Here is a 56042-nt window from a genome sequence, read left to right as displayed (position 1 = left end):
GACATGTTTAAAGACCGCTGGTGTGTTTTGACGCCGACAAAAAAGAACCTGCCGGAAACCAAGCAGTTAAAAGCTTTTTGGCAGGGACTTGGAAGTCAGGTCAGTATTATGACACCCAAGCGGCACGACATAGTTCTCGCCACAACGTCGCATGTGCCGCATTTGATTGCCTATACATTGGTCGGAACGGCCGTGGATATGGAAACCGTGACGGACAATGAAGTGGTAAAATACTCCGCCGGTGGGTTTCGCGATTTTACGCGAATTGCGGCGTCTGATCCGGTCATGTGGCGGGATGTATTCCTGTCCAACCGCGAGGCGACGCTTGAAGTTGTTGATAGGTTCATTGAGGATCTAACGGCACTGAAGCGGGCGATAAGGTGGGAAGAGGGAGAAACCTTATTGGAGCATTTTGCCAAAACACGCGATATCCGCCGCCGCATTATTGATGCAGGCCAAGACAGCGCCGAGCCTAATTTCGGTCGGCATGATTGATCTAATTTTGGGGCTCTGTTTGCGGCAGAGGTGTATCCGGAGCCTTCTCGCGTTGCGACTTATTGGACCCTCTCGCCATCGTAACGAGTAATTTTGCATATTCGCTGAGGAGTCTGTCGAATCTATCGCGGTCAGAATACCAATGTGTCCGCATCTCGGCAGAAACGGGGTAGGCTGTAATTCGTATCCGCCCTGCAGCGAGGGCAATTTCGCTTTGCGCTCGTGGCATATGATAGGCCGATGTCACCAGGAGGATATGTTCATATCCAAGCGCTTTGGCCCACGCCGCCGTCTCGCGTGCATTGCCGATCGTGTCTTCGGCGACATAGTCCAGGTCGATACAACAGGCTTTTGTCTCTTCCGGCAGGTCAAGCAAATTGAAAATGGTCTGTGATTTCAAATCCCTGTTTACACCCGAAATCAGAAGGCGCTCGCCTTTTCCCTGTTTCAGGAGCGCCGCCCCGGCTTCCAATCGTCCTCCACCTGGTCCCGTCCAGACGACTATTCCGTCTGCATTCGGGGCGACTTTCGGTGTGGAGAGGCCGTCTACTTTTTCAGCGAAGACAAAAAATCCAAATGCCAGAATTAGCAGGGCTACAAAAAACACTAGAGCGATGAATTTTATCCAGGCCCAGAGTTTTTGGGCGGCTGATTTTTTTGGCTTAGGTTCGGCGCGTTTCATCAGGCACGCTTTCGTTCGCGGATGAGGGCGCGTTTCGTCGCAATTCCTGCTGCAACGGCGCAGACCAATACGAACAATGCCCAAAGTCCCAATAACCAAAGCGTATCATTTAAGGCCTCGCCTAATCCTGACCAAAACAATTCCGGTACGGAGCTGAAAAGAGACATTACGGCCCAGAGTGCCCAGGCGAGTATAAGTCCAACTCCGGCTCCGGAAGCGCTTCGTCGTCCGGCCTGACCAACAAAAAGCCGGGAAATAAAACCATCCGTTGCGCCGACCTGTGCCAGCACAGAAATAATGGAGCGCTGCGCGGCCATAGCCGAGCGCGTGGCAAAAAGGTTCACACTGATGCCGGCAATAAGAAGCAGGATGAGTAAGGACGTGCCGCCAAAAACCAGCAGGCGCGCAGTGCCGCGAATCTGATCTGTCCAACGCGAATGGTCATCCACAGAGGCGACAATACCGCTTTTTTGTAATTGCGTTTCCAGCAGAACAGCATTGGGAGTATTAGAATTTTCAGCGGTTTCAATTGTGATTAGGCCCGGTAAAACCAGGCTTTCCGGGAGTTCTAAATTCCCAATCCACGGCTTTATCAATTCTTGCGACTGACTCCGGTCAACGACAGTCACTTTTGCTTCGTTCCCAAGCAGAGAACGAATAGTTTCCGCAGCCTGATCCATTTGAGTTTCGAAATCATTTTCGGCTGAAAGAGGGGCTAGGCTCACTTGAACAGTCGCCGAATTTGATAGCTGGGCCTGCCAATCCCCTGAAAGACGCGAGGTGGCCCGGGAGAAGAGAAGAGCCAGCGCCGCAAGAAAAGCCATAATCGCCAGAACGGTAATCAGCGCTCGGACATTATGGCCGCGCGGCATTAAAATGGATTGCTGAGGCGGGAGAGGGCGACTCATGAATAAGTCTCCTCAAAATCGGGCACTGCGTTCAGACCTTTGTAAATACGTCCGTCTTCAATGCGAAACACGCGGGCTTCCAGTTCTTGAATTAAATCAATGTCGTGGGTCGCGATCATGACAGTTGTACCCATACGGTTCATTTCCGCAAACAATCTGAGAAGCCGGCGTCCAATTTCAGGGTCGACATTTCCGGTGGGTTCATCTGCAATAAGCAAGTTCGGTTTTGCAATGACGGCCCGAGCAATGGCGGCGCGTTGTTTCTCTCCGCCGGAAAGTGTTGACGGGAAGGCCTGCATGCGGTGGCCTAGACCCACCCATTGCAAAAGCTCTGTGACGTCCTGAGTATATTGTGCGCGAGACTGTCCTGCCACGCGCAATGGAAGAGAAACATTTTCAAAAACGCTAAGATGATCGATCAGAGTGAAATCCTGCAAGACCACACCAATCCGGCGCCTTACGGCCTGTGTTTGTCTGTTATCCAACAAGGCGGCATCTTGACCAAATGTCGAAATATGACCGCGTGACGGGGCGAGAGCGAGATAGCATAGTTTCAAAAGGCTTGATTTTCCTGCACCTGACGGACCTGTCAAAAAGCTGAAACTGCCTTGCGGAAGTGTCAGATTTACATCGGATAAAATTTCCGGGCCGCGCCCATAGCGGAGTCCCACATCGCGAAACGAGATGATATCCGGTTTTTCAGTTGAGCGGGCTTTTGGATTTAGGCCGGGGCTCTTGGAGTTTGGCTCGGGACGTGTCAAAATAGATTATCCATTTTCGAATCGAATTCTTATGATACTGACCTGTCCGGAATGTTCCACCAGTTATATGGCGAAAGATGACGCCATTGGCCCTAATGGACGTACTGTCCGTTGCGCAAAGTGTTCTGCGACCTGGTTTGTTCCGGCTCCTGTCGAGGCTGCTTCCACGCCAGATGATCTCCAATTAGCAGATATGACGCGAGAGTCGACAACTGCATCACAAGAGACTTTCGGAGCAGAATCCGGTGAAGACAGGACTGTCGCATCAGATCAAAACGCGGCCCCAATGACATCCGGCAAAAGTGCCGATGCCCTTATTAGAGACAAAGCCGAAGCCGAGAAAAGGCGCCGCCGCCGCCGCACAATCTGGCTCATTTGGCTTATCCCAATATTGTTCATATTTACTCTAATTGCTGGGCTTTACTTTAGCCGAACGGTCATTGCTGAGCGCTTTCCGGCGACTGTTCCTCTTTATAATGCCGTTGGCGTAGAAGTCAGTCAGACGGGACTTCAGATTGATAAACCCACCGTCCGAATTGCTGTGGTGAATGGGCAGACGACGGTCGTAATTAATGGGTCTGTCAAAAATATTTCAAATCAAGCCCAATCTCTGCCCATGCTTAGATTGTCCCTGAACAATCCCGCCGGAGAAGAGGTTGCCAATTGGTTGGTAGATTTTGAAAAGCCAGTTTTAAAAGGGCAGGAACGCGTTGAATTCGCGTCAGAATATCCCAACCCACCGCCTGACAGTACTAGCCTACGTTACAGACTGGCCGAATGATATTTTTAAAACCGGTCGAGTAAGCGTTCAATATAATCACGCTCTTCCTGGCGGCGTTCGCGTTCTGCGGCCCGGCGCCGTAATTCTTCCAGTAATTCCCGCGAGCGGCTGGCATTGTCCCTTTGATCTATGTCGGCTTCGGCGTTTTCAGAATTATCGCCGCCTTGTTGCCGTCCGAGAGGGTCATTGCCCTGACCGCTTTCACCGGCTTCGCCTTGGCCTTCTCCCCGGGCGGACTCAGCCAGCTTCTCTCCGGCGTCGCGCATAGCTTGAACAGCGTCTTCCTGGGCGCTGCGCGCGGTAGGGTAATCGCCTTGCGACAGCGCGTCCGCAGCTCTGGACATACCGTCTCTCGCCCGATCCAGTTCATCCTGAGCCGCCTCTGTTCCGCCGCCAGTGCTCGCCCTGTTTTCGTCGCCGGGCTGATTTCCGCCTTCACCATTTTCTTCAGAATTGCCGGCTGTTTGATCATCAGATTCTGCGCCAATCTGACCAGCTTCTCCGTCATCTTCGCCCAGCCGTCCGAGCAATTCTTCCAATTCTTCCTGGCGGCTGGCCAATTCGCCGGGGCTCAAGCCTGACTGCGGCGAGCTACTTCCATCATTGGATCCGTTACCGCCCGTGTCCTCCTGCGCCTGCCGCTCGGCCTCATCTGTTTCATCTTGCAGTTCACGTTGCTCTCCTAGGAGATCAGCAAGCTCTTCAAGATTCTCTTTCATTTGCTCGCTCATCTCACCTTCAAAGCCTTCTCCCTCGCCTCCGGCAGATTGTGAGAGTTGAATTTCCATATTTTCCAGGACTTGAGCGAGCTGCGCGAGGGCGCGGCGTGCGCCTTCCACGTCACCGGCTTTATTAGCCTCTTCAATCGCTTTGAGAAGTTCCTGAATTTCGTCAGTGGACCCCATGGAGCCACCGCCTCCGCCGCTATTTTCCTGTTCGGCGAAATTCCCGTCTTCCAAGGCTTTGCGTTTGAGCTCTTCGGTATAGGCCTCTACCGCGCTATTATAGCGTTCAAACAGTGTATCTATTTCCCGTTGAGGCGCCCGGCGCGCCATGCCTTCTCTAAGGGCTTGTTCTGCTTCGCGCATTTCTTCCAAGGCTGTCCCAAGTGTTCCGTATTCCGCGCGAAGCGCAATCGACCAGAGCTCGTCAGGAATGGGCTCAACCGTTTCAAGATTACGCGCATAGCGCAGTCGCGAACGAACATTCCGAAGGCCCAGATAAACAGATGGGTCACGGAAAAGTCCCTCGGGCCTGTCAGTCACGGCTCCAATCAAGTTAGCGGCGCGCTCAATACCTTCCGGAGCACGTTTGAGGCGCTGGACAGCATTAGAATCGCTAAAAATTTGTCCGGGCAGGGGCGGGGCCGCCGATTCAGGTTTGTAATTCGCTTCTATCGCTTGCAAAACAACCGCTCTTTGTTCGACGACAGCCTTGGCCAGAGGTTCGACAAAAATCTTGTCGGGAACTCTAAACCAGCTTTCAGAAGAATAAGCGGATTGACCGGCTCCATCTGTGGCTTTCAGTCTGGCAATGACTTTCTTACCCGCAAGAGGGTGGCGTGTGAGATCGAGCTTGGCTTCCATTGCCTCCGCTTTGGGGACGGAGCCTCCGCTCATTGGAATTTCGACCAGCGAGGAACTTGAAAAAGGCTCTTCTACGCCATCGACAATTTCAGCCATCTCCAAAAATAAATTCGTAACGCCGTAATCGTCTTTGAAAGAATAAGTTATGACCAGACGATCCTGTTTGTCAGCTTTAGGTGTCTCGTCCAGAGTAACAATCGGCAGTTGATCTTGAACGACATTCAATTTCCAGACCTTGCGGTTTTGGCCAATTCTCCAAACGGCTTCTCCCGACTCGCTCACGAAAGCCCGCGCTTCAAAGGTTTCCCGGCTGAGTTTGTTGATCTTTAAATAGTCCGTATCGATGCCTTGGCGTAATTTAGGACGCGGCACGCTTTTGGCGCCGTTCAGGCGAGCGACCCATTCACTGCCTGCAGGGATGGTCTTGATATCCTGACCTTGAAAATAAATAGGTGGACGGCCCGTATAATCAGGCGGATCAATCCAGGCTTCGAAGGTGACATTATCGGGATTAACGCCCGCTTGCCAGACAGGCGTGACGGCGCGCCGCAAGCGCTCCATATTGGCGCCGCTGCCAACCAGAAGCGCCAGGATGAGAGCAAGAGGGAGGATGAACCGCAGAAAATAAGGGTCGCGCGGCGCTATAGTCGGGCGAAGATCCGGCCGGGTTAACTGCTTGGACTGTTTTAAGGCTTTGGAATAATGCGCAGGCCAGCTTTCTTCGCCGATGACGGGACGATCATCTAAAACATCCAGTGGCCGATGCGCTTGATTGGAATCTCTCTCAACCCGCCGCCTGGCTTCGGATAGGGACGGTAGAGGTCGTTTTTGAGCCTTGTAAGCGGCATGAATCAGAAAGATCAGAGCCGTTATGGCTGCCAGGCCGCGCCACGGGTCGCCAATTCTTTCCCAAACACCCGCAAAAACGCCGACCAGAAAAACAGAAATGAAAACCGCCGCCCACAGAAACACGGGAACATAGCGTTCCCAAACCAACCATAGGCGGGCAGTCCGCACATAACGCGCCAGCCGCGTGGTAAAAGGTGTTTGCTCTGAAGAGTTCATATGAGCCCGACTATAAAGCCATGACTTTATGTGTCGTGTTAAATTTCATCCAAGCTACAGTTCGCCGCGACCCGACGGGTTTAACCAGCTTGGCAAGCGCTCTGATTTGAGGATTTCTTCAATCTTCGGGCGCTCACGAATAACTTCGAATCTGTTCCCTTTGACCAGGACTTCAGGAACGAGAGGGCGGGTATTGTACTGGCTGCTCTGCGCCGCGCCATAAGCGCCGGCGGAATGCAAGACAACCAAATCACCGGCTTCCAGAGCGGGCATATCCCGGCCCGTCGTAAAGGTGTCGCCGCTTTCGCAAATTGGGCCAACCACATCATAGGTCGCCTCGATTGCCTCCGTTCCGGGCGCTTTGACAGGCTCTATGTCATGAAACGCATCGTAAAGCGCCGGACGCAAAAGATCGTTCATCGCGGCGTCAATGATAAGAAAATCCCTGTCTTCGCCGTTTTTGACATAAAGGACTTCGGATAACAGCACGCCGGAGTTTCCGGCAATCATGCGGCCGGGTTCGAATATCATTTCAACATCCATCCCCCGCGTGAGGCGTTTGACGAGTTTTCCGTATTCTGAAGGCGGAGGCGGCGTGACCTTATTGTCGCCATAAGGAATTCCCAGACCGCCGCCTATATCAAAACTTTTGATCGTGTGCCCGGCTTGGCGAAGGCGGGAAATCAGCCCGCCGACTTTTTCAATCGCAGCTTCAAATGGCGCGAGCTGGTCTATCTGGCTGCCGATATGAACGTCGACGCCGACAATTTCGATGCCAGGGAGCTTTGCCGCATGAGCATAAGCGTCTTCAGCGGAAGACCAGGCAATGCCGAATTTGTTTTCCTTGCGCCCGGTGGAAATTTTGGCATGTCCGCCGGCGGTTACGTCAGGATTAACTCGAAAAGCCACGGGTGCAGAGGTTCCCATTTCAAGAGCAACTTCATTCAAAGCCTCTAACTCGGCCAGACTTTCGACATTGAAAACACGTATTTTTGCCCGCAAGCCTGCCCGCATTTCGGATTTGGTTTTCCCTACTCCGGAAAAGACAATTTTATCTCCGGGAATACCGGCCAGAAGCGCCCGTGCCAGCTCCCCTCCGCTAACGACGTCGGCGCCGGCCCCCATTTTTGCAAGCGTTGCTAAAACGGCAATATTCGAATTGGCTTTGACAGAATAGGCAACAAGAGCATTAATACCCTCAAAACTCTCCGCAAAAACCGAATAATGCCGTTCAAAAGTTGCCGTGGAATAAACATAAACGGGCGTGCCGACCGTTTCGGCGATGGCCCGTAAAGGCACGTCCTCGGCGTAAAGTTCACCGTTTTTATAATCAAAATGTCTCATGAGGTTAGATTCTGATGCCCTTAAGCCTAATACGGCGTTGTTTCGTCCACATAGTCTTCGTCAAAAATATCATCTTGTTCGTCATCAATCGGACTTTCGCTGATAACGCTGTCCTCATCGGGTTTCTCATCGACTTCATTCTGGGCTTCGCCCCAAAGGGGAGGAGGTGTTTTGAGCGGACCTTTAATCCCGCAAGCGGTAAGGCTAACGGAACCCAAGAGCAAAGCGAGAGTTAAATATGAGTTAAAGCGATTTCGGCGGGTGGCGCGCATGTCAGATCCTCTTTGGCGACATTGGTCGGTAATGGCCATTTGAACATATGTCCAGTCCAACGGGATGTATAGGCAGGACAAGTGACATTAACTTAAGAAAAGTAATTGGGATATTGATAGTAATATGGATCACTCTAAAAATTTCACACAAGGTTCGACACGTATGCTCCGTTCGAAACTAACGACTTCAATTTTCCTGACTTGCCTGTTTTCAGTGCCGACACTTGCCGCGGCCAATTCGACCGAAAAACGAGGAGAAACATTTTGTTTTCCGACAAAAAAGGCCGTTAAAATCGTTGAGGATCTTTCTGAGGTCAAAGACAAGCACCGAAATATTGTGGATGTTGACATTGATCCCAGATTTTTAATCAAGGATGGAGGCGTCTGGCCCGAGCGGTTTTATCTGGCGAAAGATGGTAAATCGGTCAAGAATCTCCCTTTTTCCAGAGAGGATGGCCGCGTTGATAATTTTATGGCCTCGGCCCGAGCCTATCCCGAAACAGACATATGTATAGACGACCCAACACGGGCCGACCGCCCTGCAGATGATGAAGGGCTGTATTTTGAAATGGGTCTGTCACCTTTCTTCCATAACCGCAGCGGAACTTACGAAATGGAAGAATTAAAAGAAGGGACGAAAGACGGCAAAAATTTCTATAAAAAAATGATACCGGGCGCTCTGACAATGTTCATGCCGGATACTGACTATCTTGCCGTGAAATACGAAGATAGGTCGGCTCCGCTTCGGGCGTTCGCTGTTCTGGACGGCGTCGAAACTTTGATGGAAGGGGAAAAGGTCAAAGATTTTTACGTTATATCTTTCGAAGATATGGAGGCTTGGAAAGCAGAAGGGCTGGTTGTCAAAGGCGGCCCATATAATCTTCAACCCGTACCCAGCCCGTCCATTATGCGGCGATTTGGGTGGGGGCAGGACTCAGATTCCTAATCTCAATTTAACTTTTAAAAACCAAAGAACCTGATAGCTGCAATCAAATCGGTGTTTTTGGGGATCTTATGTCGCGTGCAAAATTAGTTTTGGGTGTTTTAATCGCGGGGACTTTTCCGGCGCAGGCTTTGGCCGAAACTGACTGTATGGAGGCCAAAGACCTTGTGAATATGGTTCAGTCTTTTTATCAGGCGGACGCAGACCGCGTCGATGTTATCAAACCAGAATTTAACCTACAGCTTAAACCCCTCGGCGATAATCCGGTTCCGACGGGTCTGCGCTATATTTATGAAAACCAAGAGATAGACCTTACAATTGATACGAGGGGAAATGTCCAGAATATGGAGAAGGCACTCGCCTTCAGCAAAGACGGCCAATTGTGCAAATTGATTGAAGGCAAAATTGTTGGAAAGTCAGATGAGCCGACGGTTCAAGCCAATATGACTTTCAGTTTTCCGTTCATCAATACGTCCGGGAGCCACAGCGCGGAGGAACTCGTTGAAGGAGCAAAAGATGGCTCAAAAGTTATGAATACGCTCGCTCCGGGAGGACTTGGGTTTATGGTGCCGGGACTGAAGGCCATAAGCGTCACTCCCGCTCAACCGAATGGGGACACTCCCGTTTTACGTTTTATGGAGGGAGAGACTTTAACGCGCGGTCCCGAAGTCAGCCGGGTCAAAAAGAGCCAGTTTTTCAAAATAAAAGATTTGAAAAAATCCAGAGCGGACCGACTGGATATTTCTGGCGATTACCGGCTCATAGCGACATTTGATTATGATCCTGACGACATAAAAAAAGCGGCAGAGGCGGATGGTGCAAGAGGCGAAGAGGCGGCGTCTACAAACTAATTTACAACGCGCTCTTCAGCGCTTAGCCTTTTCGCATGAAATTATTTTTACCTCTATGTTTAACAGTTCTTATTTTGTCAGCATGTGGGCAACAATCATCAGAAAAGGTGTCGCCTTCTGAAAATAAAACGCCTCATTCTCAATTGACCGGGTCTGATATGACAGAGCCACTCTCGGCGGAATTGGCGGAACGTTTTTCCGCTTTGGCACTGACCTGCGTGCATCAGGAATTTCCTAATAAAATTTCCCGCACGACAGATACGGCTGAAGAGATAGGCCGGCCAATGGACCTCTTCCCTGTTTTTTACGGCTGTTTTGACTGGCACAGCGCCGTGCATGGTCACTGGATGCTTGTCAGGTTATTACGGACTGCTCCAGATGGTGCTTGGAAAGACGAAGCCCGCGCCAAACTGGCACAGAGTTTTACTGAAGAAAATATTGCTGGTGAAATAACAAATTTCGCCCGCCCGGCTCGGGGCTCATGGGAGCGGCCTTATGGTTTGGCCTGGTTGCTTCAACTCACCGCGGAATTACGGGAATGGGACGATCCTCAGGCGAAAATCTGGCTTGAACGGCTGAAGCCTTTGGAGTCGGATATTGCGGAAAGCTTGAAAACCTGGTTGCCTAATCTGGCTTACCCCATCCGATTGGGGACCCATAATCAAAGTGCCTTTGCTTTTGGCTTAATATGGGACTGGGCAAAGGTTTCAGGGGACGCAGAAATGCAAACGCTCATTCGGGAAAAATCTCTGGCGTTTCATAAAAATGACGTGAATTGTCCGCTGAGTTACGAACCCAGCGGCGAAGACTTTTTATCACCTTGTCTGATGGAAGCCGACTTGATGCGGCGCGTTTTGCCAGATGACGAATTTTCGTCATGGCTCTCCGCATTTATGCCCGATATTCCGACGGATGGATCAAGTGACTGGCTTGATCCGGGTATTGTGAAGGATGCGAGTGATGGTAAGCTCGTACATCTGGACGGCGTCAACCTTTCGCGCGCGTGGAATCTTTACAACATCGCTGGAGCGCTTCCGAACTCTGATCCACGTCGCGCTGCTTTGATCGCGTCGGCAAAGCGGCACGAAGAGGTCGGCATCGCCGCTGTGTCGGACACACATTATTCGGGGTCTCATTGGCTTGCGAGTTTTGCGACTTATTTGAAAACCTCTAGGGGTCAGCCTCTGTCGGTTGAGCAGAAATGACCTTACGCCAGACTGAAAATATCAGCAGTCCGTGCAAACTTATCTGTGACCTCGACCTAGAAAAGGGTCAGTGTGTGGGATGCGGCCGGACGCGCGAAGAAATTGCGCGCTGGCTGTCTTATACGGAATTGCAGCGCCTCGCGATTATGGCGGAATTGCCGGGTCGTTTGGCCAAGTCTGAGAAATGAGCCGTTAGCTTAAATTTTTTCTCCAGCGCTTTACTTGCTTTTTCACTTCGCTTGGCGCGGTCCCTCCGTAGCTTGTACGGCTGCTGGCAGAGGCCAGAGGAGACAGGACCCGGTAAACATCGTCGGTAATGCGCGGCTCAATGGATTGTAAATCCGTCAGCTCCATCTCAGCCAAAGTATTGCCTTGTTTCTCGGCCAGTGCCACCACCCGCCCTGTGACATGGTGGGCGTCTCGAAATGGCATGTTCAGGGTCATGACGAGCCAGTCGGCCAGATCCGTCGCCGTCGAGAAGGCCGCGCCGGCCGCCTCGGCGAGTTTATCTTTATTTGGTGACATATCGCTGATCATACCTGCCATAGCGGCCAAACCAAGTTCCAAGGCTTCAAAGGCGTCAAAGACAGGTTCCTTGTCTTCCTGCATGTCTTTGGAATAGGCGAGGGGCAGGCCTTTCATCACAATAGTCAGGGATGTAAGAGCCCCGACAATCCGCCCAACCTTGGCCCGCACCAATTCGGCGGCGTCGGGGTTTCTTTTTTGCGGCATTATTGAGCTGCCGGTTGTAAAGGTGTCAGACAATTTCACAAACTGGAATTGGGCGCTCGTCCAGATGACAATTTCTTCTGAAAGTCGAGATAGATGCGTGGCGCAAATGCTGGCCGCGGCGAGAGCTTCTAAGGCAAAGTCCCGCGCCGATACAGCGTCGAGCGAATTGGCCATAGGGCGGTCAAATCCTAAAGCTTTGGTCGTTGCGTCCCGGTCAATCGGATAGGGCGTTCCGGCCAAAGCGGCGGCCCCAAGAGGACTTTCATTGAGACGCTTGCGGCAGTCAGCGAAACGAGAGCGATCCCGCGCAAACATCTCTAGGTAAGCCATCATGTGATGTCCGAAGGTGACAGGTTGTGCGCTTTGTAAATGTGTAAAGCCCGGCATGATCGTGTCGGCATGTTTTTCCGCCTGACCGAGTAACGCTCTTTGCAAAGTATTTAATTGTGCATCGAACATATCCAGATGATCGCGTACCCATAGACGAAAGTCTGTCGCCACCTGGTCGTTCCGTGAGCGGCCAGTGTGAAGGCGTCCCGCGGCTTCACCGATTTTTTCTTTCAGGCGGTTTTCCACGTTCAAATGGATGTCCTCTAATTCGGGTTTGAAAGGAAAAGTGCCGGCGTTAATTTCTTCCAATATCTCATCCAGACCTTGATGGATCGCCTGACAATCCTTTTCAGAGATAATGCTCTGAGCCTTGAGCATGGTCGCATGAGCTTTTGAGCCGAGAATATCTTGAGCGGCAAGTTTCTGGTCGAAATCGATAGAGACATTGATCGCCTGCATCAGAGCGCCCGGTTGTGCGCTGAAACGCCCCCCCCACATCGTCTGGCCTTTTTCCGGTTTCTGATTTACAGGCTCGGTCATGTCATCTGTCTCTTCATTGTTTACCCTGGGCAATGCCATACGGGTCTTATTTGTCATCGGTCTCATAGCCGTGTTTGGGGTCGTGGTGCAATCCTGTCAAAAACCAAAAACCGGGTTGGAAAGATTGAGTGTGGCTTCGTTGTCGAAACTCACAATCCTAGAAGCTCCGCCGCCGCAACCTGACCTCTCTTTTACATCAACAGGCGATGAAAAAATGAGCCTGTCCGATTACCGGGGTCAAGTCATTCTGGTTAATGCCTGGGCGACCTGGTGCCCGCCCTGCGTCGCGGAAATGCCTTCGCTGAACAATTTGCAGAAGCAACGCGGCGGAGAGGCTTTTCAGGTTGTCACTATCAGCCTGGATAATAAGAAAGAGGACATCACAGAATTTTTTGAAGAAAACGGAATAGATGCTTTGCCGAGCTGGCACGACAGTACATATCAGATAAATGGAAAGCTCCAATTGCCGGGCCTTCCAACCTCAGTGATTTATGACCGGTCAGGCCGGGAGGTGGCGCGTTTGCTTGGGGAGGCTGAGTGGGACAGTCCCGAAGCCTTTGCCTTGATAGATTATTTAACTGCGAATGAGTGAAGTCCGGACCTGCCAGTTATGTAATCGCCCGCTCGGCGAGAAGTCCGAGAAACATCATGTTGTGCCTAAATCGAAAGGCGGCAAAGAAACGGTTGAACTTCACGCCATCTGTCATCGCAAAATTCATAAGGTTTTTACCAGAACGGAGCTTGCTGACTTCGCATCGATTGAACCGCTAAAAAACCATCCTGACATTGAAAAATTTATCAAATGGCTGAGAAACAAGCCGCCGGATTTCTATCGCCGAACCCGATAGTTGTTCACGATTGGCTAAATGGCGTGAGTCTGAGGCATCTACTTTCTTATATTTGTAATGTAGCCTTACCATTACCTTTCTAAAGTTCGGCAAAAATGAGGCAGTGTTAATTGATTGACCTGACGGTAAAGTTCTAGGAATTCGGCATAAATAAGGCCTTATTTTTCTCTCTTTCTCATTAAATCCTGTTCACTTTACCTTTGCAATCGCCTCCGACAGATTTCGCCAACTTGCTGGGGTGGCGAGGCATGACATAGGAGAGACTTCATGCGGATACGAGATTTAACACTTATAGCAACGATGTCTGCAATTGCAGGCTCTGCCTTTGCCTTGGGAGCATCTGCGCAAGAGGCAGAGGTCAAACCCACTATACAGGATACTAATTTCCTAGCCTCTGACATTAACGCCAATGGAGAGTTGGACCGAGAAGAGTTCGTCTCCTTTGCAGTGATGAAAGCAGCCGAGGGGCATAAAGAGTTTGTCCTCGTGCGAGAAAATGGTTCCTATGATGACGCCTTTGATAAATATGATAGCAATGCCGATGGCGCCATTACTCCGGACGAGCTAGCCGAACTTAATGCGGAGGGTGACGCGAAAAATAATAACTGGAGTCTCAAAGAAGAACCGGAAGAATAGCTTTACTAGGCGGGCTTTGCTGAAAAGGTAAGTTTTTCAAGCCACGGAACAATTTTCTCAGTCCCGGCGTTATTTTGCCAGAGACATTAAGTCTCGGTAATTAAAATCGGAGAGAGACCCATGTTACGTTACGCTATTATAGCTCTTATTATTGCCCTTATCGCTGCTGCCCTTGGTTTTGGCGGCGTGAGCGGAATCGCCATGTATGCCTTTTATGTCTTTATTGTTCTGTTCGTAATTTTGCTCTTAGTTCACCTTTTACAGGGTCGCGCCTAACCTATTCGGCGGTTCGTCTTATCCCCGCTATGCTTAACCCTTCAAAGCGTTAGCGGAGGGATAAGTCACCGCCGATAAAACGGGGCCAATTTACCCGTTTCAGCCGTCTTTCCTTTTGGAAGGGCGGCTTTTATTTTAAAAATTCATACGACTGGAGGGAATTAAAAGGATCGTGTGAGCCAGAACTGAATTTGCGTATCGGGCGAGCTTTCCGTCAATCCAAACAATACTCCGGTCGAAAGCTTCACTTTTTCAAAGAAGGGCGTGCTGAGATAAGGCCCGGCGACATGATTCTGATCCTCAAAGGAGTCGAGGCCCGATGTATCCCCGTAAGTGCTGAACATTTTGACGCCAAGCGCCCGCCCTTGAGGCAATTTCTTTTGAAGCCGGGCCTGACTTTCAATCGTGAAATCATCGCCGGAGCCCTGGCCGATTTGCACCTCGGATTTCAGCACGCCCCGGACTTCCCAGCCCTCGCCGAATTTCCACTGATGCGCCCAGTTTATGCCCAGCTGACCGGGGCGCGAATCGCCGCGCAAACGGGCGTCAAAGCGCAGGCCGGTTTGATATTTCCTGTCATCTTCGCTGAGCTGCCAGACCAGTTCCGCTTCGACATAGTCGAAATCAAAATCCGACTCCTGCGTCTTGCGGAACCGCCCCACGACCCGCCATCTGAGATCGGAATTGATAGAGCGCTGATAATGCAGGCGCTGCGCGACGCCGGTTTCGCCGCGGGAATTTTCCGGATCAATCCCCAGACGGTATTCGAGCGTGCTCTCGCCGTCATCCACCGTCGCGCCGACAACGCCGCTCGTGTTTTGCGCAAAGGCCGGCCCTGCATAGCATAGCAGGAACAGACCTATCCCGAAGGACAGGGTTTTACAAATATAGGACATAGCTAACCTCTTCTATGTATCGCCGCCCTTATACCCCCTTCCAGACAGAACAAACCAATTTCTGCAGAAAACGGCCTAGAGACGCTGTTCTATCTGTGATTCTTTCTTGGAACGTTCCGCCTGTTTGGCCATAGTTTTAACATCTGTTAATGGAGAAATAATTTTTATGACGCCTCTCAGCACTGAGAATCTTGAACTTAAACTAGAAGACAAAATCGTTCACATGAGTATCACCGGTAATATTAAGCCGGAATCGATGACCCAGGGTCTCGACTGGATCCATGAACTGGACGCGGAGGATGACGACTTTAACCTCCGGATTGATATGGCCCAGGGCGAATTTGACGACCTTGCGGCGATCAGCGCCGAATTCAAACGCGTGGCCACCGTGCTCCGCCATTCCAAATCCGCGAAAAAATGCGCGCTCATGACCGACAGCATGTTCCTCCGGAACTCTGCCAAAGTCGAAGGCGCGGTCATTCCCGGCCTCGAAGTCCGCACATTTGACCTGGACGAGACGACCCCGGCCGAACGCTGGCTCAAAGGCGAAGCGCTTATCCAGGAAGGCGATGAAGGCTATGAGCCCGAAGCCTCCAATGATCAGGCGGAGGAAGAGTCCGATAATCCATGGGACAGCCTCAAAATGAAAAACGTGAATGTTTAAAAATGAGGGATGAGAGGCGAACCACCTCTCATTAAAGCGATAAAATCGCTTTCCCGAGTTTCTTCGAAAGATTTGGCCAAAGCCAAATATGAGAAGTCTTGAAACAAATGCACTTTCCGAAGTCTCACGACTTCGGCGCTACGTTGTCATTGATACCCCGTATCAATGACGGCCACTCCGCGTCTTCGGAGGATTTTGCCAAAGCAAAATATGAGAAGCTTCTCAACCTGCACCAAATAATAGCCTTCCCCTCGTGGGAGGGCTTTTTCGTTTGTAATATGCTCCTTTCTGCTAATTTCCTGTCATTCCGGGGTGTGGAGCGAACCTCTTCTCCCACCTCGTCATTCCCTTCTGCGCTTGTCATTCCGCACGGAGCGAAGCGGGGTTAGTGAGGATGTAGCTGACTTTTCAATTCCTTAGTCACACCGACGCGGGCGAAGCCTGCCCGGTGCAAGTGCCTTATGCTTGGCGTCTTGATCCGTAGAAGACGTTTTTCGCTGAACCGGCAAGGCACTTATACCGGGCGACCCAAGGGCCGCGTCGGTATGACAGGTTGTGACAGAGGTTTCATAATTTCTCCCACGCCTTTCCTCCCACTCGCCATCTCGGGTCGAGCCTTTCGCGTCAAAATCCTAAATAAAGTGGACAGCCCGCGGGGTCGGTATCCTTGCCGGAGACCGAATTTGGTAATGTTTCGCAAGGGCCAGGCCCCGCGGCAGCGGTTTTATCGCAGCGGCCTTGTAGCGATCCTCCTGTGTTGGAGGTCGTCCGCAGTCTAGGCGATCGGCCTGCATCCTTCAAAGAAGTCACAGGGTGGAACGCCAGAGCGTCAGGCACGCGCATTGACAGACCCGGCACACACCTCTCAGTCACGAAAGGTCGCTCAGTCCCGCCGTCTCGTACTCCAGAAGGTGACGTCTTCCTGTCCATGAGCAAAAGAACAAGTTTGAATATAAGGGCAAATCGCAAAGCGCGGATCTATCTCTTGGATTTTTTGTAAGGGATTGAGAGGTATAGGGTTTTTTTAAGGATAAGTGCGGATTATCTTCCCCCGTTTACGGGGGAAGTCCCGCGAAGCGGGGATGGGGGGAGCGTATTACGCTGGCGTCTGTTATGTGAGGCTCCCCCCTCCGAGCCGCATTCGCGGCCCACCTCCCCCGTAAACGGAGGAGGGAAGATGAATGGGGACGGGTCTTACTCCCGACGCCAGGTCGTGCCGTCGGGGCCGTCTTCCAGGATAATACCCTTCGCTTTGAGCTTATCGCGGATTTCGTCGCTGCGTTTGAACTGCTCCCCCATCAGCGCTTTGTCGCCGGTTTTCTTGGCCGCCATCGCCGCCGTTTTCGCGGCGTCGCGTTGTTGGATCAGGTCGTTGATTTCGTCTTCTTCATCATCGGAGGTCTTGCCGCGGAACCACTCTTCCGGGTCATTATTTAGAAAACCTAATGAATTTAATAGATAAACTGATTGAGAGTAAGTTCCGTATAACTCAATCATTTGCTCGTTTAATTCTACTGAGTTACGAATTTCATCAATAGGTCTATTAGGAAAGCCTAATTGTTCTAATATAAAAGCCACTTCGGTAAGATCACTAATCGCAAACGATATTGCATGCCAAGTATATCCGTCATCCATAAGAAAATCCCAATAATTTTCTTTTTCGATAAAAAAATCTTTGGAGTGGTAATCACTTGAGAAATCCATGAAAATTGAATTGCAAAGCATAAACGCTCTATAAGCTTTTCTCAAAAGCGTTTTTAATGAATTTAAAGACTCTTCCGACCATTGCAGCTCACTCCGGTAATGCGCCTTCAATAGTGCCAAGCGAATAACTTCGCCGTCCCATTCTTTCAGCAAATCACGAATGTGCGTGACGTTGCCCAAGGACTTGGACATCTTCTCAGAACCCATATTGAGGAATTCATTATGTACCCAGAAATTGGCGAATTTTTCCGTGCCATTTGAGCAGCAGCTTTGGGCTTTTTCATTTTCATGATGCGGGAATTTCAGATCGACTCCGCCGCAGTGAATATCAATCGTGTTGCCGTAATCTTCATCACATAGAGTCGCTTTGGCCATGGCGGAACATTCAATGTGCCAGCCCGGGCGACCTTTCATATTTGATTTATCGGGTCCAAAAGGCGCGTCCCAGCCGACGCCGTCCAGTTCCGGTTTCCAGAGCACAAAATCCGCTGCGTTGCGCTTGCGCGCGACCTCGCCCTCTCCGACCCGGTCGCCGCCGCGCAGGGCGTCCAGCGTATTGCCGGAGAGTTTTCCGTAATCGTCATATTTAGACACATCGAAAAAGACGTGGCCGTCGGATTCATAGGCAAAGTCTTTTTCAATTAAATCCTCAATCATTTCGATCATATGAGAAATATGATCGGTCGCCTTTGGCTGATGCGTCGGCGCAAGGCAGCCAATCGCGGCCAAATCTTCATTATAAATGCGCGCGTATTTTTCCGTAATTTCAGAAATCGGCACGTCTCTTTTCTCTTTTTCAGAAAGTTCCTTGGCGGCCGCGATAATCTTGTCATCCACATCGGTGATGTTGCGTGCATAGACGACTTGGTCTTCACCATAGATATGACGAAGCACGCGAAACAGAACATCGGCCACGACAGCCGCCCGGGCATTGCCGATATGGGCGTAGCTATACACGGTCGGGCCGCAATTATACATCGTCACCCGTTTCGGGTTTTGCGGGATAAACCGCTCTTTTTCGCGCGTCAGCGAATTATAGAGCGTGAGGGGATGTTCTGCCGTGGTCATGGCGGTGTCTCTAGCCAATCACACCCCTCTATGGAAGCCTCTCTTGTCTGTCCGAACGCTTTTGTTCAAAAGGCGCGCATGAGCAACCCCTTTCGAAAACATCAGATTATGGCCGGACTGCTCGCGCTCGTCGTTCTGGCCGTCGCGATTTTCAATCGTCCCGACACGAGGGATGGTGAGCTTCACTTTGATGTGAAAGGCGACAAAGCCTATGTTTACGGCACAACCGACAGCGCCTCTGCCGGGGCGGTGGACGCGCTTATCCGCGAAAACCCGCAAGTCGACACGCTGGTTCTGAAATATATGCCGGGCACTGTCGATGCGGATCAGAATCTTCGCCTTGCACGGTCAGTTCGAAAAAACCGGTTAAAAACCCATCTGGAGAGAAATAGCCGTATAGCCTCCGGCGCGGTGGATCTGTTTCTGGCGGGGACAGAGCGGACCATGGACTGCGGCGCGCAAATCGGGGTGCATAGCTGGTCGATTGTCGGACTGGAAACCTACCAACCTAGAAACGATATTTATGACGCCCGGCAGAGGCAGCAGGAAGGATTTCTACGCGATATGGGAATTGATCCGGCGTTCTATGTCTTTACGCGCGACGCCGCCTCCCCGCAGGAGCTTCATATCCTCTCGCCGGAGGAAATAAATCAGTATAATCTGCTCTCAGAGCCCCTAGATTGTTGAATAATAACAGGTTTATCCAGTAATTTGGAACGATTGGCGCCTTTATGCGCTGATTAAGTGAGGGTGGCATCACTCTATGACGCCCTAACTCATTTAACTCCCATGAGGAGATTTTCTATGACCTATTTTAAACCTATTTTATTTTCCGCCGCTGCAGCCCTTGCTTTTGCATCACCGGCCTTTGCCGATCATCACAAGAGCGGTGATAAAATGATGAAAGACGCTCAGCATAAGACGATGAAGCACAAAATGAAGAAACCCGATAATTGGGACTCTCTAAGTGAAGCTGAACAAAAAGCGTGGAAAAAATCGCATTGGGACTCTCATTCCATGAAATCTGATAAATCGATGGAGATGGAAAATACAGAAGTCCGTGGTGCCGTTCTGAAAAATGAGAGCACTGGCGAAATTCTTCAGTCCAATGAAACAAATGTTCCGCGTATGTCAGGCGATGATAAGTTCTTAATGTCGGAAGGTGACGTGAAAGAGCCCGCCGCCATCAATATGCAGGAAAATCCCAGTACAGCCGCAGATAATGCGATTGTTGTGCCCACGGAAGATAATCCTAATCTCGCCACGACAGTAACCTGTCCAGCCGGGACGACAGCCCAGCCGGATATGACATGTCATGTGACAGGCGACTATGAACCTGACTCATAATTATTGAATATATATCACGGCCTTGGGTCGTGGAGAACAAGAGAAGCCTCTGCGAAAGCGGGGCTTCTTTTTTATTGTCTTGTAGGGAATCCTCCGTTTTAGCATAGCGGCCAACCGCTTTGCGCCCTAGCTTTTCTCCTCTCTGATAGGCTATAGGCCGCCCCATGACCAATGACGCTACGAAAAAACCGACCCTCAAAGCCGTGAATGACGCGCCGCGCCCGTCCAAAGAAGAGGCGATGGACGCTGTCCGGACATTAATTGCCTGGGCCGGGGACAATCCCGACCGCGAAGGTCTGAAAGACACGCCCAAACGCGTGGTGCAGGCTTACCGCGAATGGTTCCGCGGTTACGATATGGACCCGGCGGAGGAACTCTCCCGCGTCTTTGAAGATGTGTCCGGCTATGACGACATGGTCATTCTGCGCGAAATCGACATTGAAAGCCATTGCGAGCATCACATCGCGCCGTTTCTTGGCAAAGCCTATGTCGCCTATCTGCCCACGGAAAAGGTGGTCGGCATTTCCAAGCTGGTTAAAGTCGTCGAGGTCTTTTCAAAACGCCTTCAGACTCAGGAAACCATGACGGCCCAGATCGCCGACGCCATCGATGAAGCGCTTAAGCCGCGCGGCACGGCCGTGATGGTGGACGCGGTGCATCAATGCATGACGACGCGAGGCGTTCACCACCCGGATGTCTCGACCATTACCACCCAGTTTACGGGGGAGTTTAAAACCAACCCGTCCCTGCAGGACCGTTTCCTGAAACTGATCGGGAAGTCTTAAGTTCCAAACCCGCTTATTCTGGCGTGACGAAACGCTCTGAGACACCGTCTTCCAGAGCGTCCTGCGGAATTTCCGGTAACTCGAACGCTCTGACCTGGCCATTGCGGCGGGAAATGGCGTAAACCGTCCGCGCCTCGCTCTTGTCAAAGGCAAAGGCCTGGCCTTCCGCGTCAATCTCTATTGTCGCGACGTGAATCAGCTTGGGTCCCATAACCGGTTTGGCCATAACATACATTTCAGGGCGGTCATGCCCCATCATGTAAAGCAGACCATCCGGGCCGAGCGCGCCGCCTGAGGCCGCCTGCGGGGCCATCAACTCGACCAGATGCTTTGGTAACATCCAGCCACCCGTGCGCCGCCACTGCGCGTCATAGTGATAGACACCGGCATAGTCATTGGTTTTAAACGGAACCCCTGTTTCGTCATTGTAATGGGCGAAACCGACAATCCAGCCCGCCTCCAAATGATCAAACCAGACCAGAGAGCCTTCTTCCATAATGCCGAGGCTTTTGCTGTCCTTATGTTCCAATGTGTTCGCGTCGAAAATTTCAACGGAACTGGCCATCGGGACTTCGGGATGGTTAGAATTGGCGCAAAGCAGATCTTCTCCTTCGACAAAACAGGAATTGAGATGACGGATATATCCGTCTCGTGGGCCCGTCCATTCCGCCTCTTTCTCGCCCGTCTTTTTATTGTAACGCGCAATGCGGGTATTGACGATCGCATAGAACGAGTCATTCAATGCGGCGGCCCCTTGCCGCCCTTCCGGAGCGTCCCACCGCCCGACTTCGGTGGCCTCTAGAACAATCGAAGCCGGTTTGATCGTCGGCTCTTTTTGATCTTGAGCTGTCGCCGAAGATACCGCCGAAAGTGATAGGACCAAACCCAAGGATATATATTTAATCACCTGTCCGTCTCCTTAAAAATTCGCGGCCACGCCGAGCCAGAAGATACGCCCGAAGAGAGCATCTTCCTGCAAAAATTGCGCTCCGGGGCCTGTGACCTCGCGTCGGCCTGTATCCGTGAGGTTACGAACTTCGCCCACCAGAGTGAAATTTTCTGTCATGTTAAACCGGCCCTGAAGGTCCACCTGTTCACGCGCCTCCCAGTATTCATCCTGATTGGGGTCATTCGCTGAAATCGTATCGATGAAGGAATCGGTATAATTATAGGACGCCCGGAGTTCGAAATTCTCATCGGCATAAAAGGCCGTCAGGTTATATGCCTCATCGGGCTGCTGGAAAAATCCGGTCGTCCGCGTTCCGCCATTGCTAAGCGGCACCACATATTCCGTATCGAGAAGCGTCACATTGGCGGAGACGCCCAGCCTGTCGAAAGGCGATGGCAGGCGGCTAAAGGTTTGCTGATATTGCGCCTCAAACCCTTTAATATTGGCGTTTTGCGCATTTTCGGGCTGTGTCACGGCATCATAGGTGACGCCGTCCACGGTTATCGGGCCGACCGTTGTCTGGGTAAATATTTCGTTCTGGATATCCTTATAGAAGACACCCGCCGATAAGATGCCGTCTCCGATATACCATTCCGCAGAGAGGTCGAAATTATCCGACATACGGGGCTGCAGATCAGGGTTTGAACGAGAGATCGTATTTTCCGTGACGTTAATATTTATGCCCTGCGTCAGTAGGTTCAAATTCGGCCGCCCCAGAGTGCGGGATGCGGCAGCCCGCAAGACGATATCGTCTGTCAGATTATATCGAAGATTCACGGAAGGTAGCACATCCGTATAGTCCCCGGATACCGTTTCCCCGTTCAACGGGGCCCCGTCAAAAGACGTGTTTTCCACGCGGACGCCGCCGGAAAGCAACCAGCGATCTGTCTTATACTGTCCGGAAAGATAGGCTGCAGTGACGTCTTCACTGGCGACACTGCCTCTGACGACATTCGCGGATTGCGTAAATGCCTCAGAGGCAAAAACAGAGTCCGAGGCCGAAATCGAAATCCGGTTCGGGAACCGATATCCGCCCTGATAGTCCACATTGGCTAGGCCGTTATCGACCACCCGGCTCAGATCATAATCAAAACTGCTATCGGCAACAAAGCGGTTAAAGGTAAATCCCTCATTCTTTTCTCCCGTGCGATAAAGGCCGCCAAGTTTCGCAGTGAAATTTTCGAAGGCCGGAGCGTCCCAGGATAAATCGGCCGCATATTCCTGAATATCGTCCTTGGCAAAACGATCCAATGTTCCCCGGTTCTGAAAGTCATAAGTGGCAGGATTAAAGAATGTTACAGGATCAAGTGGATCAATGGTGTTGAATATGGTCGAGGTGTCGTACCGTGCGCCCAAATTCGTATCGGACTGAAAGCTTTCCGTCACTTCAGGGTTGGAAAGTTCTGCGGTTGAGTAAACCGCTCGTAAATCCAAAGCCCAATCGGGGCTGACCTGCCAATCCAGATTACCCCGAAGGCTGACAATTTCTCGATCCAGTGTAAACCGTCCAATTCCGATAATGTTAAATCCTGTATCTGTTACGCCAGATGTGGCGGTCTGATTGCGAATAGTCGCGGGTTGGTTCGAACCACTACCCGTTCCAAGTTCATAGCGTTGTTCATCCCGTCGCTCATCATCATTGTATTCATTGTAGGAGAGGGCGATTTCCCCCGATATATCATCATTAGGTTGCCATTCCGCCTTGGCCAGAAGGCCGATACGTTCCCGGGTATTATTATAGAAAAACTGACGCGTATTGGTGGGAACTACAATTCCGTTGCCATTGCCCAAACCGACATTATTTCCAGCGGAATCAAACTCGGTATAATCCGCATCATCCACTTCGATTTGAGGGATAAAGAAATTCCGAAAGGAATAATCCACGCCGAACACAATGCCGAATTGATCCTGAGGCCCGAATTGCGTTCCCGTTGCAAAATTGGCGCGCCAGGTCTGTTTCTTGTCTTCTTCGTCCAGCGTGCCGCCTTCTCCGGATTGTTCATACTCTCCGATATAAGCGCCCCCGACAAAGAAGGGCTCTGCCTGATCAAAGGCGCTGCGCGTGACCAGATTTATTGTTCCGCCAATGGCATTATGATCCAGTTCCGGCGAAATGGATTTACGTACTTCAATGCGCGACACAAGCGAGGCCGGGATAAGATCAAGCGGCACCGCCCGGCCCAAACCACCGCGTTCTGGAGAGGCCACAATAGAGCCATCAATCGTTGTGCGGTTATAGGTGGCATTCAGCCCTCGAAGAATAGGAAAGCGGGCTTCGCCCTGATCGTTCTGAACGGCAACGCCCGGCACCCGTACCAGAGCTTGTGCCGTGTTCAGATCCGGCAGGCGTCCAATATCATCCTGCGAAACCGCATCGACGATAGTATCTGAATTCCTTTTGACCTGAATGGCCCGGGCTTGCGACAGGGCCTGCCCATAGACCACAATCTCGTCCTCTGTCTCAGTATCGGAATTTGATGTGGATTGGGCAAAAGCAGATTGAGCCGTCAGGGAAAGAGCGAATATACTGGTACTCAGCACAAGCGGGGCGAACCGAAAAGACATATGGACATCCTGTCATGTTGTTAGATTTTCGCTCGGCTCTAGGGCGAAAATGCGACAGGCGTTTAATGATTGTTCAACGGTTCGCTAACAAATCAAAGACGTTTCAATGACGAAAGTTTAAGTTCCGGATTTACACTTTTTTCTTGTTTAAAAAAATGAGTCCAGTTCCAACTCACTTCGTATGATTGACGACGAAGCAGTTTATGCGGGTATTCTTGAACTGAAACGTCGATCTGATTTGGCGCAGAGGCGTTTTAGTTTTCGCATCATTCCCTCGCCTTTTGAATTATTAAATCGGCTGGGCGGCCGGAACGCGTGTTGCCCGTAAGTGCAGCGCATGAAACCCCTTTCGGTCGGTTCGTTTTCGACACCACCATTTGGCTACGCGCATGTGACACAGCCATGACGGCTATGTGAATCCTGTGCGAAACAGGGTTAATAAAGGGTTAAGCCAACCCTTGTGATTCCAAATGTGATTTATATTTCCGGCCGACAGGCAAAACCTCTTCGTTTTCAAGCGTTACAGATAACCTTCCATCGTTTTGCGGCGCAATTTCGCGGATGATCTTCCGCTTTATCAAATGAGAGCGATGAACCCTGATATGGGTGTCGCCCGCCGCGCCAATAAGCTTTTCCAAGGATGTCAGGGTCATGCGGATAAAATGCTGGCCGCTCGGCGTTTTTATATCGACATAATTAGAAGCCGCCTCGGCGCGAAGAATTTCGTCCGCTTTCAGGAATAATATCCGCCCGCCTGATTTTAGTCTCAGGCGTCCGGTCTCCCGCGCCTCCTGTTTCGCATTGGCGGCTTCCAGCCTGAGCTGTTCAATATGGCGGGCCGTGAGAAAGACAGATAGGACGAGAAGGTAGGTATATCCGTCCTTGGGCAGTTCATAAATCCAGAGGCCGAGCCGGCAGAGGCTTTGCTCATGATCCCGTCCGAGGAGGATGGGAAAACTCAGCGTTCTAAGCAGCATCATTAAAATGATATGAGTCGCCCCGAACAAGGCGAAGCCTGCCATATAAATCGGAATTCGTCTTTTCCAGTTTTCAAGGCTGAGGGGAAATCTCGACAGCAGACCCGGAATGCAAGCGATAACAATTAATATGGCAATGTGAGACGTGCCCTGAATAAGCCAAGGCTCAAACCAGGGTCGGCGAAGCCCGTCCCTTAAATTTTCCAGATAGTCTGAATTTGACAGGATGACCCAAGACAGGAAAGTGAAAATGACAATATAAAGGAAGGCCGTTCGATCCGCGCGTTTATCCGCAGCGCGTTCAGGGTTTTCAAGGGTCGTCAGCATAAGCGTCTATCGCAAGATTTCATTGGATTGACAAAAAATTATTCAAATTTTCGTCCCGTCTATCCTCCGTTCGTCCCAAGCAAGAGACTTTCATCCCTCAATGCCTGATGTCGCCCCAAATTTAAGGCGCGCTTTAAGCGCTTTTGCTGGAAAGAAATGACAAATTTGGGAAGAGATGATGTTACAAAAAGACTTACCTTCGGCGCGCCGTCATGATCTGGACTGGCTCCGTATTATCGCTTTCGGGCTTTTGATATTTTATCATATCGGCATGTTCTATGTGAGCTGGGGCTGGCACGTTAAAAGTGTTCATGCCGGACCGACGGCGGAAGCCTTCATGCGCCTTTTAAATCCCTGGAGGTTGTTCCTCCTCTTTCTGATTTCCGGCGTGGCTTTGCGGTTTGCCTTTGACAAGGCGGCCTCCAATCGCGGGGGCCATGCCCGTTTCGCGGTTAAGCGAACCGTCAGACTACTCATTCCAATTATGTTCGGAATTCACATTATCGTGGCGCCCCAAAGCTGGCTGCAGCTTCTGGAGAGCGGAGAAATTACGAAGGGTTTCTGGGCGTTCTATCCGGAGTATTTCATCGGCACATCGGAAAAATATTCGGTCACAATTCCGACCTGGAACCACCTCTGGTATGTGGTTTACCTGATGATCTATACGGTGATATTAGCGCCCTTCGCCAAACCCCTAGCGAAGTTCATGCAAGGCGCAGGCGCCAGTGTGACGCAAAAGATATTTTGCAGCCGTTTCGGACTTGTCTGGCTGATAGGTCTGCCCGTCCTGCCGCATTTGATTTACCGAATGTTCCTGGACCAAAACTTTCCCACGACGCATGATGTGGTGAGTGACTGGGCCAATCACGCTCATAGCTTCACCTTCCTGATAACCGGATTTATTCTGGCAAAGGACACGGCCTTCTGGGCGGCGATTTCGCGCTGGCGAAAGGTTTTATGGGGTTTAGCGATTGTCTTAGGGACCGCATTGACGCTCATCTGGAATAATTGGGACGCGGTTGTCGAAGCCGAAACCTTTTTGTGGCCGGCCAGATTTGCCCGGGTTTTCTTTATCTGGATTGTGATTGCGTCGCTTTTGGGATTGGCGCAACATTATCTCAACCGGCCCAGCCGCGCGCTTCGCTATATGACCGAAGCCATATTTCCCTGGTATATTCTGCACCAGACTCTCACCATTATGGCGGGCTATTGGCTCACCCGGCAGGGCCTGTCGGTCGGCGTGGAATTTGCGGGCGTCTGCCTCGCCACCTTTGGAGGTTGCCTGCTTAGTCATGAGCTTTGTATCCGACGCTTCAACCTTGTTCGGCCGCTCTTCGGGTTGAAATTCAGAAAGAAACGCGCGGCCACAGGTAAGACGGACGCAGCCACAGAAAAGACGGTCAAGGTGAGTTCAAATGAAACGAGGCGGCGCCTCGGGGCGTAATGACTTTTATGACAGACCGTAGTTTCCCTGATGATTTCATTCCCGCCGAGCCCCGTCCGGATAAAGGCAAGCTGACAGAGTCGGAAATTATCGCCATGGCCTGGGATGACGACACCTCATTTGACAATATCGAATTGCAAACCGGCCTGTCAGAGGACGAAGTGATAGAGATAATGCGAAACTCCATGAAGCCCAGCAGTTTTCGGATGTGGCGAAAACGTGTGAGCGGACGCGCCAGCAAACATAAAGCCCTGAAAAACTCTCGAATTTAAAACGGCATTGCCTGAAACGTTTAATATCTTAATCGACGGGGAATCCTCTCGACGCCGTCGGCATTTTCTCTGTCAGACCCGTCTTCGTCCCGATCACTGCCCCGGCGGGGCATGGTGATGGAGTAGGTTGTTTCCTGACGGGAGACTAATCCATCCTCGTTTTCATCGGCGCGGTCAAATTCTCTCATGAGCCCGTTTTCAAATTCTCTTTTCGTCAATCCGCCGTTGAAATCTGAATCAAAACTCAGAAAGTTTGGCATAACCTCTCGGGACCCCATGACCGACAGAGCCCAATTTCCGTAGTCAATGGCGCTGACTTTCGCGCCGGAATTAAGAACGCCCCATTCTCTTTCAGCTCCGGCTTCCAATTCCGTCCTGGAAAGACCTGCTTGCCCATCCGTGTCCATGGACGCGAATAAAAGCCCGATAGGACGCACAGCCGTAATAGAGCCGCCGCTCCGCAAATTATCCTGAGGCGTCAGGCGGCGCGTCTCAGAACTCGACGACGCGCAGGCGGAAAGAAGTAGAGCGCAGCCCAATCCGGACAGGCTCAAAAGTGACCGGATTGAAATCCTGGTTTCAAAATATTTTCTATACATCATAATCGGCCTTTAAAATCTCCATCTTCTATAAACGTCGCGCAAATTTTAGCACGTTACAATGACTTTATAACGGCTGGTATCTCCTTAAAATCTCGTCTGACTATATTCGAAACAATTGACGCTAAGAAAATTGGTAAATCAGGGACTTAACAATTATAATCGCAAGTTAATGCAGTTTTCTGAAACGTTTCTCTTCAGGCTCACGTAACTAGGGAGATGAAACCTCTACTCCATTCCCGCGCGGCCCCAATATCCCGCCAGCGCATTGCTATTATCGGCAGCGGTATCTCCGGTCTGTCCGCCGCCTGGCTGCTTCATCCCCATCACGATATCACCGTTTACGAAGCCAATGATTATATTGGCGGGCATAGTCATACCGTTGATATAGAGACAGGCGGGAAGACGCTCCCCGTCGATACGGGCTTTATCGTTTATAATAATCGGAACTACCCTAATCTCAGCGCGCTTTTCGAAACGCTGGGTGTTCCGACCTGGGAAACGGATATGTCTTTCGGAGCCTCCCTGAATGACGGCGCTTTGGAATATGCGGGCGGGACGAAAGGCGGGTTATTTGCCCAAAAGAGCAATCTTCTTCGCCCTCGATACTGGTCCATGCTTCGCGAGCTCATGCGGTTTTATAAAAACGCGGATCGCTATCGTTTAGAGCCTGAATTTGCGTCTCTCCCTCTTAGGTCGCTTCTACAAAACGAACATTATTCGGACGCTTTCATTGAAGATCATCTCGCGCCCATGGGGGCGGCGATCTGGTCTTCTGACTCACAGGAAATTCTGGATTTCCCGGCGCAAAGCTTTATGCGGTTTTTCCATAATCATGGTCTAGATCGTCTGAATGACGCCCCGGTCTGGCGAACAGTCAAAGGCGGAAGTCGTGAATATGTGAAAAAACTTTGCGCCGGGTTTACCGATAAGATCAGATTAAGCGAGCCTGTTCAATTAGTCGAGGGTAGGACAATCATTACGAAGTCGGATAAGCAGACATTTGATCACATCCTGTTCGCCTGTCATTCCGATCAGGCTCTGACCCTTCTGCAAACCCCCGATAGTGAGCAAGGGCGCATTTTATCCGCGATGCGTTACCGTCCCAATGATGTGGTTTTGCATCACGATGAAAACTTGATGCCAAAACGTAAAAAAGCCTGGGCGAGCTGGAATTATCTTTCCAGGGACGACGCGCAAGGACCGCCCGCTGTGTCCTACTGGATGAATAGGCTCCAACATGTCCCGACGGACACGCCCGTCATCGTAACCCTAAATCCGGACCGGCATATCAACCCGTCAAAAATCTGGGCGAAATTCAGTTACGATCACCCGGTCTTTGACATGGCGGCAGAAGAGGCCAAATCAGATATTTGGACCGTGCAAGGTCAAAACGGATATTGGTTTGCCGGGGCCTATCTAGGGGATGGCTTTCACGAAGACGGCATTCAGGCGGGGCTTTTTGCCGCCGAGCAGATAGGCGGGATAAAGCGGCCCTGGGAGAAGCCCGGGCAGACAGCCCGATTGCGGCTTGATAAATTCGTCCCTAAAACCGACAAAATGGTGGCATGAGTTTCGTTCAAAATGCCCTTTACCGCGGGACGGTCAGTCATACGCGAAAAATGCCGGTCAAACATCGCTTTGACTATCCGGTTTTCTATGCCGCCATAGATTTGGACAGTTTTGAAACAGGCGTTGACCTGCCGTCTTTACTGTCACTAGACGGTTTCAACCTCTTTAGTCTCAGACAAAAAGATTACGGGGCCCAAACGCCTGAAGGATTGAAAGATTATATTCGCTCCGTTTTTTCCGATGTCGGTGTTGAGACGCCTCACAAAATCATATTACTCACAATGCCGCGCCTATTGGGATATGCGTTTAATCCTATTTCTATTTTCTATGCTCTGGACGCCGAGGCCAAAGTCACCGGGGTTATCTATGAAGTTCACAACACATTTGGAGAACGCCATAGCTATGCCTTCGAAATTTCGGATGACCTCACTAATCATTCAATCGAAAAATCTCTTTATGTGTCCCCGTTTTTTCATGTCGAGGGGGGATATCGATTCACCCAGATTGTTCCCGGGCAAAAGCTGAAACTTGGCATTCAATATTCTGTCAAAGATGAAACCGTTTTCTCCGCCGCCCTGTCCGCAAAGCGGTCGCCCTTGACCAACAAAACGCTTCTGAAGGTTTTCTTCCTCTACCCGCTTCTGACCTTGAGAGTAACAGCCGCCATTCATTTTCAGGCATTGAAGCTCTGGTTTAAAAAAGTTCCTCTGACTTCCAAACCCGCGCCGCCGAAACAGGCTGTCAGCTCTAAACCCCACAGATATAAATATAAAAAATATGACAAATAGTTTGACCCTTTACGATCCCCCAAAACCGAATGATCACAGGCTTAACTTGCGCGGCCGCCTATTGGCCCTTGCCTTTGCCAAAATGGATTTTGGCCATCTTTACGTTCATTTTCCGAATGGGGCGATACGGAGCTTCGGGCCAAGTGACGCCGAACCCGCGCGGCTCAAAATTCTCTCCAATAAAGCGATTTCACGCCTTTTGACCAATGGCGCCTTGGGCCTGAGTGAAGGCTATATGGCCGGAGAATGGGAAACTGATAATCTCCCCTACTTACTGCAAATACTCGGCCGGAACATGCTTCGTCTCGAAGCGCTTATCCCCCGCTTTTTCAAAATGGACTGGGTGGACCGCCTGACGCATGCCCTTCGTAAGAACAGCCGCGCCGGAAGCCGCAGGAATATTGCCTATCATTACGACCTTGGAAACTCATTCTATAAATTATGGCTCGATCCCAGCCTGACTTATTCCTCGGCTGTCTTCACGCGGCAGGACCAATCCCTGGAAGAGGCTCAACTTGAAAAATACCGCCGACTTTGCCGTAAAGTCGGTCTCCAAAAAGGCGACAGGGTTTTGGAAATTGGCTGCGGATGGGGCGGATTCGCGGAAATCGCTATTTCCGAATTCGGGGCCCACGTGACAGGTCTGACCTTATCGCGGGAGCAACTGGTTTACGCTCAGAAACGTCTGTCAGAGGCCGGGCTGAGCGAACAGTCTGATCTACGCCTGCAGGATTACCGCGACTGCGAGGATCAATTTGATCATATTGTCTCCATCGAAATGTTCGAAGCTGTTGGAGAAGCCTATTGGCCAACTTATTTTGAGAGCCTTCGGCGATGTCTCAAACCCGGCGGGCGGGTCGGCATCCAAACCATTACGATCGACCACGGCACATTTGAGCACTACCGCACCCATGTGGACTTCATCCAGAAATATGTGTTTCCCGGCGGAATGTTACCGAGCGAACCCGTTTTCGAAAAACTGGCCCAGACTGTCGGTTTCAATATTCTGGAGCAGAGCCGGTTCGGAGAAAGTTATGCCCGGACTTTGGCCATCTGGCGGGAGCAATTCTTCGAAAATATCAAGACCGTACGCGAGCAGGGTTTTGACGAACGGTTCGAAAAAATGTGGGATTATTATCTCTCCTATTGCGAAGCCGGATTTAAACTTGGCACAATAAATGTGAGCCAGATTATTTTGAGCGAGAAAGCATAAACACTGTAAAAACAATGTGTTAATTCATCTTATTTGGAACTCTCACCCGAGCGACCCGTAAGTTAGATACAAGGCACTCAACCTTGAACCCATTTCGACACAGGAGATTTATCTCTATGCCTCTCAATAATTTGAAAGACCTATATATCGCTGAACTGAAAGATATTTACAGCGCGAACAAACAATCCAAATCAACCACCAAGATGCTGGCGAAAGAGGCCACGGATACGGATTTGGTAAAAGCCTTGGAGCGCGGCGTAGAGGGCGTTGATGACGGCATGAAAGCCATGGAATCAATTCTTGATAAACATGGCCACAAACCCTCCGGCGAATTCTGCAAAGGAATGGAAGGATTGATTAAAGAAGCCAAACATCACGTCACAGAAGAAAGCTTCGGCGATTCTGATGTAAAAGACGCCATGATTGTCACGCAATATCAGCGGATGGAACATTACGCGATTGCCGGATATGGCTGCTTGCACACCTTTGCCCGCCGCCTAGGCCTTGATGAAGATGCTAAGAAAATCAAGACCTGCCTTGACGCCACAAAAGAAGGTGACGTCTATCTTTCTGGCCTCGCGGAAAGTGAAATCAATAAAGCTGCACTCGCAGCATAATTTAAATATAACCCTCAAGAGCTGCTCCCTTTCTGGGGCAGCTTTTTTTATGCCCTGAAATAATCAGAAAATGACCCTGATTTGGTTTAAGAAATACCATACTGTTTCGTGATAGAAATATCTGGATTTGACACTCGGCAATGATTAGAGCGCGACTATGTGTGGTATTATAGGAATTACAGGCCGGAAATCGGTGACGGACAGACTGGTCGATGGGCTGAAACGGCTTGAATATCGCGGCTATGACAGCTCCGGCATTGCTGTACTGACGAACGGCTCGCTGCAACGCGAACGCGCTGAAGGCAAAATCAAAAATCTCGAAGCCAAATTAAATGCGGCCAATATAGACGGCCAATCCGGGATAGCGCATACGCGCTGGGCCACGCATGGCGTTCCGAACGAAACCAATGCCCACCCGCATTTTTCAGGCCGTGTCGGCGTCGTCCATAACGGCATTATCGAAAACTTTTTGGAACTCCGCGAAGAGCTGTCAAAAAGTCGCAAGTTTCGGACGGAGACAGATACCGAAGTTGTCGCGCATTTGGTGGATGCGGCCCTGGAGCAAGGCGACAATCCGAAAGACGCTTTTCGAAAATCTCTTAAAAAGCTGACCGGGGCTTATGCCTTTGGCGTGATTATTGACGGCGTCGAAGATCAGATATTTTGCGCGCGGGCCGGCTCTCCGCTGGCCATCGGAATTGGCGACGGCGAAATGTATATCGGCTCTGACGCTATGGCGCTGACCCAGCTGACCAATAATCTAATTTATCTGGAAGAAGGCGATTGGGCCGTGCTGACCCCGGATAGCTATGAGATTTTCGATCGGCAAGACAAACCCGTGACCCGTGAGGCGACGATTATTTCCGGCGGCCCGGCCATGGCGGAAAAAGGCAATTACCGCCACTTCATGCTCAAGGAAATTTACGAGCAGCCCGAAACCGTCGGGCGCACCCTCGCCAATTATATCGACGAGTTTCGCCTGACCGCCAATATCCCGCCCGAGCTGGATTTCAGCGAATTTGACCGCATTGTCATTATTGCCTGCGGCACAGCCTGTTATGCGGCCATGGTAGCAAAATACTGGTTCGAGCAATTGGGCGGCGTCGCGGTCGATGTCGATATCGCGTCGGAATTCCGCTATCGGAAACCCGTCATTTCCAAAAACTCTCTCTTTATCGCCGTATCCCAATCCGGCGAAACCGCCGATACGCTGGCCGCGCTCCGCTACGCCAAAGAGCACGGCACGAAAACGGCGGCTCTTGTGAACGTCATGACGTCGACCATGGCGCGCGAAGCCGATATTGCGCTCCCCATTAATGCGGGGCCGGAAATCGGGGTTGCTTCGACCAAAGCCTTTACCTCACAGCTCACAGCTCTGGCGGCTCTGGCGCTTTCAGCCGCGGTCACGCGAAAGGTGCTCTCTCGCGACGCGGAAATCCGCCTTGCCCGCGCGCTGATTGAAACGCCGCGCCTGATCAAAGAAAGCCTTTTGCGGGATGAGCAAATTGAACGTTTGGCGTTTGAGCTTTCCTCTTCGAAACAGGCCTTCTATCTGGGCCGAGGTAGTCAGGTCCCCATCGCCTATGAAGGGGCGCTCAAGCTAAAGGAAATTAGTTATATCCATGCCGAAGGCTACGCCGCCGGAGAGCTGAAACACGGCCCCATCGCGCTGATCGAAGATGGCACCCCCGTTATCGTCCTCGCGCCTTATGACAATCTATTTGAAAAAACGATTTCCAATCTGCAGGAGGTCGCCTCGCGCGGAGCCAAGATAATTCTCATCACGGACGAGACCGGCGCGAAATCCGCGGGCGGTCTCGCCTCTCATGTCATCAAGATGCCGGATTCGGACAGCTTCGTCGCGCCGATTATCCTGACACTTGCCGTACAGCTCCTCGCCTACCATACGGCTGTTCATCTCGGCACGGATGTGGATCAGCCGCGTAATTTGGCGAAATCCGTGACGGTGGAGTAAGGACTTCCCTCCAAAATTTTAACTTGTTTTAAACAAGATGTGCGCTTAGACTTGTCCATGTCGGGGGGCAATCATGTTACGTATCATAAAAACATTACTCATATTCAGCGTCTTTTTATGGGGCATATTCGGGGCGTTCGGAAATCTAACGGATTGGAACGGGACAATCGGGGCGGTCGAAGCTGTCGCGTCTATGTCCACCTTTGAAGGCGGCGCAGAAAGTTGGCGGGCAACCACCAATCCCGTTCTTATTTTGGCCGGCGCTCTATTTATTATCTTGTCGAAAGTGACCGCAGGGATTTTATGTTTAATCGGCGGGGGCCGCATGTGGAGCGCGCGAAAGGCTGACGCGGCCGCATTTAATCATGCCAAAACTTTTGCCCTATCGGGCTGCGGCGTGGCCATTTTCATGTTGTTTTTGGGTTTTATTGTCATTGGCGAAGGCTGGTTCGAACTTTGGCGATCTGATGTCTTCCGCGATTTGGCAGGGCAATCGGCCTTTCGATATGCGGGCATGATTGGCATAGTCGCAATCTTCGTCTCCATGGCCGACGACTGACCCCTTCAGAGTTCAAGGCCGCCTGCAGTGGTTGACACAATCCCTTTCTAAAACAATGGTCGGAAAAGTTTTAGATTAGGGAGAAAGAGATGATCAGAGAGATATGGGTTACCGTGAGCGCGAGCGTCATTTTAATGGGGTGTACGCAAACCGCGACTGTCGATAACCCGTCCTCTCCTATCAATACGGCCAATATGTCAGAGGACGTCAAAATCATGGCGTCCGACGACTTTATGGGCCGGGCGCCGGGAACCGAGGGTGAGACCAGAACCGTCAACTATCTGATTGAGCGTTTTACAGAACTAGGGCTGGAGCCCGGCGGACGAAACGGAAACTGGACTGATCCGGTTACGCTCAACAAATCCATTGTCACGGATGTACGGACATTGAATGTCGATCAGGGCGGCAACGTCATTGAAATCAAGCAGGGCCAGGACATTGAAATAAGCTCAACCAACCCCCGCGATAATATCAAAGTCGAAAATGCGCCTGTTGTCTTTGTCGGCTTTGGGGCCAGCGCGCCGGAGCGGGACTGGGATGATTTCGGCGATATCGATCTCGAGGGCAAGGTTGCGCTCTTCCTCGTGAATGATCCGGATTTCGGCGTCTCCGGTGACCATCCCGTCAGCGGCCTGTTTGGCGGTCGACGGATGACTTATTATGGCCGCTGGGCCTATAAATTCGAAGAAGCTGCTCGCCGCGGCGCGGTCGCCGCTCTGGTCATTCACGAACCGGAAGCGGCCGGATATGGATGGAATGTCGCCGCGTCTTCACCGGGCGAAAACTATGCTGTCGCCGGAGACGGCGCGAAGCTTTCCGTCGATCTGCAAGGCTGGCTGCATCAGGACATGGCCGAGCAATGGGTCGAGACCGCGGGATATGACCTTGATGATTTACGGGTCAAAGCTCGTCAAAAAGATTTCACGGCATTCCCACTGGACGACCTCCGTTTCAACACGGATTTGGCGCTCTCCGTCGAGACAGTCGAGAGCCAGAACGTTTTGGGTAAAATCACAGGAACCACCCGTCCGGACGAAGTCATTATGCTCTCCGGCCATTGGGACGGCTACGGCGTAGGCGAGCCTGACGCGCAAGGACGGACGGTCCGTCCCGGCGCAAATGATGACGCTCTGGGACTGGCGGGGATGATGGAAATCGCCCGGAACCTGAAAGCCGGACCGCCGCTGGAACGCTCTGTTGTTTTTGCGGCCTGGACAGCGGAAGAAAGCGGATTGCTGGGTTCGGAAGCTTACGCCCAAGATCCTATCTATCCGTTGGAAAAGATTGTCGCCAATTTAACGCTTGATATTTTGCAGACCGCAGGGCCAGCCAATGACGTTATTCAAGTCGGCGAAGGGCAAAGTGAATTGGAAGAGATGATGGCCGCGACCGCTGCGACGCAAGGCCGGACAGTCGCCCCCGAAGGCCTGCCTGAAAATGGATTATTTTACCGCGCAGATCATTTCTCCCTCGCCCGGCGCGGCGTTCCCGTCATGTTGATTATGGGTATTGCCGGTGGACCAGATTTGAAAGACGGCGGCCGCGAAGCTGGAGACGCTTGGGTGCAAGGCTATATCGATAACCGCTATCACAATCAGAATGATGCGTGGAATCCTGACTGGGACCTTCGCGGCGCGGCGCAGGACGTCGAGCTCTTTCTGGATATGACCCGCCAAATGGGTAATTCGGATGACTGGCCCGAGCTGAAATCAACATCCGAGTTCAAGGCGCTGAGAGAGGCGAGTGCAGAGGCGCGGGAGTAAATTTTAGGGGATACTATGAAAGTTTTACTTTGGCTGGTTATCGCGTGGAACTCTATAGACTTAATTGGAAAATTAATTCTTAGCTTCACAGACCACGAGAACATCGCTTTTGCTTTGGGTTCTTTTTTTGATGCCTCAATTTACTCTGTATCGCTAATTATTTTAGCCGTCTTCGCTTTGAAATTAATCAGCAAATTTAAAATGTAAGCGACAACCAGAATATTTTGCGAACAATTAACCGCGTTATTTTCACCTCGCGGCTCTCAACACTCCACCACATTTACCGCCAAGCCGCCTTGGCTCGTTTCTTTATATTTCGTGCTCATGTCGAGGCCGGTTTGGCGCATGGTTTCGATGACCTGATCGAGACTGACTTTTGACGCTTCACTACTGTGGAGCGCGAGCCTCGCTGCGTTGACGGCTTTCACCGCGCCAATGGCGTTGCGTTCAATACACGGAATCTGGACGAGGCCGCCCACCGGGTCGCAGGTCAGGCCGAGATTATGCTCCATGCCGATTTCGGCGGCGCTGCACACTTGCTCAGGGCTTGCGCCCCATACGGCAGCTAATCCGCCCGCCGCCATGGAACAGGCCACGCCCACTTCGCCCTGGCATCCCATTTCAGCGCCGGAAATTGACGCCCGCTGTTTATAGAGCAGCCCGATACCGCCTGCCGCCAGAAGGAAAGTGCGGATCGCGTCTTCGCCCTTTTCCACGCAGTAATGACGGATAACCGCCGGGATAATCCCGGCCGCGCCATTGGTCGGCGCAGTGACGACTTTGCCGCCCGCCGCATTTTCTTCGTTGACCGCCATGGCATAGACATTGAGCCAATCGAAAAGCTGTTCGCGTTCATTGGACTGCGGCGCGTTTTGCAGCTTGTCCCAGAGCTTGGGCGCGCGCCGGGTGACTTTCAGCCCGCCGGGGAGGATGCCATGCGTCGCCAGACCCTGATCGATACAGGCCATCATGGTCTTGCCAATGGCGTCGAGTTTTGTTTCGGTTTTTTTGCGCGGGCGTTTTGTGTCTTCATTCGCCAGGATAACGTGTTGAATGGACAGATTTTCGCGGTTGCAAATACTGAGCAGCTCTGCCGCCGAGGTGAACTGATAAGGCCCTTTTTCTTCGCCCGTTTGGACCCGGTCATTTTTGGTCGGCTTTTTGAGCTGGGATCTGGACGCAATAAACCCGCCGCCCGTTGAATAATAAGTCCGGCTGGCAATGACTTCACCGCCTGAGTCAAAAGCCTGAACATACATTTCATTGGGGTGGAGGTCAGCGGCCGTGTCGTAATCCAAGCGGATGTCTTCTTTATAAGTAAAGTCGATATCCTGCTCTCCGCCCAACAGTAGACGGTTGTCGTCTTCGGCCCGGGCGTAGATCTCGTCCGCTTTTTTGGGATCAAAAGTTTCAGGTTTCAGTCCGGCCAGGCCCAACAGCGCCGCGCGGGGCGATCCATGGCCTTCTCCGGTGAAAGCAAGTGAGCCGCGCAAGTCCACTTGCACGCGCGCTGTTTTGCCTAACAGCTCTTTTTGTCTGAGCCTCGCCACAAAACGTTCCGTAATGCGCATAGGCCCAACGGTGTGAGAACTTGACGGGCCAATCCCGACGCGAAAAATATCTAAAACGGATAACATGGCTGGACGGTATCGTCTTTTCGGACTTTGGCAAAGCCGAATTCTGTCCTAAGCTCAGTTATGAGTTTTTCAGATAAAGAAATAGCGGATATTCGCGCCGACACGCCTGCCTGCGCCGCCCAAATTCATTTTAACAATGCCGGGGCCGCTCTTATGCCGGGCCCCGTTTTCAATGCGATGCAGTCCCATCTGGAACTGGAGCGGGACTATGGCGGCTACGCGGCGGAAAGCCTCGCGGCGGAGAAAATTTCGGGCTTTTATCCGGCGCTGGCAAAACTTCTAAACGCAAAGCCTTCTGAAATTGCATTTGCCTCTAACCATACCCGCGCCTGGGAAATGGGACTTCGCGCGATGGATTGGCAAGCGGGCGATAGGCTTCTCATCCATGACAGCAGCTATACGTCCAATTATCTGGCCTTCCTCCATCTGGTCAAAACTAAAGGCATTGTTCTGGATCGGATTCCCTCCAATGAAAGCGGAATCATTGACCTGGAGCGTGTTGCGCCCCTGATAACTAAACGAACGAAAGCCATTGCGCTGACCCATATGCCGACATTTGATGGGAGCATTCAGCCCGCCGCCGCTCTCGGCAAAATCGCGAATGACCATAACCTCTTATATATTGTCGATGCCTGTCAGTCTGTCGGGCAGGCGGAGATTGACGTTCAGGCGATTGGCTGCGACCTACTTGCCGGAACCGGGCGCAAATGGCTGCGCGGCCCGCGGGGAACCGGATTTTTATATGTCCGAGAAAGCGCGCTCGAGAAATTGTCACCGCCTTTGATTGATAATATCTCTGCCGCTCAAACCTCCGATACAGAGTTCAAATGGGCCAAAGGGGCCAAACGGTTCGAGACATATGAGCGGCATGTGGCCGGACAGATCGGCCTGTCGGAAGCGGCGAAATATGCGATTGATTTGAGACTTCCTCGTATTGAAGACCGAGTCAAAACCCTTGCAAAAACGCTACGGGAGACCTTAACGGGCCTTCCTGTCATCGTTCTGGATAAAGGCGAGGCGTTGAGCGGGATCGTGACATTTAGATCTGAAAGAAAATCTGCCAAAGACATTATAGACGCGCTCTGGGAGCGGCGAATTGCGGTCAGTTATATCTCGCCGCATCAGGTCACAGAGCGGCCAGACGCGGTCAGAGCGTCTATTCACTATTACAATACTCAGGACGAGATTGATAAGTTTTGTCGCGCATTGAAACAGATAATCACGTGAAACACTTAATTGTCATCATGGGCGTCGCCGCGTCCGGAAAATCCACCATTGCGTCGAAGCTGTCAGAAGCGGAGGGTTGGAAATATTTAGAGGGCGACGAGTTTCATCCTGAAGCGAATGTCGAGAAAATGACGGGCGGAACGCCGCTCACGAATAAGGATCGAGAGGCGTGGATTGACGCCATGGCAGAGGCTGTACGCGAATATGAAACGGGTACAGTCATCTTATCTTGCTCTGCTTTGAACGACTTTGTCAGAACGCGGTTAATCGAGGGGTGTGCCTGCTCTGTCCATTGGGTTTATCTGCAAGTTTCCCGCAAAGAGCTTACCCGGCGGATGCAGGCGCGGGAAAATCATTTCATGAAAGAAACCATGTTGGACAGCCAGTTAGCCGCGATGAAGCCGCCAGAGTATTGCCTCCGCATAAACGGAGATCAGTCCGTAGAAACAGTTCTTGATGACGTGAAAAGGGCGCTTAGAGGAGCGCTGTCAAACCCGCTGCCACAATAAACCCTGTCACTCCCACGAGGGTGGCCGAAACAGTCCAGGTCCGCAATGTCTGAACTGTCGTCTGTCCGAAATATCGATTGACCAGCCAGAAGCCGCTATCATTGACATGGCTCATCGCCGTGGCCCCCGCCGCAATCGCAACGGCGACCAGAGCCAGCTTCGGCTCTGACAAATCGGCCGCCAAGGCAATGGGATAGGTCAGCCCCGCCGCCGTAATCATGGCCGCCGTCGCCGACCCTTGCGCCACGCGGATCAGGAGCGCGAGCACAAAGCCTGCGCTAACCGGCACAAGGCCGAGCGCAAGGGTGCTTTCGGCCAAAGCTTTCCCGGCGCCAGAGTCGACAAGCACCTGTTTGAACGCACCGCCCGCGCCCGTCACCAACAGGACAACGCCAACCGGTTCCAGAGACCGAGCAAGAGCATCTCTACGTGCTTTTTTCTCTTCTTCGTTTTGAGGATTGAAGATCAGAGCGGCAATTCCGCAGGCCATCAAAAGCGCGACGATGGGCGCGCCAATAAAGGAGAAGAGGGATTTCAATGCCGCTGGGGTAGAAGTGCTTTGCAGAACTGTGCCAAAAATAATGAGGGCCAGCGGCAAGAGAATTATGGTCAAAGCCAGTTTTGCCAGACGCGGATTAAATTCGCGGGCGTCTTCTTTGACCCAAGTCACCGCCATGTCTTCGTCGGTTTCGAGCCAGCCGCGCTTTTCTGCAAAACGCGCAAATACAGGTCCGCCGACAATCATGGCCGGAACGCCTGCGATGACGCCGAACAACATCACCCAGCCCAGATCCGCGTCGAGCTGCTCCGCCACCGCAATCGGCCCCGGGGTCGGTGGAATAAAGGCATGGGCCGTCGCCAGTCCGGCCAAGAGAGGCAGTCCAAACGCTAAAGGCGCGGCCTTGGCGCGTTTCGCCAGACCGACCACAAGCGGAATAAGAATAATTAAAGCGACATCAAAAAAGACCGGAATGGCGATAATGACGCCCACCACCCCCATGAGCCAGGGCGCGTGTTTTGGGCCGGCGCGGCGGGTGATCCATTCGGCCAGAGAGCCGACACCGCCGCTCGCCTCGACTAAAACGCCGAACATGGCCCCTAATCCAATGACGACTGCGATACCGCCCAGCGTCCCGCCCAAACCGGATTTGATGGAATTGAGCGCTTCTGTCGGCGCCAACCCTGCCCCGAGCGCCGCAAGCAAAGCCGCCACAATGAGCGCTGGGAAGGCATGAATTCGCCCTGCCGTAATCATGGCGAGTAAGGCCGCGACAGAAAACACGGTCGCGAGAAGCGCACGGTTTTCCGCAATCCAGATCGTAAAGTCCGACATTCATCCCCCGCTGGAGCGTGCTCGCTCTCTCATATTATGGTTATGACAGCGATGTCATAAATTGGGGCTTTTTACAAGTCAGAGACGGAAGGCGGTCAATTCAGCTTTGCGTGCCGGAACCATTCCGCAAAACTTTCGCGTTCGGATTCGCTCATATGCAGGCCGCATTTTGTCCGCCGCCAGAGAACATCTTCCGGTGCTTTGGCCCATTCATATTCGACCAGATAGCGCGCATCGGCTTCGGTCAAATCGCCGCCAAAGAGGCGCCCGACGCCGTCTTTTAAGACACGTGTCACCCGCGTGCCATATCGGCGGCAGAAAAGGCGCACGAGTTTTGGATCCAGATCCGGATAATGGTCCAGTTGGGATTGATAGAACTCTTCAAAATCCGCTTCAGGAATATTGCCGCCGGGGAAATAGGCCTTTTTCGTCCAGGGCTTACCCATATCGGGATAATAGTGTTTTATTTTTTCCAGGACATGGTCGGCAAGTTTTCGAGAGGTCGTTATTTTTCCGCCATAGACGGAAATAAAGGGTGCGTCGGTTTCGTATTTCTGCAAATCCAGAACATAATCGCGCGTGACATCGGACGCCTCTGCCGCTTTGTCATCATATAGCGGGCGGACGCCGGAATAAGTCCAGACGACATCAGTCGGGGTGGTTTGAGTTTCGAAATACTCATTCACACAGTCACAGAGATATTGAATTTCCTCGGCGGAGGCTTGCGGCAGATCATCCGGCTTTTCATGCGGCACATCCGTTGTGCCGATCAGGGTGAAGTTCTGCTCATAGGGAATCGCAAAAATGACTCTCTCATCGGAATTTTGAAAAATAAAGGCGTGGTCGCCGTCATAAAGTTTTGGCACGACAATATGACTGCCCTTGACCAGGCGAAGGGTTGTTTCGTCTTTTACGTCGCTTTGCTCAACGGTTGAGAGGAGACTATCGACCCAAGGACCGGCGGCGTTTACGATCCCCCGGGCTTTGATAGTTTTCAAATTTACGCCATTCTGAATTTCGGCGCGATATAGCCCCTCTTCCCCTTTGATGGAACGCACTTCGGTTCGGGTAAAGATATCAGCGCCTTGCTGGGCGGCGTCCACAGCGTTGAGCGCCACCAGACGGGAATCCTCGACCCAGCAATCCGAATATTCAAATCCGGTCTCGAGCCTGTCCTTGAGCACATCAAAGCGGGAGCCCTGCCCCCGTTTGCGGGTTTTGGTTCCGGGGAGAAGTTCTCTACCGCCGAGATTGTCATATAAAAATAATCCCATGCGCAAGAGCCATTTCGGCCGCAGGCCTTCATCGTAAGGCAGAATAAAGCGTAGGGGCCAGATGATATGAGGCGCGGCGCGTAGGAGGATTTCACGTTCTTTCAGAGATTCCCGAACCAGTTTGAAATCATAATGTTCGAGATAGCGAAGCCCGCCGTGAATAAGTTTTGTACTTGCCGAAGAGGTGTGGCTGGCGAGGTCGTCTTTTTCGCACAGCACAACGGAAAGTCCCCGGCCTGCGGCGTCCCGCGCCACGGCCGTGCCGTTTATACCCCCGCCAATGACGAGCAGATCATAAACCGGAATTTTGGTTTCGGATGCGGGGGGTGACGTCACGAACAAACTCCTTTTCACTCTCTAAAAACCTAGGCGGCAGTCCCCGGTTTCGCAAATGGAAATTCTCATAGCATTCTCTGAAAAATAGTGCCGACATCCGTCTTACCTCTGCCTTCTATTGTCTGTCATGTAGAATTCGGTATGGATGAGGAAATCTCAGAAACGGGACGTTAAATGAAAACCTATGATTTAAACGGCGAGAGCTTCATCATTGTGGGCGGAGCGGGCTATATCGGCGCGCATGTCTGCAAAATGATTTCCGAAAATGGCGGCAAGCCCATCGTGTTTGACAATTTTTCAGGCGGGCATGAACATGCCGTCAAATGGGGATCCTTCGTCAAAGTCGATTGCCGAAACCGGGATGAATTGGACGCTGCCTTTACTCAATATCCGACCGCGCACACGGTGATTCATTTGGCCAGTTCCATTGAAGTCGGCATCGGGGAAAAAGACCCTCAGGGATTTTATCATAATAATGTTTTAGGCGCGCTGAACCTTCTGGATGCCATGCGGGCCGCAGACTGTGACCGATTTATTTTTTCCTCGACCTGCGCCACCTATGGCGAAGCGAAAACCATGCCGCTGACCGAAGACATGGTTCAAAACCCGGTTTCGGTTTACGGGAAAACCAAGCTGGCTATTGAGCATATGATACAGAGCTATCACAAAGCCTATGGCCTGAATTATGTCACGCTGCGTTATTTTAATGCCAGCGGCGCCGACGCTTCCGGCGAAATCGGTGAGGAACATGATCCGGAAACTCACCTCATCCCGAACGCGATGAAAGCAGCTGCCGGTCGGGGAAAGCCGATGAAACTTTTCGGCACCGATTATGACACGCCGGATGGAACCTGCGTTCGGGATTACATTCACGTCAACGACATTGCGCTGGCGCATATCAAAGCGTTGGAGGCCTTTGAGAGCGGACTAAGCCAAGCTGAAGTAAATATCGGCACGGGCGAAGGGGTGAGTGTGCTGCAAATTCTAGAGACCATCAAAGACGTGACCGGTCTAGCCGTGCCTTATGACGAAGCGCCGCGCCGCGCCGGGGACCTCACCCGGCTCTATGCGGATGCACGCCACGCGAAAGACAGTCTGGGCTTTGAGCCGCAATATTCAGACATAGAAAATATCATTGAAACAGCCTGGAATTTTCACAAACGCATTTGGCAATTATAAACGCTCCACCCATTGGGTGAGATAGGTGATAATTTCCCCGTTATGTTTGACCCAACGAAAATGGTTGATCTTGGATTTTACGGCATCCGAGGAGTGATATTCGATCCGCGCCAAAGCCGCAGACTTTAATTTTCCGGTCAGATGATCCGTGGCGCTGTGCGGCGCGAAATTATCGCCTTCGATAGATAGGGCAAAAACCGGGTGGGTCATTTTCGGCATGGCGGCCTCATAGTCAAAATCCGACCCTCGCGGTACAAACCGACCCGTTCGTCCTTGCCGCGCCCAGTCGCTCATGACGGTTTTGGGTTGTCGCCCTCCAAACCCGACTTTATGTCCCGGGAAATATCCGAATAGGGCGGAAATCAGCATAGCGCTCTGGGTCGCAAACCAGATTTTCAGATTTTGCGGAAAAGGATAGGCGCGAAAATAAACTGAACCGCTGGCTATTAACGCGATGCCTTTGACCTCTTCCGGATGAGCGGCGGTATAAAGCAGGCTCAGGTGACCGCCGAGGCTATGCCCCAATAAAACGATGTCCTTGTCGGGACAGTTTTCTTTCGCCGCTTTGACATAGGCGGGAATATCCTGCTCGACCATTTCGCGATAGCCGAATTTTGCTTGCGGCGCTTTCCGGTCACTTGTCCCCTGCCCCCGCAACTCACAAAGCATGACTGAATGACCCTGCCCCGTCAGCGCGTCTGCCAGAGGCCGGTAATAGGCGGCGGTCACTCCCATCGCCGAAAGGCAAAGAAACAGAATGTCAGAGGCGTTCTGGTCAGGCTCGCATAACGCCGCCTCGCTTCTCGCTCCATCGTTCGTCAGGATAGAAAGGGTTTGCATTTTCATACCCTCCCTTCTTTCTGATCCCGCCTATTTCATCAAGAGGGGAAACAATTCCGGATTGCCGAGAATAAATTTGGTAACGAAATTTGTCCCGAACCTTGTGTCGCGTGCGAAGTGTTTCTTTTTATCACTTATACATTTCAGAAGCATTTTCCCCTGCGTATTCAATGTGTGCGCCATATAGTCTGTCTGAAGGTTGCCGTGCCAGACGACGCCCATCTTATTGACCGTATAGCGGTCCGCCTCTTCTTCGACGCACCCTGCTTTTATATGCGCGTTCAGAACTTTCATGGCTGGGGCGTAACGACGGCAATCTTTAAACTGTTCTAGCAGTGATTTATCTATTTCCTTGAATCTTGGAAACATAACCATGAGGCGGTCGAGTACGCCGTCCAGTCCAATGGGCTGCATCGTTGTCGAGGAAACGCCGTATGCGTCAATATTGGCGATATAGTCCTCTATCTTGTCGGGGTTGATAGAGACCATGTCCTTTACATTGCCGCGCGCCGCGCAGCCCACCCCGATGATATCCTGCCGCCCGCAATGCGCGGTTTGATATTGCGAGGGGCGGTTTCGCTTGGAGAAGGTCTCCGCGATTGTATTGTGATAACCGTGTTTGGTCATGAAATCATAGCCGAATTCGCGCATCGCCAAGAGCTGCCACATTGTCCCCGGCTGTTCCAATCGCTCTTTTATGATGAGCTTGTGCATGGGCCGATAAGGGAGATAAACCGTCCCAAACAGATCGGCTTCTTCGGGTTTGTACTGATTGACCAGCGTGTCGAGGTCCTCGACAAATCCGTCAAAAGTCTGCCCCGGAAGATCATACATAAGGTCAACACACCGGTCGCCTTTGTAATTAATCTTTTCCAGATTGGTAAAAAGCTCATCAATGTCTTCGCGGCTATCCACCCGTCCGATTTGCTTGCGAAGCACGGGGTCAAAGGTTTCTATGCCGAAGGTTACGCGGTCAAAGCCGAAATCTTTGACCAGTTTCAGCTTTTCAATATCTTTGAAAGATCGCGGCTCGCCCGTGAAGGTTTTCTCGATCACGTCGTAATTCGGGACGACCTTTTTCAAATGGGTGAAGAGTCGTTCCATTCCCTTAAGAGAGAGCGTCGAGGGCGTCCCGCCGCCAATATATATGGCCGTGAAGTTTCGCGCCTGCACATAGGGCTGCGCCATATACCAGTCGATTTCCTTAATCAGATAATCGACATACAGGTCGAGCCTGTCCTTTGACTGGCGCGGATAATGGTTCTTGTTGAAATTACAGTAATGGCAGAAGGATTTGCAGTAAGGCACATGAATATACATCATGATGTCGTCGTTTAAATGACCGCCCTCATCTTTTAATTTAAGCAAGTTTTCATTGACTTGATCCCGGGTTTGCCAATCCCAATCCATTGTTCCGAAATTTGGCATGATGAAATGGGTGATCGCATAAAGACGGTCAAAGGGCGTTGGCTGAGGCGGGTTTGGTCCGTAATAATATGGCGTGAAATCTATTTTGGACATAAGGAGCCTCTTTTTGGATCGACATAAAATTCTGGTGATTTCGGGGGTCTTGGCGCGGTGGAGAGACAGTTTTCGACAGTCTCTTTTGCAGCGCGGAAGCAATTTTCAATCGAAGCCCCTTTGATATAATCTCCGGTAAAATAGAGACCTGGATATTCAGCTTGCGCGACCCGCAGATCTGATCTGAATTTGGATTCATTCAGGGTGTAGCCACAGAGCCCCCGCTCCCAACTTCGGCGTTTAAAAGCCTGGCAGGAATTTCCGTTCAAATGGAAGTAAGCTAGCCCTTGTTTTTCAGCGATTGAGAGGAGCTGCGCATCCGGCATTGAATGCGAGTTCAGGGCTTGGGCCGCTGCGCCGCTAAAGGTGTAACGCACCCAGTTGAGATCATTTATACCGTAAGCCCCGATATTGCTGAGCGCAGACTCCGATGCGAAAGTCAGCGCCCGTAGGTCTGTTTCGAAGACAGGTCTCTCATACTTCGCGACAATGACTGTGACAGGGAAATATCTCGGTTGTCTCAAAGCGCGTGAGATTCCTGGAAAGTCAGACTTTGTGAGTTTAGCGGCGCCGTAGGCTGGCAACGCGATAATCACCTTTGAATATAGCTCCATGAAGCCATCGCCTGTTAAAGCGTAGAAACCGTTTGTATTTCGCAGCGCTTTTACTGATGTCCGTAATTTGGTTTGAATGTCCGGATCCGCCTGAAAAGCCGAAAACACATTTTCCAGTGGCGAGGTAATTTGCTCATATTCGTCCTGCAACATTTGCAGATGCGTCCCGAAATTTTCCAATGTTATTTGATCCGGTTCGGCTCCGTTCATGCGAACCGTCAAGGCTCTGGCTATGGATTTTGAGAATTTTCCGGAGAAGTAATCTGTCAGTGTCTGTGACCCCTCCCTCACGAGCGCTTTGAAATAAGGACCTGACAAATCCCCATTTGCCCTGTCCGCCTGCACAGCTCTCCACGCGCGCCTTAATTTCCACAAATCGAGAATTGTTGTGGAGCGAAGCAGGGTAAGAAACTGCTCCCTTTTCTTTTTGGAATTAAAGGGTAGGACTTTTCCATTCGAAAGACGGGCAGAGTTCAAGCCAAAATATTCGTATTTCGGCTTTCCGTAATGGGCGAGGAACCGCCTGAATTCTTTATAGTGAAACCCAATATTTTTGCCGCCAAGACAGATTTCCCGGCCCTGCAGGTGAGAGAGAGCCATTCGACCGCCAAGCCGGTCCGATGATTCGTAGAGATCAACCTGATGTCCTTGCCGCGCAAGATAATAAGCCGCGGCCATGCCGGACACACCGCCGCCAATGACTGCAACTTTGTAGTGTAGTTTTTCGCTCACCCCGAATGTCTTTCATAGCGGGCCAGCAGTTTTCGGTGAATCAGCTTTATATGGCTTTGATAGTGAACGCAGGCTTGACTGTTTTGCAGGAATATCCCGTCAAAGGATAAGGATTGCAGCTTCCCTCGCCGGTAAGCCGGATTGAAAATGCGGCACTCAATAAAAAGATCATCCGACAGGTTGATAAAGCCGGAAAAACGCATGTCGCAAGCTTCCAGCACAAAGCCGTAATCATATCCCACATCATAGAAAAGATGCGGTATAGCCAGCCCTACCTGCCTTCCAGCTTCGATAATATAAAGGCCCGGAAGGTGATCTCTGACATGTTCGAAGAAATACGGATGATCCGGAATTATTCTGACTTTGGCCATATATATGACCTGTCCGGTTTCATCCGTTTTTGGCGTAATGGACGATATAAAAACGTTATTGCCAAATTGTTTGTGAACGTCCGCTTGGCGTACAGGAACAGCTACGGAGGGAAGACCCCCTTTTGCCGCCTCCTTTACATGGACCGTCATAGTCGACACTACTCACCTCACAACTTAATGGTGTGATGATTAGGTTATAATCTTTTTAGTTGTCAATATATTTGTTGCAACTTTTTGGTGTAGTTATAAAAGAGGGCCCGCAAGGCGCAGTAAATTTTCCTTCCAGCGAATAGAAAAACTTCGTTTCTTCCAGAGCTCGCGCTCAATGAGATGGGAGTTTTCAATGTAGTCCTCAACAACCCGGGACAAGGCTTTGTGAAAAAAACGGTCATAGACGGCCATGGTAATTTCAAGGTTGAGGTAGAAACTGCGCATATCGACATTCACTGTGCCGACAAAACAAATATCGTCATCAATCAATATGGATTTGGTATGGAGCATTCCGCCCTGATAGCGATAAATCTGTACGCCGGCCCGGAGCATTTCGGAGAAGACGGCCTGCCCCGCGAAACGCGCCATGAGGGAGTCGACTTTGTGAGGGAGTATAACTCTCACCTCCAAGCCGCGCTTGGCCGCATTGCAAAGGGCCAGAACAATGGCTTCGTCCGGAACAAAATAGGGCGTGGTGATCGTAATTTTTTTCTGCGCTCCAAAAATAGCCGACACGATCACCTCATATATCAAGCTTGAATAGGATTCAGGGCCAGACGGAATAAGTTGCAGCACGGCGTCCCGGGCAAAATTCTCATTCCGCGTATGCTGCGGTAATTTCATGATGTCTGATTTGTCAAAATCCGTGCCGACATGGTCAAAAATAAAGTCGGTATTAAAGACGACTGCCAAAGAGGAGACGATATGCCCCTCCAGACGGATCATTATATCAACCCAGGCCCCGACATTGGCATCCCGTTTGAAATAGTCCGGGTCCGCCAGATTGAGACTGCCCGTATAGCCAATGGACTGATCTATAACGATAATTTTCCGGTGGTTTCGTAGATCCGTCCGTTTAGAGACCGATTTCAATATACCCACGGAAAGCGAGGCCTCAACTCGAACGCCGACCTGCATCATACTGCGCGGCCAGTGGCTTTTCAGAAAGGTCTTGCTGCCGAAATCATCGGCCAGCACGCGGCAGTCCACGCCGCGTTTTGCCGCCCGAATAATAGCTTCCAACACCTCATTCACCCGGCCCTGCGGATCAATAATATAGAACTCTAAAAACAGGTGTTCTTTAGCGTCATCGATATCTTTTATAAGCACATCAAAAAGAGCATGTGCATCGGAATATAGTTTTATTTTATTTCCGATGGAGGGATTAAAACCTGTTTCTTTCGTGATAACTTTGGACATATGCCGAAAATAATCCGACACCTCCAATTCTTTTCTAATCGTCTCAGCCTCATCAATTTCGTAAGCATCCTGAAAATGCCGCCTAATTTTTGGGCCGAGTTTAAGGCGTTTTCGACCCAAACGGTGATCTCCGAAAAGAAAGTAGATGAGAAGCCCGATAACAGGTAAAGCCGCTATCACCATGAGCCATGCCAGGGTCGTATGTACAGCGAGTCGGCGGCTGATAACCCGGAAGGAGAAAATAATTACAACGATTATATGCAGGAGCAGTGTTATCGGTGCGCCGAACATATCGCCCCCATTTTTAAATTATAGTTTCTAATTATCCCGATTGAGTTACCCTTTCGAGAACAATTCGTTCCTTTAGCCGTAAAGTCCGTATGCAACTAAAAGTCCTGACATGGAATATTCAAGCTGGCATCGGCACGCAAGCCGCGCATCAATATGCGTCTCAGGCCTATAGACAGGTCTTACATACCCCTGCCAAAAAACGCACTCTCAAACAGATTGCCAAACTCTTGAAAGATTATGATCTCGTCGCTCTGCAGGAAGTTGATTTGGGCGGCCGGCGGTCCAACTTTCAAAATCAAGTCGAATTGCTTCAATCCTACGCCAAATTCCCGCATGTTGTGTCTCAGGAAAACCGGGTTATCGGCCGCGTATCCCGGCACGGAAATGCCATTTTTTCCAAATACCCTATTCTGGAGGCGGAAGATTTAAAGCTTCCCGGGAGCCGCTCAGGGCGAGGCGTCTTGATTGCCAAAATTGATTTACCCAAACCTATTTACTTCGCCAATACGCATTTAAGTCTGGGACTGGCCGACCAGAATCTCCAATCCCATTTTATCTCTGAAAATATCCCTGAGGACGGAGCGCTGATCGTTGCCGGTGACATGAATTGCGGCTCTAATTCAACGCCGATGAAATCCCTCTCAGAAAACTGCAAACTCAACATACTGACTGAACCCCACGATAAAAGCTATCCAAGCTGGAAGCCGAGAAAAGATTATGATCACATATTAGCGGATAAACGGCTTGGCCCTGCCAAAGCGGATGTGGTCCAATGCTTATTATCGGATCACCGGCCCGTTCAAACCACACTCAATCTAAAAGGGTGAATGTTTTACGCTTCGTTCAGAGGAACGTTCGCTAAATTCAAACGTAATAATTACACCTAGAAAAAAGACTGTTTTGTATGAGTAGAAGGGATAAACTCATGCCTATAATATTTAAAAAACCTGCCTTGCTCATCAATCTTTCTTCCGGCAGCGCGACCGACATTTCCGAAGAAATTACGAAGATGATGACAGAGAAAGGTCATAGCGCGCCTGATTGTTTTATTTCTGAAGGGGATGAAATTTCAGAGCAATTCAAGGCTCTCAAAGCCAGCAAGCCTGACCTTATAATTGTTTTTGGCGGTGATGGAACCTGCCGATCCGCAGCGGAAATTGCACGTGAGGATGATATACCTCTTATTGCTTTGCCCGGCGGCACCATGAACATTCTGCCCAGAGAGCTTTATAAAACGATTGAATGGAAGGAGGCTCTCTCACTTGCATTGAGTCAGAAAGAACCGCGTTGGCATAAGGCCGGACTGTTAAACGGATCGCCGTTTTACTGCGGCGCCATTATTGGCGCGCCGACGCGTATGGCTAATGTCCGCGAAAATGTAAGGCAGGGACAGCTATCCGAAGCCGTTACCGCAATTCCTAAAGTCGTCGAATCCGTAACGGAGGGCAAGACGTTTTCCTATCATGTCGACGGTAATCCTACCGACCTTCAGGCCAATGCCATTCTTTTATCCTTTCCCTCAGACGCGGAAAATAGCCAAGGCGATCCAGAGATGGATATGGCGTCCGTTATGCCGCTCAGCGTCGGCGAATTGTTAAAAGTCGGGGCCCAGAGTCTTTTAATGGACTGGCGCGAGTCTGAAAATATAGACTCGAAAAGAATTCGTTTGCTGGAAATTAAAGGACAAGGCCGGTTTGAGACTCTTCTGGATGGAGAGGCAGAGATTGTATCCTGCCCCATAACCGTTACATTGAAAAAAGAGGGTGTAAAAGTAATGGCCCCAAAGCCAAAAATTTAATCATCAGGATTTCATGACGTCTATTATCCAATTTGCAGATATCCATTTCGGGGTCGAAGACAAGGAAGCCATGAGCTGTGTTAAAGCCTCTATCGAAAAGCTCGAACCGGATCTTATCGTCATTTGCGGGGACATCACCCAAAATGGGTCAGATGAGGAATTTAAAGCGGCCCGGGAGTGGATTCAGACCTTAAATGGCCCCAAGCTCATTACTCCCGGAAATCATGATACGCCCATATATGGGCTGATAGAGCGTTTTACGCGCCCTTTTGCGAAATATAAAAAATGGATAGAACCGCTCAGCATTCCCTATTTCACCAATGAGGATGTGACCATTTTGCCTTATAATTCTGCCCGGGGCTGGCAGTTCGGATTTGACTGGTCTCTTGGGGCTGTCAATTTGAAGGATTTGGCAGACTTAACGCGAAAGTTGAAGCGATTGAGCCAAGGCGGGGTCGAAATGATAATGGCGCATCATCCTATGATTTACCCTGAGCTCTCGCCTCTTCAAAAATTAACCAAAAACGGCTCGGAAACTCTGAAATATTTAAGTCACAATAATGTCGACGTTGTTTTAACGGGACATGTTCATGTGCCATTTGCAATTGAACGCCAGCCCAATGAAACGGAAATAATGTCTATTGGGGCGGGTACACTTTCCCGGCGCCGCAGAAATAAACCGGCCAGCTTCAACCACATCTCCGTGGACCAAAAAATGATTAAAGTCAGCGCGGTCGAATTCACGGAGGGCGAGTTTTTATCAACTGAAACATTTTCAAAGCGTATCGATTCTCTGCACAGTCGTCGCCCCCTCAAACCGTCAAACGAAAGAAATTTAGGTCATGACAAATTATCCTGAAATGGATCATGCCGCTCTGGATGAGCATGAGAAAATTGTTCAGCATATCGAGAACCTGGCCACCCTCATGGACAGCCAGTTCAAACTACCGGGCACAGGCATCAATTTAGGCCTCGATTCTATCGTCGGTTTAATTCCCGCGATAGGCGATACAGCCAGCCTGGGCATTTCAGGGTATATCCTTATGCAAGCCGCAAGGCTTAATCCCCCAAAACGTAAGATGGTCCGAATGGGGTTCAATATTTTCGTGGATTGGCTCATCGGCCTTATCCCTCTTATAGGGGATATTTTTGATGTGGGCTGGAAAGCCAACAACCGAAATGCAAAAATGATGCGCGAGTTTCACGAACAGAGAAAAAGCCGAGAGCCCATTGATGTCACCCCGCCACGCTCCAGACTATAAGCTTCATCACATCAGATAATTGGCCATAAAAAAACCGCCCTGAGGCGGTTTTTCGTTATTTATTTATATTATCTATTGAGGCGTATCTTCGTCGTTATCAGGACTATCTTCCTCTGGTTTCTCAACGTCAATAGTTGGCAGTTCAACCGTGGTTTCCTCCGTTCCCGTCTCTACGGTCGGAACTTCGACTTCAACTGTTTCAGATTCAACATCGACAGTTGGCATATCAACTTCTGTTTCTGTAGTGCCAACTTCTACATCTGCGACTTCAGCGTCAAACTCAGGCATATTGCCATCTTCAACCGACACATCAACTTCAGGTAAGCGTGCTTCTTCTTCTTGGTCGACATCGACTAAATACAAGGCTGCAACCGCCACACCTATAATTACGACAGCGCCAATTGCGATTCCAGCAATTTTGCCGCCTGATGATTTTTCATTATATTCGTTACTCATTATATCTCTCCTATATTCAAGTTATTATGTTATGGGGTCGTTTGCTTACGCGCTCGATTTTGGTCCGACAAAGAACCAGACGATGAAGCCAACAAGCGGGAAGATCACAACAAATAGCGTCCAAAGAACCTTGGCCAATGTAGATGCACCGGAACCAATAATGTTAATGACCGCCCAAATAATCAGAACCAAGTGAATTAAACCTAGTAATCCTTCGAGCATATTTATTCTCCGTTATTACAGCGGCACAATTGCCGCCTCACACCTTACTAACAAGGACTTCACGAAATTGTTCCCGAGTTTTAAAGTAAATAAAATAGGAACGGCCTTGCTGCGCAGAGCGTATTTTCCGTCCAAGTGACAATTTATTCTGGACTCAATAATGCGGCCTGCGCCAAACCTCATGCGGTATAGCGAAGATAGCGAACCTGGAATTTCCCGGCACAAGCGGGGGCAAAGCTTTTATTATAAGCTCCCAGACGGAAAAACTCTGAAAGCGAAAGAGACTCTCACGCGCATCAAGTCCTTAGGCTTGCCGCCTGCCTATGAGGATGTCTGGATATGTCTGGATGAGTTTGGACATCTACAGGCGACGGGAAGGGATGCAAAAGGCCGAAAGCAATATCTCTACCATGAAGATTGGGCGCAATTTCGGGCCACTCAAAAATTCGATAAATTAATAGATTTCGGAAACTATCTCCCGTCTCTGCGGCGACGGGTTCGTCGAGACCTTAGAGACAATACGGCCTCTAAAAAATGTGTCAGCGCCGCCTTGACGCGTTTAATCGACAAAACCTCCATGCGAATTGGAACCCAGGCCTATGCTGATGAAAATGGAAGTTATGGCGCCACAACCCTCCGGCACAAACATGTGAGATATGATGATGGCTCACTGGTGTTTAACTTTAAAGCCAAGGGCGGAAAAGATGTGAAACTGACGATGAATGATAAGAATCTTCACAATACCTTGGAGGAGATCGACAGTCTGCCCGGTCAAAGACTGTTTCAATACCTATCTGACACCGGAGATATATGCGCGCTCGATAGCTCTGACGTAAATCAGTATATTGGCGACGAATTTTCGGCAAAAACGTTTCGAACCTGGCGCGGCACTGTTGCCGCCTTCAAAGTTGCCGTGAGAAATGACGCCCCCACAATTAAAGCGATGAGTGAAGCGGCGGCAGAAGAACTCCACAATACACCGGCAATTTGCCGGACGAGTTACATCCATCCAAATGTGATTGATCTGGCAACAGAAGAAGCAGGTAACAGGGCTAAACTTATTGAAAAGGTGAGCGGCATGACCAAGCGAGGCCTACGCAAATATGAAGCCCAATGCCTCGCCTTTCTTGAATCATAGTTTTTTCGGATTAACCGCTCTTTATTCCCGCTCCTCTCGGAACCATTCCAGGTCATAAACTCTTATTTAAGGTATCTATTAAGCAAGTGTACCAAGGAGCCCTCGAAATGCGTTTTATCTTACGAACCATTGCCGCCGCCGCAATCTCTCTCATCGTTAAGGAAGCCCTAACCCGGGAGTCTCAGACATCTGTTTCTAAAGCCTCTTCACGAACATCAGAAAAGGTAAACTAAAATTACCTCCTCCAAATTCGAAAGCTGGATGGCCATGGCACCGGCCAACATCATATTGATATTTTTATCGATACTCGGCGCCTACGCGGCTTTGATAATTTTGACGCGGATTGCTGGCGTTCGCAGCTTTTCCAAAATGAGCGGGTTTGACTTTGCCGTCACCGTTGCGATCGGGTCTATCTTTGCGTCGATTGTGATGGGCAAATCTGTCTCTCTGGCGCAGGGCGTTGTTGTCCTCACACTATTATATGTCTGTCAGATCGGGTTTGCCTTTCTGCGGAGCCGCGTAAGCTGGCTCCCAAAACTTGTTGATAACAATCCGCGTTTGATTATGATCGGAAGGGATATCCAGTATGATCAGCTCCGCAAAGCGAAAATGAGCGAATCCGATTTGATGGCCAAGCTGAGGGAAGCAAATGTGGGCAATTTAGACACTATTCAGATTGTGGTCGCGGAAACGACAGGCGATGTGTCTGTCCTTCATCATCAGGACAATCCGCTAAGTCCGGAAATATATAAACACCTTCGCGGCGCGGAAAGATTGCCCTAAATTCTGTTTCATTTATATACCGAACGCCAATAGAGCATCTGCCAATTTGGCAAAAGCCGCCTGATTCGCCCCTTTCACATAATCAATGTGCTCTCCGTTTTTACCCTTTTCCTTACAAGAGTCATGAATTCGCGTCATGATCTCTTTCAGCTTGCCGTCCAATGTTTCAAAATCGCCCTTTTCAAAAGCGGCGTTCTGACTCATTTCCAGTCCGCTCAAGGCCACTCCTCCGGCATTGGACGCTTTGCCCGGTGCGTATAGGATTTTACTCTCTCGAATGATCTTAGCCGCTTTGGCGGTGCAGGGCATATTTGCGCCTTCCGCAAGCGCAAGAATTTCATTTTTCTTCAAATTTTCTGCGTCCTTTTCATGCAGCTCATTTTGGGTTGCGCAGGGTAAGGCAATATCGGCCTTGATATGCCAAGGGGTTTTGCCGGGAGAAAAAGATGTCTCGCTGAATTTTTCGACACAGGCTTCCAAACTGGTTCCGGTTTTGGATTTTAACTCCTTGATGAATTCAATTTGATCCTCGCTAAATCCGGATTTGTTATGGAGCGTCCCTTTACTGTCAGAAAGGGTGAGGACTTTTGCTTTTAACTGCGTGGCTTTTTCTGCCGCGTGAAGCGCGACATTTCCGGCTCCGGAAATCAATATGGTCTTTCCGCTCAGCCTATCGAGATGCGCGTCGAGCATATCCGAAAGGAAATAGATCAAACCATAGCCAGTTGCCTCTACGCGAACGGGAGAGCCGCCATATGACAGCCCCTTTC

General features: G+C 50.8%; 57 protein-coding genes (2 of these 57 cut by a window edge). 33 read left to right on the top strand and 24 right to left on the bottom strand.

Annotated features, from left to right (window positions below):
* Window positions 1-495: the 3' portion of a prephenate/arogenate dehydrogenase family protein gene (locus ACN0IC_RS01845; protein WP_416877043.1), read on the top strand. The gene continues 411 nt to the left of window position 1, outside the view; the window shows 495 of its 906 coding nt (coding positions 412-906); the start codon falls outside the window, past its left edge; the stop codon is at window positions 493-495.
* 1 nt (window position 496) lies between these two features.
* Here ACN0IC_RS01845 and ACN0IC_RS01840 read toward each other — a convergent pair whose 3' ends face one another.
* From ACN0IC_RS01840 to ftsE, 3 genes are read right to left on the bottom strand one after another with little or no spacing between them, the layout of a single operon-like run.
* A complete protein-coding gene (locus tag ACN0IC_RS01840) occupies window positions 497-1177 on the bottom strand; it encodes a YdcF family protein (protein ID WP_416877042.1) in 681 nt (226 codons plus the stop codon).
* Window positions 1177-2085: a cell division protein FtsX gene (locus tag ACN0IC_RS01835; RefSeq protein WP_416877041.1), complete on the bottom strand. Its 909-nt coding sequence runs from the start codon at window positions 2083-2085 to the stop codon at window positions 1177-1179. Before ACN0IC_RS01835 ends, ACN0IC_RS01840 begins: the two co-directional genes overlap by 1 nt.
* Entirely contained in the window at window positions 2082-2774 is a 693-nt protein-coding gene (ftsE, locus tag ACN0IC_RS01830; protein WP_416877065.1) for a cell division ATP-binding protein FtsE, read from the bottom strand. Before ftsE ends, ACN0IC_RS01835 begins: the two co-directional genes overlap by 4 nt.
* A gap of 103 nt (window positions 2775-2877) precedes the next feature.
* Between ftsE and ACN0IC_RS01825 the strand changes: the two genes are divergently transcribed.
* Complete coding sequence (locus tag ACN0IC_RS01825; protein WP_416877040.1) at window positions 2878-3627, top strand: DUF3426 domain-containing protein; 750 nt, start codon at window positions 2878-2880, stop codon at window positions 3625-3627.
* A 5-nt stretch (window positions 3628-3632) separates the two neighbouring features.
* Here ACN0IC_RS01825 and ACN0IC_RS01820 read toward each other — a convergent pair whose 3' ends face one another.
* From ACN0IC_RS01820 to lptM, 3 genes are read right to left on the bottom strand one after another with little or no spacing between them, the layout of a single operon-like run.
* Window positions 3633-6278 (bottom strand): DUF4175 domain-containing protein, encoded by a 2646-nt coding sequence (locus ACN0IC_RS01820; protein WP_416877039.1) that lies wholly within the window; start codon window positions 6276-6278, stop codon window positions 3633-3635.
* Window positions 6279-6332: 54 nt separating this feature from the next.
* On the bottom strand, window positions 6333-7622 hold the full coding sequence (lysA, locus tag ACN0IC_RS01815) for a diaminopimelate decarboxylase (protein ID WP_416877038.1): 1290 nt from the start codon (window positions 7620-7622) through the stop codon (window positions 6333-6335).
* 26 nt (window positions 7623-7648) lie between these two features.
* On the bottom strand, window positions 7649-7894 hold the full coding sequence (lptM, locus tag ACN0IC_RS01810) for an LPS translocon maturation chaperone LptM (RefSeq protein ID WP_416877037.1): 246 nt from the start codon (window positions 7892-7894) through the stop codon (window positions 7649-7651).
* A 124-nt stretch (window positions 7895-8018) separates the two neighbouring features.
* On the opposite strand from lptM, the gene ACN0IC_RS01805 reads away from it, so the two are divergent.
* From ACN0IC_RS01805 to ACN0IC_RS01790, 4 genes are all read left to right on the top strand, one after another.
* A complete protein-coding gene (locus tag ACN0IC_RS01805) occupies window positions 8019-8840 on the top strand; it encodes a hypothetical protein (RefSeq protein ID WP_416877036.1) in 822 nt (273 codons plus the stop codon).
* A 68-nt stretch (window positions 8841-8908) separates the two neighbouring features.
* On the top strand, window positions 8909-9688 hold the full coding sequence (locus ACN0IC_RS01800) for a hypothetical protein (protein ID WP_416877035.1): 780 nt from the start codon (window positions 8909-8911) through the stop codon (window positions 9686-9688).
* Between the two features lie 158 nt (window positions 9689-9846).
* Window positions 9847-10893, top strand: coding sequence for a DUF2891 domain-containing protein (locus ACN0IC_RS01795; RefSeq protein ID WP_416877034.1), 1047 nt, complete (start codon window positions 9847-9849; stop codon window positions 10891-10893).
* Complete coding sequence (locus ACN0IC_RS01790; RefSeq protein ID WP_416877033.1) at window positions 10890-11081, top strand: DUF1289 domain-containing protein; 192 nt, start codon at window positions 10890-10892, stop codon at window positions 11079-11081. Before ACN0IC_RS01795 ends, ACN0IC_RS01790 begins: the two co-directional genes overlap by 4 nt.
* Window positions 11082-11085: 4 nt before the next feature.
* On the opposite strand, the gene argH is transcribed toward ACN0IC_RS01790, so the two are convergent.
* Window positions 11086-12495, bottom strand: a complete 1410-nt coding sequence (gene argH / locus ACN0IC_RS01785) for an argininosuccinate lyase (protein WP_416877032.1) — start codon at window positions 12493-12495, stop codon at window positions 11086-11088.
* Between argH and ACN0IC_RS01780 the strand changes: the two genes are divergently transcribed.
* The 4 genes from ACN0IC_RS01780 to ACN0IC_RS01765 all read left to right on the top strand — a co-directional run bounded on the left by ACN0IC_RS01780 (window position 12494) and on the right by ACN0IC_RS01765 (window position 14255).
* On the top strand, window positions 12494-13087 hold the full coding sequence (locus tag ACN0IC_RS01780) for a TlpA family protein disulfide reductase (protein WP_416877031.1): 594 nt from the start codon (window positions 12494-12496) through the stop codon (window positions 13085-13087). The genes argH and ACN0IC_RS01780 overlap by 2 nt on opposite strands.
* Window positions 13080-13343 (top strand): HNH endonuclease, encoded by a 264-nt coding sequence (locus tag ACN0IC_RS01775; protein ID WP_416877030.1) that lies wholly within the window; start codon window positions 13080-13082, stop codon window positions 13341-13343. Before ACN0IC_RS01780 ends, ACN0IC_RS01775 begins: the two co-directional genes overlap by 8 nt.
* Before the next feature lie 267 nt (window positions 13344-13610).
* Entirely contained in the window at window positions 13611-13979 is a 369-nt protein-coding gene (locus ACN0IC_RS01770; protein ID WP_416877029.1) for a hypothetical protein, read from the top strand.
* Window positions 13980-14099: 120 nt separating this feature from the next.
* A complete protein-coding gene (locus tag ACN0IC_RS01765) occupies window positions 14100-14255 on the top strand; it encodes a DUF1328 family protein (protein ID WP_416877028.1) in 156 nt (51 codons plus the stop codon).
* A 161-nt stretch (window positions 14256-14416) separates the two neighbouring features.
* On the opposite strand, the gene ACN0IC_RS01760 is transcribed toward ACN0IC_RS01765, so the two are convergent.
* The gene (locus ACN0IC_RS01760; protein ID WP_416877027.1) at window positions 14417-15151 is read right to left on the bottom strand and encodes a hypothetical protein; all 735 of its coding nucleotides are present in this window, start codon (window positions 15149-15151) and stop codon (window positions 14417-14419) included.
* A gap of 166 nt (window positions 15152-15317) precedes the next feature.
* Between ACN0IC_RS01760 and ACN0IC_RS01755 the strand changes: the two genes are divergently transcribed.
* Window positions 15318-15815, top strand: a complete 498-nt coding sequence (locus ACN0IC_RS01755; protein ID WP_416877026.1) for an STAS/SEC14 domain-containing protein — start codon at window positions 15318-15320, stop codon at window positions 15813-15815.
* A gap of 1194 nt (window positions 15816-17009) precedes the next feature.
* Here ACN0IC_RS01755 and cysS read toward each other — a convergent pair.
* Window positions 17010-18587 (bottom strand): cysteine--tRNA ligase, encoded by a 1578-nt coding sequence (gene cysS / locus ACN0IC_RS01750; protein ID WP_416877025.1) that lies wholly within the window; start codon window positions 18585-18587, stop codon window positions 17010-17012.
* Window positions 18588-18665: 78 nt separating this feature from the next.
* On the opposite strand from cysS, the gene ACN0IC_RS01745 reads away from it, so the two are divergent.
* The 3 genes from ACN0IC_RS01745 to folE all read left to right on the top strand — a co-directional run bounded on the left by ACN0IC_RS01745 (window position 18666) and on the right by folE (window position 20719).
* Window positions 18666-19274, top strand: coding sequence for a hypothetical protein (locus ACN0IC_RS01745; RefSeq protein WP_416877024.1), 609 nt, complete (start codon window positions 18666-18668; stop codon window positions 19272-19274).
* 117 nt (window positions 19275-19391) lie between these two features.
* Entirely contained in the window at window positions 19392-19934 is a 543-nt protein-coding gene (locus ACN0IC_RS01740) for a hypothetical protein (RefSeq protein ID WP_416877023.1), read from the top strand.
* A gap of 164 nt (window positions 19935-20098) precedes the next feature.
* Entirely contained in the window at window positions 20099-20719 is a 621-nt protein-coding gene (gene folE, locus ACN0IC_RS01735) for a GTP cyclohydrolase I FolE (protein ID WP_416877022.1), read from the top strand.
* A 13-nt stretch (window positions 20720-20732) separates the two neighbouring features.
* Here the strand turns inward: folE and ACN0IC_RS01730 are convergent, their stop codons facing one another.
* The 3 genes from ACN0IC_RS01730 to ACN0IC_RS01720 all read right to left on the bottom strand — a co-directional run bounded on the left by ACN0IC_RS01730 (window position 20733) and on the right by ACN0IC_RS01720 (window position 25537).
* Window positions 20733-21626 carry a hypothetical protein gene (locus ACN0IC_RS01730; RefSeq protein ID WP_416877021.1) on the bottom strand — a complete coding sequence of 298 codons (894 nt, stop codon included), beginning with the start codon at window positions 21624-21626 and terminating at the stop codon, window positions 20733-20735.
* A gap of 12 nt (window positions 21627-21638) precedes the next feature.
* Window positions 21639-24233: a TonB-dependent receptor gene (locus ACN0IC_RS01725; protein ID WP_416877020.1), complete on the bottom strand. Its 2595-nt coding sequence runs from the start codon at window positions 24231-24233 to the stop codon at window positions 21639-21641.
* A gap of 446 nt (window positions 24234-24679) precedes the next feature.
* On the bottom strand, window positions 24680-25537 hold the full coding sequence (locus tag ACN0IC_RS01720) for a LytR/AlgR family response regulator transcription factor (protein WP_416877019.1): 858 nt from the start codon (window positions 25535-25537) through the stop codon (window positions 24680-24682).
* Window positions 25538-25712: 175 nt separating this feature from the next.
* Here ACN0IC_RS01720 and ACN0IC_RS01715 point away from each other — a divergent pair, with 175 nt between their 5' ends.
* Entirely contained in the window at window positions 25713-26981 is a 1269-nt protein-coding gene (locus ACN0IC_RS01715; RefSeq protein WP_416877018.1) for an acyltransferase family protein, read from the top strand.
* Between the two features lie 8 nt (window positions 26982-26989).
* Window positions 26990-27253: a TIGR03643 family protein gene (locus tag ACN0IC_RS01710; RefSeq protein ID WP_416877064.1), complete on the top strand. Its 264-nt coding sequence runs from the start codon at window positions 26990-26992 to the stop codon at window positions 27251-27253.
* 20 nt (window positions 27254-27273) lie between these two features.
* On the opposite strand, the gene ACN0IC_RS01705 is transcribed toward ACN0IC_RS01710, so the two are convergent.
* Entirely contained in the window at window positions 27274-27855 is a 582-nt protein-coding gene (locus ACN0IC_RS01705; RefSeq protein ID WP_416877017.1) for a hypothetical protein, read from the bottom strand.
* Window positions 27856-28071: 216 nt separating this feature from the next.
* On the opposite strand from ACN0IC_RS01705, the gene ACN0IC_RS01700 reads away from it, so the two are divergent.
* The 7 genes from ACN0IC_RS01700 to ACN0IC_RS01670 all read left to right on the top strand — a co-directional run bounded on the left by ACN0IC_RS01700 (window position 28072) and on the right by ACN0IC_RS01670 (window position 36339).
* Window positions 28072-29424 (top strand): NAD(P)/FAD-dependent oxidoreductase, encoded by a 1353-nt coding sequence (locus tag ACN0IC_RS01700; RefSeq protein WP_416877016.1) that lies wholly within the window; start codon window positions 28072-28074, stop codon window positions 29422-29424.
* On the top strand, window positions 29421-30212 hold the full coding sequence (locus tag ACN0IC_RS01695) for a DUF1365 domain-containing protein (RefSeq protein ID WP_416877015.1): 792 nt from the start codon (window positions 29421-29423) through the stop codon (window positions 30210-30212). The genes ACN0IC_RS01700 and ACN0IC_RS01695 overlap by 4 nt, the downstream gene beginning before the upstream one ends.
* On the top strand, window positions 30202-31425 hold the full coding sequence (locus ACN0IC_RS01690) for a class I SAM-dependent methyltransferase (RefSeq protein WP_416877014.1): 1224 nt from the start codon (window positions 30202-30204) through the stop codon (window positions 31423-31425). Before ACN0IC_RS01695 ends, ACN0IC_RS01690 begins: the two co-directional genes overlap by 11 nt.
* Before the next feature lie 116 nt (window positions 31426-31541).
* A complete protein-coding gene (locus ACN0IC_RS01685; RefSeq protein ID WP_416877013.1) occupies window positions 31542-32042 on the top strand; it encodes a ferritin-like domain-containing protein in 501 nt (166 codons plus the stop codon).
* 157 nt (window positions 32043-32199) lie between these two features.
* Window positions 32200-34017, top strand: a complete 1818-nt coding sequence (gene glmS / locus ACN0IC_RS01680; RefSeq protein ID WP_416877012.1) for a glutamine--fructose-6-phosphate transaminase (isomerizing) — start codon at window positions 32200-32202, stop codon at window positions 34015-34017.
* Between the two features lie 73 nt (window positions 34018-34090).
* The gene (locus ACN0IC_RS01675) at window positions 34091-34576 is read left to right on the top strand and encodes a DUF2165 domain-containing protein (protein WP_416877011.1); all 486 of its coding nucleotides are present in this window, start codon (window positions 34091-34093) and stop codon (window positions 34574-34576) included.
* An 89-nt stretch (window positions 34577-34665) separates the two neighbouring features.
* Window positions 34666-36339: a M20/M25/M40 family metallo-hydrolase gene (locus tag ACN0IC_RS01670; protein WP_416877010.1), complete on the top strand. Its 1674-nt coding sequence runs from the start codon at window positions 34666-34668 to the stop codon at window positions 36337-36339.
* 263 nt (window positions 36340-36602) lie between these two features.
* On the opposite strand, the gene ACN0IC_RS01665 is transcribed toward ACN0IC_RS01670, so the two are convergent.
* The gene (locus ACN0IC_RS01665; protein ID WP_416877009.1) at window positions 36603-37976 is read right to left on the bottom strand and encodes an L-serine ammonia-lyase; all 1374 of its coding nucleotides are present in this window, start codon (window positions 37974-37976) and stop codon (window positions 36603-36605) included.
* Window positions 37977-38036: 60 nt separating this feature from the next.
* On the opposite strand from ACN0IC_RS01665, the gene ACN0IC_RS01660 reads away from it, so the two are divergent.
* On the top strand, window positions 38037-39203 hold the full coding sequence (locus ACN0IC_RS01660; RefSeq protein WP_416877008.1) for an aminotransferase class V-fold PLP-dependent enzyme: 1167 nt from the start codon (window positions 38037-38039) through the stop codon (window positions 39201-39203).
* A complete protein-coding gene (locus ACN0IC_RS01655) occupies window positions 39200-39712 on the top strand; it encodes a gluconokinase (RefSeq protein WP_416877007.1) in 513 nt (170 codons plus the stop codon). Before ACN0IC_RS01660 ends, ACN0IC_RS01655 begins: the two co-directional genes overlap by 4 nt.
* On the opposite strand, the gene ACN0IC_RS01650 is transcribed toward ACN0IC_RS01655, so the two are convergent.
* Together ACN0IC_RS01650 and ACN0IC_RS01645 are read right to left on the bottom strand one after the other, a co-directional pair.
* Window positions 39678-41045, bottom strand: a complete 1368-nt coding sequence (locus ACN0IC_RS01650) for a GntP family permease (RefSeq protein WP_416877006.1) — start codon at window positions 41043-41045, stop codon at window positions 39678-39680. The genes ACN0IC_RS01655 and ACN0IC_RS01650 overlap by 35 nt on opposite strands.
* A gap of 95 nt (window positions 41046-41140) precedes the next feature.
* Complete coding sequence (locus tag ACN0IC_RS01645; RefSeq protein WP_416877005.1) at window positions 41141-42655, bottom strand: glycerol-3-phosphate dehydrogenase; 1515 nt, start codon at window positions 42653-42655, stop codon at window positions 41141-41143.
* A gap of 174 nt (window positions 42656-42829) precedes the next feature.
* On the opposite strand from ACN0IC_RS01645, the gene galE reads away from it, so the two are divergent.
* Window positions 42830-43834, top strand: coding sequence for a UDP-glucose 4-epimerase GalE (galE, locus tag ACN0IC_RS01640; protein WP_416877004.1), 1005 nt, complete (start codon window positions 42830-42832; stop codon window positions 43832-43834).
* Here the strand turns inward: galE and ACN0IC_RS01635 are convergent.
* The 5 genes from ACN0IC_RS01635 to cls all read right to left on the bottom strand — a co-directional run bounded on the left by ACN0IC_RS01635 (window position 43829) and on the right by cls (window position 49613).
* A complete protein-coding gene (locus tag ACN0IC_RS01635; protein WP_416877003.1) occupies window positions 43829-44680 on the bottom strand; it encodes an alpha/beta fold hydrolase in 852 nt (283 codons plus the stop codon). The two genes, galE and ACN0IC_RS01635, sit on opposite strands and share 6 nt — an antisense overlap.
* Window positions 44681-44704: 24 nt before the next feature.
* Complete coding sequence (locus ACN0IC_RS01630; protein ID WP_416877002.1) at window positions 44705-46195, bottom strand: coproporphyrinogen-III oxidase family protein; 1491 nt, start codon at window positions 46193-46195, stop codon at window positions 44705-44707.
* Window positions 46183-47541 carry a protoporphyrinogen/coproporphyrinogen oxidase gene (locus tag ACN0IC_RS01625; RefSeq protein ID WP_416877001.1) on the bottom strand — a complete coding sequence of 453 codons (1359 nt, stop codon included), beginning with the start codon at window positions 47539-47541 and terminating at the stop codon, window positions 46183-46185. The genes ACN0IC_RS01630 and ACN0IC_RS01625 overlap by 13 nt, the downstream gene beginning before the upstream one ends.
* A complete protein-coding gene (locus tag ACN0IC_RS01620) occupies window positions 47538-48062 on the bottom strand; it encodes an AfsA-related hotdog domain-containing protein (RefSeq protein WP_416877063.1) in 525 nt (174 codons plus the stop codon). The genes ACN0IC_RS01625 and ACN0IC_RS01620 overlap by 4 nt, the downstream gene beginning before the upstream one ends.
* Window positions 48063-48155: 93 nt before the next feature.
* Window positions 48156-49613, bottom strand: coding sequence for a cardiolipin synthase (gene cls / locus ACN0IC_RS01615; protein WP_416877000.1), 1458 nt, complete (start codon window positions 49611-49613; stop codon window positions 48156-48158).
* 89 nt (window positions 49614-49702) lie between these two features.
* On the opposite strand from cls, the gene ACN0IC_RS01610 reads away from it, so the two are divergent.
* The 4 genes from ACN0IC_RS01610 (at window position 49703) to ACN0IC_RS01595 (ending at window position 52673) form a co-directional block, all read left to right on the top strand.
* On the top strand, window positions 49703-50440 hold the full coding sequence (locus ACN0IC_RS01610; RefSeq protein ID WP_416876999.1) for an endonuclease/exonuclease/phosphatase family protein: 738 nt from the start codon (window positions 49703-49705) through the stop codon (window positions 50438-50440).
* Between the two features lie 98 nt (window positions 50441-50538).
* On the top strand, window positions 50539-51411 hold the full coding sequence (locus ACN0IC_RS01605) for a diacylglycerol/lipid kinase family protein (protein ID WP_416876998.1): 873 nt from the start codon (window positions 50539-50541) through the stop codon (window positions 51409-51411).
* A 13-nt stretch (window positions 51412-51424) separates the two neighbouring features.
* Window positions 51425-52270: a metallophosphoesterase family protein gene (locus tag ACN0IC_RS01600; RefSeq protein WP_416876997.1), complete on the top strand. Its 846-nt coding sequence runs from the start codon at window positions 51425-51427 to the stop codon at window positions 52268-52270.
* Window positions 52254-52673 carry a DUF4112 domain-containing protein gene (locus ACN0IC_RS01595; protein WP_416876996.1) on the top strand — a complete coding sequence of 140 codons (420 nt, stop codon included), beginning with the start codon at window positions 52254-52256 and terminating at the stop codon, window positions 52671-52673. Before ACN0IC_RS01600 ends, ACN0IC_RS01595 begins: the two co-directional genes overlap by 17 nt.
* Window positions 52674-52745: 72 nt before the next feature.
* Here the strand turns inward: ACN0IC_RS01595 and ACN0IC_RS01590 are convergent, their stop codons facing one another.
* On the bottom strand, window positions 52746-53129 hold the full coding sequence (locus tag ACN0IC_RS01590) for a hypothetical protein (protein ID WP_416876995.1): 384 nt from the start codon (window positions 53127-53129) through the stop codon (window positions 52746-52748).
* Window positions 53130-53174: 45 nt separating this feature from the next.
* The gene (locus ACN0IC_RS01585; RefSeq protein ID WP_416876994.1) at window positions 53175-53351 is read right to left on the bottom strand and encodes a PLD nuclease N-terminal domain-containing protein; all 177 of its coding nucleotides are present in this window, start codon (window positions 53349-53351) and stop codon (window positions 53175-53177) included.
* 160 nt (window positions 53352-53511) lie between these two features.
* Between ACN0IC_RS01585 and ACN0IC_RS01580 the strand changes: the two genes are divergently transcribed.
* From ACN0IC_RS01580 to ACN0IC_RS01570, 3 genes are all read left to right on the top strand, one after another.
* The gene (locus tag ACN0IC_RS01580; protein ID WP_416876993.1) at window positions 53512-54489 is read left to right on the top strand and encodes a DNA topoisomerase IB; all 978 of its coding nucleotides are present in this window, start codon (window positions 53512-53514) and stop codon (window positions 54487-54489) included.
* 107 nt (window positions 54490-54596) lie between these two features.
* Entirely contained in the window at window positions 54597-54722 is a 126-nt protein-coding gene (locus ACN0IC_RS01575) for a hypothetical protein (RefSeq protein WP_416876992.1), read from the top strand.
* Between the two features lie 34 nt (window positions 54723-54756).
* On the top strand, window positions 54757-55272 hold the full coding sequence (locus tag ACN0IC_RS01570; RefSeq protein ID WP_416876991.1) for a DUF421 domain-containing protein: 516 nt from the start codon (window positions 54757-54759) through the stop codon (window positions 55270-55272).
* A gap of 12 nt (window positions 55273-55284) precedes the next feature.
* Here the strand turns inward: ACN0IC_RS01570 and gdhA are convergent, their stop codons facing one another.
* Window positions 55285-56042, bottom strand: the 3' portion of a protein-coding gene (gene gdhA, locus ACN0IC_RS01565) for an NADP-specific glutamate dehydrogenase (RefSeq protein ID WP_416876990.1). Its footprint extends 589 nt past the window's final position; 758 of the gene's 1347 nt are visible here — the last part of the coding sequence; its start codon lies beyond the right edge, outside the window; its stop codon occupies window positions 55285-55287.

The organism is Litorimonas sp. (assembly GCA_029936425.1).
Taxonomy (GTDB): domain Bacteria; phylum Pseudomonadota; class Alphaproteobacteria; order Caulobacterales; family Maricaulaceae; genus Litorimonas.
Note: the sequence above shows the minus strand (reverse complement) of the source record. Positions and strands in the feature narration are given on the sequence as shown.

Bases quoted from the DNA above. Each gene is read 5' to 3' on its own strand.
- folE (WP_416877022.1), top strand. From the start codon at position 20,099: ATGACCAATGACGCTACGAAAAAACCGACCCTCAAAGCCGTGAATGAC.
- ACN0IC_RS01660 (WP_416877008.1), top strand. From the start codon at position 38,037: ATGAGTTTTTCAGATAAAGAAATAGCGGATATTCGCGCCGACACGCCT.
- ACN0IC_RS01570 (WP_416876991.1), top strand. From the start codon at position 54,757: ATGGCACCGGCCAACATCATATTGATATTTTTATCGATACTCGGCGCC.
- ACN0IC_RS01700 (WP_416877016.1), top strand. From the start codon at position 28,072: ATGAAACCTCTACTCCATTCCCGCGCGGCCCCAATATCCCGCCAGCGC.
- ACN0IC_RS01740 (WP_416877023.1), top strand. From the start codon at position 19,392: ATGACCTATTTTAAACCTATTTTATTTTCCGCCGCTGCAGCCCTTGCT.
- galE (WP_416877004.1), top strand. From the start codon at position 42,830: ATGAAAACCTATGATTTAAACGGCGAGAGCTTCATCATTGTGGGCGGA.
- ACN0IC_RS01835 (WP_416877041.1), bottom strand. From the start codon at position 2,085: ATGAGTCGCCCTCTCCCGCCTCAGCAATCCATTTTAATGCCGCGCGGC.
- cls (WP_416877000.1), bottom strand. From the start codon at position 49,613: ATGTTCGGCGCACCGATAACACTGCTCCTGCATATAATCGTTGTAATT.
- ACN0IC_RS01780 (WP_416877031.1), top strand. From the start codon at position 12,494: ATGTCATCTGTCTCTTCATTGTTTACCCTGGGCAATGCCATACGGGTC.
- ACN0IC_RS01715 (WP_416877018.1), top strand. From the start codon at position 25,713: ATGATGTTACAAAAAGACTTACCTTCGGCGCGCCGTCATGATCTGGAC.
- lptM (WP_416877037.1), bottom strand. From the start codon at position 7,894: ATGCGCGCCACCCGCCGAAATCGCTTTAACTCATATTTAACTCTCGCT.
- glmS (WP_416877012.1), top strand. From the start codon at position 32,200: ATGTGTGGTATTATAGGAATTACAGGCCGGAAATCGGTGACGGACAGA.
- ACN0IC_RS01800 (WP_416877035.1), top strand. From the start codon at position 8,909: ATGTCGCGTGCAAAATTAGTTTTGGGTGTTTTAATCGCGGGGACTTTT.
- ACN0IC_RS01710 (WP_416877064.1), top strand. From the start codon at position 26,990: ATGACAGACCGTAGTTTCCCTGATGATTTCATTCCCGCCGAGCCCCGT.
- ACN0IC_RS01795 (WP_416877034.1), top strand. From the start codon at position 9,847: ATGACAGAGCCACTCTCGGCGGAATTGGCGGAACGTTTTTCCGCTTTG.
- ACN0IC_RS01695 (WP_416877015.1), top strand. From the start codon at position 29,421: ATGAGTTTCGTTCAAAATGCCCTTTACCGCGGGACGGTCAGTCATACG.
- ACN0IC_RS01705 (WP_416877017.1), bottom strand. From the start codon at position 27,855: ATGATGTATAGAAAATATTTTGAAACCAGGATTTCAATCCGGTCACTT.
- ACN0IC_RS01805 (WP_416877036.1), top strand. From the start codon at position 8,019: ATGGATCACTCTAAAAATTTCACACAAGGTTCGACACGTATGCTCCGT.
- ACN0IC_RS01840 (WP_416877042.1), bottom strand. From the start codon at position 1,177: ATGAAACGCGCCGAACCTAAGCCAAAAAAATCAGCCGCCCAAAAACTC.
- ACN0IC_RS01720 (WP_416877019.1), bottom strand. From the start codon at position 25,537: ATGCTGACGACCCTTGAAAACCCTGAACGCGCTGCGGATAAACGCGCG.
- ACN0IC_RS01725 (WP_416877020.1), bottom strand. From the start codon at position 24,233: ATGTCTTTTCGGTTCGCCCCGCTTGTGCTGAGTACCAGTATATTCGCT.
- ACN0IC_RS01590 (WP_416876995.1), bottom strand. From the start codon at position 53,129: ATGAGTAACGAATATAATGAAAAATCATCAGGCGGCAAAATTGCTGGA.
- ACN0IC_RS01575 (WP_416876992.1), top strand. From the start codon at position 54,597: ATGCGTTTTATCTTACGAACCATTGCCGCCGCCGCAATCTCTCTCATC.
- ACN0IC_RS01675 (WP_416877011.1), top strand. From the start codon at position 34,091: ATGTTACGTATCATAAAAACATTACTCATATTCAGCGTCTTTTTATGG.
- ACN0IC_RS01605 (WP_416876998.1), top strand. From the start codon at position 50,539: ATGCCTATAATATTTAAAAAACCTGCCTTGCTCATCAATCTTTCTTCC.
- ACN0IC_RS01760 (WP_416877027.1), bottom strand. From the start codon at position 15,151: ATGTCCTATATTTGTAAAACCCTGTCCTTCGGGATAGGTCTGTTCCTG.
- ACN0IC_RS01610 (WP_416876999.1), top strand. From the start codon at position 49,703: ATGCAACTAAAAGTCCTGACATGGAATATTCAAGCTGGCATCGGCACG.
- ACN0IC_RS01690 (WP_416877014.1), top strand. From the start codon at position 30,202: ATGACAAATAGTTTGACCCTTTACGATCCCCCAAAACCGAATGATCAC.
- ACN0IC_RS01650 (WP_416877006.1), bottom strand. From the start codon at position 41,045: ATGTCGGACTTTACGATCTGGATTGCGGAAAACCGTGCGCTTCTCGCG.
- ACN0IC_RS01745 (WP_416877024.1), top strand. From the start codon at position 18,666: ATGAGCAACCCCTTTCGAAAACATCAGATTATGGCCGGACTGCTCGCG.
- ACN0IC_RS01775 (WP_416877030.1), top strand. From the start codon at position 13,080: ATGAGTGAAGTCCGGACCTGCCAGTTATGTAATCGCCCGCTCGGCGAG.
- ACN0IC_RS01585 (WP_416876994.1), bottom strand. From the start codon at position 53,351: ATGCTCGAAGGATTACTAGGTTTAATTCACTTGGTTCTGATTATTTGG.
- ACN0IC_RS01630 (WP_416877002.1), bottom strand. From the start codon at position 46,195: ATGTCCAAAATAGATTTCACGCCATATTATTACGGACCAAACCCGCCT.
- ACN0IC_RS01790 (WP_416877033.1), top strand. From the start codon at position 10,890: ATGACCTTACGCCAGACTGAAAATATCAGCAGTCCGTGCAAACTTATC.
- ACN0IC_RS01600 (WP_416876997.1), top strand. From the start codon at position 51,425: ATGACGTCTATTATCCAATTTGCAGATATCCATTTCGGGGTCGAAGAC.
- cysS (WP_416877025.1), bottom strand. From the start codon at position 18,587: ATGACCACGGCAGAACATCCCCTCACGCTCTATAATTCGCTGACGCGC.
- ACN0IC_RS01665 (WP_416877009.1), bottom strand. From the start codon at position 37,976: ATGTTATCCGTTTTAGATATTTTTCGCGTCGGGATTGGCCCGTCAAGT.
- ACN0IC_RS01595 (WP_416876996.1), top strand. From the start codon at position 52,254: ATGACAAATTATCCTGAAATGGATCATGCCGCTCTGGATGAGCATGAG.
- ACN0IC_RS01685 (WP_416877013.1), top strand. From the start codon at position 31,542: ATGCCTCTCAATAATTTGAAAGACCTATATATCGCTGAACTGAAAGAT.
- ACN0IC_RS01670 (WP_416877010.1), top strand. From the start codon at position 34,666: ATGATCAGAGAGATATGGGTTACCGTGAGCGCGAGCGTCATTTTAATG.
- ACN0IC_RS01635 (WP_416877003.1), bottom strand. From the start codon at position 44,680: ATGAAAATGCAAACCCTTTCTATCCTGACGAACGATGGAGCGAGAAGC.
- ACN0IC_RS01755 (WP_416877026.1), top strand. From the start codon at position 15,318: ATGACGCCTCTCAGCACTGAGAATCTTGAACTTAAACTAGAAGACAAA.
- ACN0IC_RS01620 (WP_416877063.1), bottom strand. From the start codon at position 48,062: ATGACGGTCCATGTAAAGGAGGCGGCAAAAGGGGGTCTTCCCTCCGTA.
- ACN0IC_RS01580 (WP_416876993.1), top strand. From the start codon at position 53,512: ATGCGGCCTGCGCCAAACCTCATGCGGTATAGCGAAGATAGCGAACCT.
- argH (WP_416877032.1), bottom strand. From the start codon at position 12,495: ATGACCGAGCCTGTAAATCAGAAACCGGAAAAAGGCCAGACGATGTGG.
- ACN0IC_RS01825 (WP_416877040.1), top strand. From the start codon at position 2,878: ATGATACTGACCTGTCCGGAATGTTCCACCAGTTATATGGCGAAAGAT.
- ACN0IC_RS01820 (WP_416877039.1), bottom strand. From the start codon at position 6,278: ATGAACTCTTCAGAGCAAACACCTTTTACCACGCGGCTGGCGCGTTAT.
- ACN0IC_RS01770 (WP_416877029.1), top strand. From the start codon at position 13,611: ATGCGGATACGAGATTTAACACTTATAGCAACGATGTCTGCAATTGCA.
- lysA (WP_416877038.1), bottom strand. From the start codon at position 7,622: ATGAGACATTTTGATTATAAAAACGGTGAACTTTACGCCGAGGACGTG.
- ACN0IC_RS01765 (WP_416877028.1), top strand. From the start codon at position 14,100: ATGTTACGTTACGCTATTATAGCTCTTATTATTGCCCTTATCGCTGCT.